The sequence below is a fragment of the Flintibacter sp. HCN-6482 genome, from assembly GCF_037892565.1.
GTDB lineage: Bacteria > Bacillota > Clostridia > Oscillospirales > Oscillospiraceae > Lawsonibacter > Lawsonibacter aceti.
In genome coordinates this window covers 800795-857809 of record NZ_JBBKBK010000002.1, presented here as the reverse complement: position 1 = coordinate 857809, position 57015 = coordinate 800795, and the positions used below count along the sequence as shown (strand labels likewise).

The 57015-nt window shown below is 56.9% G+C and carries 57 protein-coding genes and 1 riboswitch (1 of these 58 running past the window's edge); of the genes, 46 read left to right on the top strand and 11 right to left on the bottom strand.

Annotated elements, in window-relative coordinates; genetic code table 11:
* The first annotated feature begins 51 nt into the window (after positions 1–51).
* The 10 genes from WKS99_RS09235 (at position 52) to gltA (ending at position 10711) form a co-directional block, all read left to right on the top strand.
* Entirely contained in the window at positions 52–237 is a 186-nt protein-coding gene (locus WKS99_RS09235) for a spore coat protein (protein WP_147571972.1), read from the top strand.
* Between the two features lie 13 nt (positions 238–250).
* Positions 251–508 carry a spore coat protein gene (locus WKS99_RS09230; RefSeq protein ID WP_147571971.1) on the top strand — a complete coding sequence of 86 codons (258 nt, stop codon included), beginning with the start codon at positions 251–253 and terminating at the stop codon, positions 506–508.
* A gap of 506 nt (positions 509–1014) precedes the next feature.
* A complete protein-coding gene (locus tag WKS99_RS09225; protein WP_262670409.1) occupies positions 1015–1146 on the top strand; it encodes a hypothetical protein in 132 nt (43 codons plus the stop codon).
* A gap of 310 nt (positions 1147–1456) precedes the next feature.
* Positions 1457–3430, top strand: coding sequence for a pyruvate carboxylase subunit B (locus tag WKS99_RS09220; protein WP_340405791.1), 1974 nt, complete (start codon positions 1457–1459; stop codon positions 3428–3430).
* Positions 3431–3593: 163 nt separating this feature from the next.
* Positions 3594–4451, top strand: a complete 858-nt coding sequence (gene rfbA / locus WKS99_RS09215) for a glucose-1-phosphate thymidylyltransferase RfbA (RefSeq protein WP_340405790.1) — start codon at positions 3594–3596, stop codon at positions 4449–4451.
* A 39-nt stretch (positions 4452–4490) separates the two neighbouring features.
* The gene (locus WKS99_RS09210; protein WP_340405789.1) at positions 4491–5243 is read left to right on the top strand and encodes a 4Fe-4S binding protein; all 753 of its coding nucleotides are present in this window, start codon (positions 4491–4493) and stop codon (positions 5241–5243) included.
* Between the two features lie 6 nt (positions 5244–5249).
* Positions 5250–6251, top strand: coding sequence for an asparaginase (locus WKS99_RS09205; RefSeq protein WP_340405788.1), 1002 nt, complete (start codon positions 5250–5252; stop codon positions 6249–6251).
* Between the two features lie 147 nt (positions 6252–6398).
* Entirely contained in the window at positions 6399–8402 is a 2004-nt protein-coding gene (locus WKS99_RS09200; RefSeq protein ID WP_340405787.1) for a bifunctional metallophosphatase/5'-nucleotidase, read from the top strand.
* An 82-nt stretch (positions 8403–8484) separates the two neighbouring features.
* The gene (locus tag WKS99_RS09195; protein WP_147571965.1) at positions 8485–9333 is read left to right on the top strand and encodes a sulfide/dihydroorotate dehydrogenase-like FAD/NAD-binding protein; all 849 of its coding nucleotides are present in this window, start codon (positions 8485–8487) and stop codon (positions 9331–9333) included.
* Positions 9326–10711 carry an NADPH-dependent glutamate synthase gene (gene gltA, locus WKS99_RS09190; protein ID WP_186853255.1) on the top strand — a complete coding sequence of 462 codons (1386 nt, stop codon included), beginning with the start codon at positions 9326–9328 and terminating at the stop codon, positions 10709–10711. The genes WKS99_RS09195 and gltA overlap by 8 nt, the downstream gene beginning before the upstream one ends.
* Before the next feature lie 93 nt (positions 10712–10804).
* Here the strand turns inward: gltA and WKS99_RS09185 are convergent, their stop codons facing one another.
* Together WKS99_RS09185 and WKS99_RS09180 are read right to left on the bottom strand one after the other, a co-directional pair.
* Complete coding sequence (locus WKS99_RS09185; RefSeq protein WP_147571964.1) at positions 10805–11017, bottom strand: hypothetical protein; 213 nt, start codon at positions 11015–11017, stop codon at positions 10805–10807.
* A 32-nt stretch (positions 11018–11049) separates the two neighbouring features.
* The gene (locus WKS99_RS09180) at positions 11050–12240 is read right to left on the bottom strand and encodes a nucleoside recognition domain-containing protein (RefSeq protein ID WP_240287523.1); all 1191 of its coding nucleotides are present in this window, start codon (positions 12238–12240) and stop codon (positions 11050–11052) included.
* Positions 12241–12406: 166 nt separating this feature from the next.
* Between WKS99_RS09180 and WKS99_RS09175 the strand changes: the two genes are divergently transcribed.
* The 25 genes from WKS99_RS09175 (at position 12407) to addA (ending at position 34623) form a co-directional block, all read left to right on the top strand.
* Positions 12407–12934, top strand: coding sequence for an RNA polymerase sigma factor (locus tag WKS99_RS09175; RefSeq protein WP_186853256.1), 528 nt, complete (start codon positions 12407–12409; stop codon positions 12932–12934).
* A complete protein-coding gene (locus tag WKS99_RS09170) occupies positions 12915–13517 on the top strand; it encodes a hypothetical protein (RefSeq protein WP_186853257.1) in 603 nt (200 codons plus the stop codon). The genes WKS99_RS09175 and WKS99_RS09170 overlap by 20 nt, the downstream gene beginning before the upstream one ends.
* A gap of 139 nt (positions 13518–13656) precedes the next feature.
* A complete protein-coding gene (locus WKS99_RS09165) occupies positions 13657–14229 on the top strand; it encodes a M48 family metallopeptidase (protein WP_186853258.1) in 573 nt (190 codons plus the stop codon).
* A 119-nt stretch (positions 14230–14348) separates the two neighbouring features.
* Positions 14349–14939 (top strand): DUF2975 domain-containing protein, encoded by a 591-nt coding sequence (locus WKS99_RS09160; protein WP_340405786.1) that lies wholly within the window; start codon positions 14349–14351, stop codon positions 14937–14939.
* A gap of 12 nt (positions 14940–14951) precedes the next feature.
* Positions 14952–15173, top strand: coding sequence for a helix-turn-helix domain-containing protein (locus WKS99_RS09155; protein WP_340405785.1), 222 nt, complete (start codon positions 14952–14954; stop codon positions 15171–15173).
* Entirely contained in the window at positions 15170–15541 is a 372-nt protein-coding gene (locus WKS99_RS09150) for a hypothetical protein (RefSeq protein WP_340405784.1), read from the top strand. The genes WKS99_RS09155 and WKS99_RS09150 overlap by 4 nt, the downstream gene beginning before the upstream one ends.
* A gap of 76 nt (positions 15542–15617) precedes the next feature.
* The gene (locus tag WKS99_RS09145; RefSeq protein WP_147571956.1) at positions 15618–16106 is read left to right on the top strand and encodes a hypothetical protein; all 489 of its coding nucleotides are present in this window, start codon (positions 15618–15620) and stop codon (positions 16104–16106) included.
* 19 nt (positions 16107–16125) lie between these two features.
* On the top strand, positions 16126–16959 hold the full coding sequence (locus WKS99_RS09140; protein ID WP_340405783.1) for a metallophosphoesterase: 834 nt from the start codon (positions 16126–16128) through the stop codon (positions 16957–16959).
* Positions 16960–16975: 16 nt separating this feature from the next.
* On the top strand, positions 16976–17368 hold the full coding sequence (locus WKS99_RS09135) for a hypothetical protein (protein WP_340405782.1): 393 nt from the start codon (positions 16976–16978) through the stop codon (positions 17366–17368).
* Positions 17369–17526: 158 nt separating this feature from the next.
* On the top strand, positions 17527–18069 hold the full coding sequence (locus tag WKS99_RS09130) for a hypothetical protein (protein ID WP_340405781.1): 543 nt from the start codon (positions 17527–17529) through the stop codon (positions 18067–18069).
* Positions 18070–18084: 15 nt separating this feature from the next.
* Complete coding sequence (locus tag WKS99_RS09125; protein ID WP_262670398.1) at positions 18085–18504, top strand: hypothetical protein; 420 nt, start codon at positions 18085–18087, stop codon at positions 18502–18504.
* 63 nt (positions 18505–18567) lie between these two features.
* Positions 18568–18849, top strand: coding sequence for a YabP/YqfC family sporulation protein (locus WKS99_RS09120; protein WP_340405780.1), 282 nt, complete (start codon positions 18568–18570; stop codon positions 18847–18849).
* A 12-nt stretch (positions 18850–18861) separates the two neighbouring features.
* A complete protein-coding gene (locus WKS99_RS09115; RefSeq protein WP_340405779.1) occupies positions 18862–20106 on the top strand; it encodes a sporulation protein YqfD in 1245 nt (414 codons plus the stop codon).
* Positions 20107–20123: 17 nt separating this feature from the next.
* Positions 20124–21107: a PhoH family protein gene (locus WKS99_RS09110; protein ID WP_147571950.1), complete on the top strand. Its 984-nt coding sequence runs from the start codon at positions 20124–20126 to the stop codon at positions 21105–21107.
* Positions 21104–21577 (top strand): hypothetical protein, encoded by a 474-nt coding sequence (locus WKS99_RS09105; RefSeq protein ID WP_186853266.1) that lies wholly within the window; start codon positions 21104–21106, stop codon positions 21575–21577. Before WKS99_RS09110 ends, WKS99_RS09105 begins: the two co-directional genes overlap by 4 nt.
* A 51-nt stretch (positions 21578–21628) precedes the next feature.
* A complete protein-coding gene (locus tag WKS99_RS09100) occupies positions 21629–22183 on the top strand; it encodes a hypothetical protein (RefSeq protein WP_240287536.1) in 555 nt (184 codons plus the stop codon).
* An 8-nt stretch (positions 22184–22191) separates the two neighbouring features.
* Positions 22192–22806 carry a hypothetical protein gene (locus WKS99_RS09095; protein ID WP_147571947.1) on the top strand — a complete coding sequence of 205 codons (615 nt, stop codon included), beginning with the start codon at positions 22192–22194 and terminating at the stop codon, positions 22804–22806.
* Positions 22803–23546, top strand: coding sequence for an acyl-[acyl-carrier-protein] thioesterase (locus tag WKS99_RS09090; protein ID WP_147571946.1), 744 nt, complete (start codon positions 22803–22805; stop codon positions 23544–23546). Before WKS99_RS09095 ends, WKS99_RS09090 begins: the two co-directional genes overlap by 4 nt.
* A gap of 98 nt (positions 23547–23644) precedes the next feature.
* The gene (gene guaB, locus WKS99_RS09085) at positions 23645–25120 is read left to right on the top strand and encodes an IMP dehydrogenase (RefSeq protein WP_186853267.1); all 1476 of its coding nucleotides are present in this window, start codon (positions 23645–23647) and stop codon (positions 25118–25120) included.
* 59 nt (positions 25121–25179) lie between these two features.
* Positions 25180–25434, top strand: a complete 255-nt coding sequence (locus WKS99_RS09080) for a hypothetical protein (protein ID WP_147571944.1) — start codon at positions 25180–25182, stop codon at positions 25432–25434.
* Positions 25435–25581: 147 nt separating this feature from the next.
* Positions 25582–28938 (top strand): PD-(D/E)XK nuclease family protein, encoded by a 3357-nt coding sequence (locus tag WKS99_RS09075; protein ID WP_340405778.1) that lies wholly within the window; start codon positions 25582–25584, stop codon positions 28936–28938.
* Position 28939: 1 nt separating this feature from the next.
* Complete coding sequence (locus WKS99_RS09070; RefSeq protein WP_340405777.1) at positions 28940–29626, top strand: alpha/beta fold hydrolase; 687 nt, start codon at positions 28940–28942, stop codon at positions 29624–29626.
* A gap of 23 nt (positions 29627–29649) precedes the next feature.
* Positions 29650–30483 carry a pyridoxamine kinase gene (locus WKS99_RS09065; protein WP_340405776.1) on the top strand — a complete coding sequence of 278 codons (834 nt, stop codon included), beginning with the start codon at positions 29650–29652 and terminating at the stop codon, positions 30481–30483.
* 29 nt (positions 30484–30512) lie between these two features.
* Positions 30513–30926, top strand: a complete 414-nt coding sequence (locus WKS99_RS09060; RefSeq protein ID WP_240287544.1) for an EamA family transporter — start codon at positions 30513–30515, stop codon at positions 30924–30926.
* Positions 30927–30999: 73 nt separating this feature from the next.
* Entirely contained in the window at positions 31000–34623 is a 3624-nt protein-coding gene (addA, locus tag WKS99_RS09055; protein WP_340405775.1) for a helicase-exonuclease AddAB subunit AddA, read from the top strand.
* Between the two features lie 82 nt (positions 34624–34705).
* Here the strand turns inward: addA and WKS99_RS09050 are convergent, their stop codons facing one another.
* The 4 genes from WKS99_RS09050 to WKS99_RS09035 form a co-directional block, all read right to left on the bottom strand.
* A complete protein-coding gene (locus tag WKS99_RS09050; RefSeq protein ID WP_147571938.1) occupies positions 34706–34969 on the bottom strand; it encodes a YlmC/YmxH family sporulation protein in 264 nt (87 codons plus the stop codon).
* A 110-nt stretch (positions 34970–35079) separates the two neighbouring features.
* Positions 35080–36612 (bottom strand): glycine betaine ABC transporter substrate-binding protein, encoded by a 1533-nt coding sequence (locus tag WKS99_RS09045; protein ID WP_147571937.1) that lies wholly within the window; start codon positions 36610–36612, stop codon positions 35080–35082.
* The gene (locus WKS99_RS09040) at positions 36609–37241 is read right to left on the bottom strand and encodes an ABC transporter permease (RefSeq protein ID WP_147571936.1); all 633 of its coding nucleotides are present in this window, start codon (positions 37239–37241) and stop codon (positions 36609–36611) included. The genes WKS99_RS09045 and WKS99_RS09040 overlap by 4 nt, the downstream gene beginning before the upstream one ends.
* 6 nt (positions 37242–37247) lie before the next feature.
* The gene (locus WKS99_RS09035; protein ID WP_262670390.1) at positions 37248–38360 is read right to left on the bottom strand and encodes a betaine/proline/choline family ABC transporter ATP-binding protein; all 1113 of its coding nucleotides are present in this window, start codon (positions 38358–38360) and stop codon (positions 37248–37250) included.
* Positions 38361–38717: 357 nt separating this feature from the next.
* Between WKS99_RS09035 and WKS99_RS09030 the strand changes: the two genes are divergently transcribed.
* Complete coding sequence (locus WKS99_RS09030; RefSeq protein WP_340405774.1) at positions 38718–39965, top strand: glycosyltransferase family 2 protein; 1248 nt, start codon at positions 38718–38720, stop codon at positions 39963–39965.
* Positions 39966–40004: 39 nt separating this feature from the next.
* Here WKS99_RS09030 and WKS99_RS09025 read toward each other — a convergent pair whose 3' ends face one another.
* Together WKS99_RS09025 and WKS99_RS09020 are read right to left on the bottom strand one after the other, a co-directional pair.
* Complete coding sequence (locus WKS99_RS09025; protein WP_374740223.1) at positions 40005–40124, bottom strand: rubredoxin; 120 nt, start codon at positions 40122–40124, stop codon at positions 40005–40007.
* Between the two features lie 102 nt (positions 40125–40226).
* Positions 40227–41579: an MBL fold metallo-hydrolase gene (locus tag WKS99_RS09020; RefSeq protein WP_147571932.1), complete on the bottom strand. Its 1353-nt coding sequence runs from the start codon at positions 41577–41579 to the stop codon at positions 40227–40229.
* Between the two features lie 186 nt (positions 41580–41765).
* Between WKS99_RS09020 and trmD the strand changes: the two genes are divergently transcribed.
* The 5 genes from trmD (at position 41766) to WKS99_RS08995 (ending at position 45683) form a co-directional block, all read left to right on the top strand.
* Positions 41766–42545, top strand: a complete 780-nt coding sequence (trmD, locus tag WKS99_RS09015; protein WP_340405773.1) for a tRNA (guanosine(37)-N1)-methyltransferase TrmD — start codon at positions 41766–41768, stop codon at positions 42543–42545.
* Positions 42546–42626: 81 nt separating this feature from the next.
* Positions 42627–43463: a DegV family protein gene (locus WKS99_RS09010; RefSeq protein WP_340405772.1), complete on the top strand. Its 837-nt coding sequence runs from the start codon at positions 42627–42629 to the stop codon at positions 43461–43463.
* Between the two features lie 81 nt (positions 43464–43544).
* Complete coding sequence (locus WKS99_RS09005) at positions 43545–44135, top strand: hydrolase (protein ID WP_207721983.1); 591 nt, start codon at positions 43545–43547, stop codon at positions 44133–44135.
* 246 nt (positions 44136–44381) lie between these two features.
* Entirely contained in the window at positions 44382–45533 is a 1152-nt protein-coding gene (locus WKS99_RS09000) for a sodium ion-translocating decarboxylase subunit beta (protein WP_186853278.1), read from the top strand.
* Positions 45534–45557: 24 nt separating this feature from the next.
* Positions 45558–45683, top strand: a complete 126-nt coding sequence (locus tag WKS99_RS08995; RefSeq protein WP_147571927.1) for a sodium pump decarboxylase gamma subunit — start codon at positions 45558–45560, stop codon at positions 45681–45683.
* A gap of 38 nt (positions 45684–45721) precedes the next feature.
* Here WKS99_RS08995 and WKS99_RS08990 read toward each other — a convergent pair whose 3' ends face one another.
* From WKS99_RS08990 to WKS99_RS08980, 3 genes are all read right to left on the bottom strand, one after another.
* Positions 45722–45991 (bottom strand): DUF6514 family protein, encoded by a 270-nt coding sequence (locus WKS99_RS08990; protein WP_147571926.1) that lies wholly within the window; start codon positions 45989–45991, stop codon positions 45722–45724.
* A 215-nt stretch (positions 45992–46206) separates the two neighbouring features.
* Positions 46207–47982, bottom strand: a complete 1776-nt coding sequence (locus WKS99_RS08985) for an Rqc2 family fibronectin-binding protein (protein ID WP_147571925.1) — start codon at positions 47980–47982, stop codon at positions 46207–46209.
* Positions 47983–48023: 41 nt separating this feature from the next.
* Complete coding sequence (locus WKS99_RS08980) at positions 48024–48428, bottom strand: Mini-ribonuclease 3 (RefSeq protein WP_147571924.1); 405 nt, start codon at positions 48426–48428, stop codon at positions 48024–48026.
* Between the two features lie 207 nt (positions 48429–48635).
* Between WKS99_RS08980 and WKS99_RS08975 the strand changes: the two genes are divergently transcribed.
* From WKS99_RS08975 to WKS99_RS08955, 5 genes are all read left to right on the top strand, one after another.
* On the top strand, positions 48636–48932 hold the full coding sequence (locus WKS99_RS08975) for a hypothetical protein (RefSeq protein ID WP_240287563.1): 297 nt from the start codon (positions 48636–48638) through the stop codon (positions 48930–48932).
* Between the two features lie 2 nt (positions 48933–48934).
* Positions 48935–49126, top strand: coding sequence for a helix-turn-helix transcriptional regulator (locus WKS99_RS08970; protein WP_147571923.1), 192 nt, complete (start codon positions 48935–48937; stop codon positions 49124–49126).
* Positions 49127–49439: 313 nt separating this feature from the next.
* Entirely contained in the window at positions 49440–54344 is a 4905-nt protein-coding gene (locus tag WKS99_RS08965; RefSeq protein ID WP_340405771.1) for a M20/M25/M40 family metallo-hydrolase, read from the top strand.
* 171 nt (positions 54345–54515) lie between these two features.
* Positions 54516–54645: riboswitch (THF riboswitch) on the top strand.
* Between the two features lie 76 nt (positions 54646–54721).
* Positions 54722–55345, top strand: a complete 624-nt coding sequence (locus WKS99_RS08960) for a folate family ECF transporter S component (RefSeq protein ID WP_340405770.1) — start codon at positions 54722–54724, stop codon at positions 55343–55345.
* Between the two features lie 36 nt (positions 55346–55381).
* On the top strand, positions 55382–57015 hold the 5' portion of the coding sequence (locus WKS99_RS08955) for a DNA internalization-related competence protein ComEC/Rec2 (protein ID WP_340405769.1). It continues 685 nt past the right edge of the window; the window shows 1634 of its 2319 coding nt (coding positions 1–1634); its start codon is at positions 55382–55384; its stop codon lies off the right edge, out of view.

Genomic DNA, 57015 nt, shown 5'->3' with positions numbered 1-57015 from the left:
GCAGACTAACTTCCAGTACGGGGATCTCCCCAAGAAAAAGGAGGAACATCTATGCCCAATCTGACCACAAAAGAGCTGGCGGGCCTGTCCGACCAGCTGGACTTCGAGCGGGTGCTGTACAGCAAGTACCAGACCGCCGTCCAGGAAACAACCGACCAGGAGCTGAAGACCTGCTTCCAGAACCTGGCTGGCCAGCACCAGCAGAATTACACCTGCCTGCTGAAGTATCTGCACTAAGGAGGACGAGAGCATGAACGACCAGGAACGCATTACAGATTTTCTGAATAGTGAGAAGAAAATGTCCCTGAACTACGGTATTTTTGCCTCTGAGTGCGTGAGCGTCCCCTTGCGGGATGAGTTCCTCAAGCTGATTAACCAGAGCCACCAGACCCAGACCCAGCTGTTCACCACAGCCCAGAGCAAGGGCTGGTACAGTCCCGAACAGGCGCCACAGGATAAGATTAGCCAAGCTTACACCAAGTATTCAAACCAACAGCCCACCGTATAAGGAAGCGGAGGGAGGGACTAAGCACAGTCCCTCCCTCTTGCAGATTGACCAGAAAAATCCTGCAAAAAAGGATTGACAAACGGGCTGCCTAGGTTTACAATAATATTACCAGCGGAAAATGCTGCCGCGGGGAGAGCCTGTTGGTTCTGGCAAAAACGAAGAAATTGGATTTTATTTTGGTGCGGTATAAAGTCAATTCTATACGTTAGCCATCCCGCGGAAACGGCCGAAGCTTTGGAAATATTCAAAGTTGGTTGTCAGTCTGCGGGCATTTTCATGCTGGCGGCGATACGAATGAGAGAGGAGGCGTGCGGAATGAATCAGCGAAATCATTATGTAACTCAGGGCGGCTCCTATAGCTGCAAGCGATGGCGACATTCTGTGCGCGGATATTGGACCTGACAGTCCGTGCATCCACAACATATTGGAATGTTGGCTCCATCGTTTGCGGCGCAGGCGGTGGTATTTTTATACCTAATTTTAGAAACAAGGAAGGAGGTGTCCGCATGACGATGCCTAAGCGTGAAGTGAACAATATCTGGTCCCGTGTCCGTGCCGACGTGGACGTGGATGACTTGATCTTTGAGTATGACAGATATCACTCCTATGAGGATGGTGATTCGTGCAGTGATCGGTGACCGGGGAGTGCATCCCCATGCCGCGGGGAACAAGCGGCAGAAGGCCGCAGCAGGTTTGAAAAGACCATGCTGCGGCTTTTTCTGCTCTTTGTTAAAAAGTAAGAGGAAGCGATACATCTGGAAAGAGCGCCCCCGGATAGAGGGAGAGGGAGTGAAAAACGCAGAATAATTCTTGATTGAGGTCTTGCTTTATGGGAAAAATTATACTAAAATAGCGGTAAGCGTTTTTTAGATGGCGGCTGAAATTGTGCCGCGCGATGATTTTTTGATTTAGTACCGCGCAAAAAAAGCAATACGGAGGTCGATCAACATGAGAAAAGTAAATATTACGGAGACCGTACTGCGTGACGCCAACCAGTCCCTGATCGCCACTCGGCTGCCTTACAGCAAGTTCGAGCCCATCCTGGAGACTATGGACAAGGCTGGCTTCTACTCCGCTGAGGTCTGGGGCGGCGCTACCTTTGACGTCTGCCTGCGCTACCTGCAGGAGGACCCCTGGGAGCGGCTGCGTAAGATCCGTGCCAAGATGCCCAACACCAAGCTGCAGATGCTGCTGCGTGGTCAGAATATCCTGGGCTATAAGCATTACCCGGACGACGTAGTTCGTAAGTTTGTGGAGTACTCAGTCAAAAACGGTATCGACATCATCCGTATTTTCGACGCCCTGAACGACGTGCGTAATCTGGAGGTCGCCATCGACGAGGCCGTCAAGCAGGGGGCCCATGCCTCCGGTACCATCTCTTACACCACCAGCCCGGTCCACACCCAGGACACTTTTGTGGGCATGGTGAAGGATCTGAAGAATATGGGTGCTTCCTCCATCTGTATCAAGGATATGTCCGGTATTATGGGACCCCAGGAGGCTTATAATCTGGTGTCTGCCATCAAGGACGCCGAACCGGATATGCCTGTTGTCATCCATACCCACTGTACCACCGGCTTGGCCTTCATGACCTATATGAAGTGTGTTGAGGCGGGCGCCGATGTGTTGGACTGCGCAATCTCCCCCATGTCCGGCGGTACCTCCCAGCCTGCTACCGAGACCATGGCCTATGCTCTGCGGGAAATGGGCTTCCAGGTGGATCTGGACGACAAGGTGCTGATCAAGATGGCTGACTTTTTCAAAAATGTCCGGGCTGACTTCCTGAAGGACGGCACTCTGGACCCCATCTCGATGGCTACCGATACCCAGTGTCTGAACTATCAGATCCCCGGCGGTATGCTGTCTAACCTCATCTCTCAGCTGAAGATGATGAACGCCATTGACAAGCTGGACGAGGCTTTGGCCGAGACGCCCAAGGTCCGTAAGGATTTGGGTTATCCTCCTCTGGTTACCCCTACCAGCCAGATGGTGGGTTCTCAGGCTGTGCAGAACGTTCTGGCCGGCGAGCGCTATAAGGTGGTAGGCAAGGAGATCAAGGCATATTGCCGCGGTGAGTACGGTCGTACACCCGCCCCCATTGATCCAGAGATCCAGAAGAAGATCCTGGGCGATACCCCGTTGGTGGAAGGGCGCTATGCTGACACCCTGGAGCCCGTCTTTGAGAAGACCAAGGCGGAGCTGGGCGCCACCGCCAAGAGCGATGAGGATGTGTTGTCCTACATCGCCTTCCCTCAGGTGGCCATGGCCTTCTTCAAGGACCGGGAGGCTGGCTTCCCCAAGAAGGAGGAGCCCAAGAAGGCGGCCGCTCCCGTTGCCGCCAAGGCCCCCGAACTGCCCCCCCTGCCTGCCTGGCAGGGTCATGTGTACTACACCGGCGTGTCCGCTCCCGCGGGCCATGGCTATACTGCCCGCCCCATCGAGCCCTTCGCTGCTTCCTATCAGCCCCCCCACCTGGTAATGGGCGCTCAGGGCGGCGACTGCACCGGAACCTTTACCATCACCATCGACGGCAAGCCCTTCCAGGTGGCCGTTGAGCGAGCTGACGGGGCTGCTCCCGCCGCGCCTGTGGCGGCTGCCCCTGTGATTGCTGCTCCCGCGGCCGCCCCTGTGGCTGCTCCTGCCGCCGCTCCCGCTCCCGCCCCAGCGCCTGCTCCCGCTGCGGCTCCTGCCGCCGCCGTGGCCGCCGGTGAGACGGCAGTCAAGAGCCCCATGCCTGGCAACATTTTTAAGGTGGAGTGCTCTGTGGGCCAGTCTGTGAAGGCAGGCGATGTCCTGGTGGTTCTGGAGGCCATGAAGATGGAAATTGAGGTTTCCGCACCTGTGGATGGTACGGTCAAGGCTGTTTCTGCTGCGGTAGGCACCGCCGTCAATACGGATGACCTGCTGGTCGTCCTTGGCTGACCGGTTAAAAGAATAGGAACTGGGTGAGAAGCAAGGCTTCTCACCCAGTTTTTGCTTGCCGGCAGTTAACGGATTTCTGGCTTGAAAAAGGCGCTGTTGTCGTGGTAAAATAAGAAAAGCTGTATGGACATTTTGTCCTGCGGACAGGCAAGGAGGCACAGAAATGAAAGGTATCGTTCTAGCGGCGGGGAAGGGGACCCGCCTTTACCCCATGACTAAGCCGGTGTGCAAGCCCCTGCTGCCGGTCTATGACAAGCCTCTGATCTATTACCCAATCGCCATTTTGATGCAGGCAGGCATCTCTGACATTCTGGTTATTGTGCCTCCCGGAGAGATTGAGACCTTTGAGGCCCTGCTGGGAGATGGCAGTCAGTATGGAACCCGTATCTCCTTTGCGGAACAGCCGGTGGCCCGGGGTATCGCCGACGCGCTGCTGATTGGTCAGAGTTTTGTGGGGAACGACCGCGTCTGCCTAGTGCTGGGGGACAACATCTTCTATGCCCCCACATTGGCGGCTACTTTGAAGCGGGCGGCTGCCAACGACCGGGGCGCCACTGTCTTCGGCTATTGGGTAGAAGATCCCCGCCCGTTTGGTGTAGTGGAGTTTGACAAGGACGGCAGGGCGATTTCCATTGAGGAAAAACCTCGCTATCCTAAGAGCAACTACATTGTACCGGGGCTCTATTTCTACGACCACCAGGTTATGGAGATCGCTCGCCACCTGAAGCCGTCCGCTAGGGGAGAGCTGGAGATTACCGATGTGAATCTGGAATATCTCCACCGGGGGGAACTTCAGGTCATCCCTTTGGAAAAGAACTTTACCTGGCTGGACGCCGGTACCGCCGACAGCCTTTTGGATGCAGGGCAGACCATCCGCAATATCCAGGATACCACTGGACGCTATGTAGGCTGTCTGGAGGAACTGGGCCTTTACGAGGGCTGGATCACAGAGGAGCAGGTCCATACTATTGGCAGCGAGCTGTCCATGACTCTGTATGGGAAATATTTACAGTGCTTGTAAGGAAAAAGCGGACTGGTTTTGGGGAGGATAGAGGATATCATGAAGGTAAAAGGCGCGTATTTCAGCCCGTCCGGAGGGACCCGGCGGGCTGTGGAGCTGATTTGCGGCCTGTTTGGCCCCGCGGAGCTGCTGGACCTGGGCGGCCGGGAACGGAGCGCCGCCCACTATGGACCGGACGAGCTGCTGGTGCTCGGCCTGCCGGTGTATGCCGGGCAGATGCCTGCTATCCCCGGACTGCTGGATGGACTTAGGGGAGAAAACACTCCCTGTGTCATAGTAGCCGCCTACGGGAACCGACACTATGACGATACGCTGGCCCAGATGAAGCGGCGGATGGGGGCACAGGGGTTCCGATGTGTAGGCGGGGCGGCTGTCGTCACGCCCCACATCTTTGCCCCTACCCTTGGAGCGGGCCGGCCTGATGAAGAAGATATGGCTGTTTTGACGGAGTTTGCCAGGGGAGTTAGGGAGAAGCTGGATCAACTGAGCTGGGCAGAGGCTGACGTTCCAGGAGATTCAGAGCCCGTACCCAGGCCCGCCGTTCCAGTGAAGAAGGACCGGGATTGGGATATCTGTCTGGGCTGCGGTTTTTGCGCCCAGGTCTGCCCAACAGGGGCCATGGACCAGCAGACACTGCTATGGGATATGTCCAAATGTATCAGTTGTATGGCCTGCGCGGCCCAGTGTCCCGTGGGGGCGCTTGGGTATAACAGTTCGGCCCTGGCCAGCCGACTGACGGAGAAATTTTCTCAGCGGCGTCCGGTGGAGATATTTCTGGATGGGGAGGGCTGAGAGCCGATGAAGCATATCCTCATGCTGGCCACCGGCGGCACCATCGCGTCCAAGGAGAGCGGGCGGGGGTTGAGTCCTGCCATTACCTCAGAGGAGATATTGAGCTATGTCCCCAGTCTGGGCAGCCTGTGCCGGGTGGAGGCTGTCCAACTCATGAACCTGGACAGCACGAATGTTGGTCCTGCCCATTGGCTGGAGATGGCCGGCGCCATCCGGGAGCGATACGACCGGTATGACGGTTTTGTGATCACACATGGCACCGATACCATGGCCTACACTGCCGCCGCGCTATCCTATCTGATCCAGGCTTCCCCCAAGCCTATCGTTATCACAGGCTCCCAAAAATCCATTTGTCTGCACGACACTGATGCCCGGATGAACCTGTATAACAGCTTCCTCTATGCGGCGGATGATGATTCCCACGATGTCAGTCTGGTCTTTGATGGAAAAGTCATCCTAGGCACTCGGGCCCGGAAGGAGCGGACCAAGAGCTATAACGCCTTTTCCAGCGTGGATTATCCGGAGATTGGCGTTATCCGAGATGGCAAGCTGATCCGCTACCTGGCGCCAAAACAGTATATGGATGGGGCGAAGCCCACCTTCTATGACAAGCTGGAGGAGCGGGTGTTGCTGCTCACCTTGATCCCCGGCATGGGGGCGGAGGGGCTGCGGCGGCTGAAGGACAGCTACCAGGCGGTCATCCTCCAGTCCTTTGGGGTGGGCGGACTGCCGGGCGGGGAGAGCGGCCCACTGGCCCAGGCTATTGGAGAGTGGCTCGACGCTGGGAGGACCATCGTGATGATGACCCAGGTGCCCTATGAGGGCAGCGATATGGCGGTCTATCAGGTGGGCCAGCAGGTCAAGGAGAAGTACCAGCTGCTGGAGGCCTATAACATGACGTTAGAGGGGGCCACCGCCAAGCTTATGTGGGTGCTGGGCCAAACGCAGAGTCCGGAGGGGGTCAGAGCCCTGTTTTACCGGCCGGTGTGCCATGACCTGATTTGTTAAATAAATATCAAATTTTGACGGAAATCTTGCGCATTTTTCGTTAAAAATTGCGAAAAATGTGATTATTCGACAAGAAAATAGCAAGATATGAGAATCCAAAAATCAGCTAGATATGGCAAAATATCTGTATCAGTTGGAGGTGCCGGCTTGGGCTTTTTCCGCCGTTTCTCGACTTTGGTGCTGATCCTGCTGCTCATCCTTCCGCTGGCGCCGGTCCAGGCGGGGGCGGAGGATGCGTCCCAGGTCAATACTACCACAGTTCTGTTTACCCACGATCTCCACTCCCATTTTCTGCCCCAGGCGGATGGAACGGGAGGGGAATCGGGGGGCTATGCCCGGCTGAAGACTGCCCTGGACCGGGAGCGGGAGAACTATCCTAATGCTCTGGTACTGGACGGAGGGGATTTCTCCATCGGGTCCCTGATCCAGACGATGTACACCACTCAGGGAGCGGAATTACGGACCATGGGTGCCCTGGGTTATGATGCCGCTACCGCCGGCAACCACGAGTTTGACCACGAGGGGATGGGCTTTGCTCAGATGCTTAACGCGGTGGTCCTCAGTGGGGAACCCTCGCCGGCGCTGCTCATGTCAAATTACAAGCCGTCTCCTGAAAATCCGGATCAGCTCAATATCCAGCGCGCCATGGCGGCATACGGAGTTCAGGATTATATGCTGCTGGAGCGGGGTGGCGTGACCTATGGTATTTTCGGATTGATGGGAGAAAATTCCGCCGCATGTGCCCCCGCCTCTGGCTTTGTTCTGGGCGATGTGGAGGAAAATGCCCGGCGGTGCGTGGATGCCTTGAAGAGCCAGGGGGCGGAGTTCATTATTTGCCTGTCCCACAGTGGGACCAACGAAAAAAAGAAGCTGTCTGAGGATGAGCGGCTGGCCGAAGAGGTGGAGGGTATTGACCTTATCATCTCCGGCCATACCCATACCACTTTGAAAGAGCCGCTGGTGGTTGGGGACACCTATATCGTATCCTCCGGTCCTTATTGTGAGAATTTGGGCTCCATCACTCTGAATTGGTCAGCACAAGGGAAGGAACTGGCCGATTACCGGCTGATCCCCATCGACGAGACGATGCCAGAGGACGGGGAGATATCGGCTCTAGTGGAGGAGTGGAAGGGGCTGGTGGAGGGCGGCTATCTGTCCCGGTATGGTTTGTCTTATGACCAGGTGCTTACCACTCTAGACTTTGACCTCACGGCCCCAGAGCCCGGCATACAAACTGGAAACGCCCTAGGTGAGTTGGTAGCGGATTCCTTCCTGTGGGCGGTGGAGAATTTAGAGGCCGACGCACCGGATGGGCCTGTAGTGACTGTTACGGCCGACGGGGTCCTCCGTGCCCCACTGTACGCCGGAGAGGTCACCACCTCTATGGCTTTTGATGTGCTGTCCATGGGTGTGGGAGCGGACGGGACCTCAGGTTATCCCCTGGTGTCCTGTTATCTTACCGGAAAAGAGCTGAAAGCGGTCACGGAGGTGGACGCTTCCGTCACCCCCATCATGCCGGTTGCCCAGCTCTATATGGCTGGAATGGAATATTCCTTCAACACACACCGGATGTTCTTCAACCGGGTGACTGAGGCGCGCATATACCAGGATAAAAGCCGGACTGAGAAAGCACCGGTCCTGGGAGGCGGGACTTCGGCGGAAGACGTGGGCTTCTCCGTGACACGGCAGGAGCGTGAATACACAGAGATAGACGACGACCAACTCTACCGGGTAGTCACCGGGATGTACTCGGCCCAGATGCTGGGTACCATCCAGGAACGATCTTTTGGGTTGCTATCGATTGAGCCCAAGGACGAGAACGGCCAGCCTGTCACCGACTTCACCCAGCGTATCATTTACGACCAGTATGGGAATGAGGTAAAGGAGTGGTACGCTCTGGCGGCCTATCTACAGTCCTTCGCAGAGGATGGATTGCCTGAACGCTATTCAGGCCCGGATGGGCGGAAGGATGTCAGCCAAAGCTGGAATCCGGTCGAGCTGCTGAAACGTCCTAACTGGATCACACTGGTGGCGCTGCTGGTGCTGATCCTGGTCGCTGCCCTGGTGGTCGTTTTGGTCCGCTGGGCAGCGCGGCGCCAGAGAAACCGACGCTATGGTGGGCGTGGGCACCGTTGGAGAAGAATGATGTGATCCCCGCGGCAGGGGCCGCGTAAAATAAGGAGTTTGGGCGCCGGGGGGATCCCGGTAAACAATTCAACAAGGAGGATCCGCAGTGAAGAAGTATGAGATCGCAAAGAAAAAGACGCTGACACCAGAGATCGGCCAAATCTCGGTGTACGCGCCGCTGGTAGCCGCAAAAGCAAAGGCTGGTCAGTTCATTATCCTGCGCGTGGATGAGGAGGGGGAGCGTATTCCTCTGACCATCTCCAGTGCGGTGGATGGGCTCATCACCGTCATTTACCAGAAGATCGGCGGCACGACTTTGGCTTTGGACGAGCTGAACGAGGGCGACTGCCTCCACGACTTTGTGGGCCCTCTGGGACAGCCTACTGAGGTAGAGGACCTGGGCCGTGTAGCCGTTCTGGGCGGCGGACTGGGCTGTGCCATCGCACTGCCTGTGGCCCGAGCGCTCCATGAGGCCGGGAACCAGGTGGACCTGATCGGCGGCTTTAAGACTAAGGATATCGTCATTCTAGAGGAGGAGATGAGCCAGGCCTGTACTGACCTGCACATCTGCACCGACGACGGCACCTACGGCTACCACGGTTTCGTCACCGGAAAGCTGGAGGAGCTCATCAACAGCGGGGTCAAATTTGACCATGTATTCGCCATTGGCCCCCTGATGATGATGAAATTTGCCTGCAAGCTGACAGAAAAGTACGGCATCCCTACTACCGTCAGCATGAACCCCATCATGATCGATGGTACCGGGATGTGCGGCGGCTGCCGGCTCACTGTGGGCGGCGAAGTGAAATTCGCCTGTGTGGATGGCCCCGACTTTGATGGCCATAAGGTTGATTTTGATGAGGTTATCGCCCGCAACGCCACTTATAAGGAACATGAGGCCAAGGCGAAGGAGAAGCATCTCTGCCGCCTGGGAGGAGGTGCCATGAATGGCTAATATGCAGATGAACAAGACTCCGATGCCGGAGCAGGAACCCAATGTCCGCAACGCCAATTTCCAGGAGGTGGCTCTGGGCTACACCATGGAGCAGGCTCAGAACGAGGCACAGCGGTGCCTGAACTGTAAGAATAAGCCCTGTGTCAGTGGCTGCCCGGTGGGCATTCCCATTCCTGACTTTATCGCTAAGGTGGCCGAGGGGGACTTGGCAGCCGCCTATCAGCTTCTGTCCGACGCCAATGCCCTGCCTGCCATCTCCGGCCGGGTGTGCCCCCAGGAGACCCAGTGCGAAGGCAAGTGTATCCGTGGCATCAAGGGTGAGCCCGTGTCTATCGGCCGCATCGAGCGGTTTGTGGCCGACTGGGCTGCCGCCAATGGCATCGCCAATGTGGCCACCGCACCCAAGAATGGACACAAGGTGGCGGTCATTGGTTCCGGCCCTGCCGGCCTGACCTGTGCTGGTGAGCTGGCCCGCATGGGCTATGACGTGTCCGTGTTCGAGGCCTTCCACACCCCTGGAGGTGTTCTCAGCTACGGCATCCCCGAGTTCCGTCTGCCCAAGGCCATCGTGAAGCGTGAGGTGGAGAACCTCCAGAAGATGGGGGTAGACATCGAGCTAAATATGGTGATCGGCAAGGTATTGACCATTACGGAACTGTTCGACATGGGCTATGAGGCTGTTTTTATCGGCTCCGGCGCCGGATTGCCTATGTTTATGAAGATCCCTGGAGAGTCCCTGGTGGGTGTGTACTCCGCCAATGAGTACCTGACCCGTATCAACCTGATGAAGGCATATAAGCCCGATGCCGAGACACCCATCCTCCACAGCAAGAAGGTGGCTGTGGTGGGCGGCGGCAACGTGGCCATGGACGCCGCCCGGTGCGCCAAGCGCCTGGGAGCCGATGTCCATATCGTATACCGTCGCTCTGAGGCGGAGCTCCCAGCCCGTGCCGAAGAGGTCCACCACGCTAAGGAGGAGGGCATCGTATTTGACCTGCTCACCAACCCTGTGTCCATTGAGGGAGATGAGAAGGGCCATGTCCAGTCCATCACCTGTGTCAAGATGGAGCTGGGCGAGCCTGATGCCTCCGGCCGCCGCCGCCCTGTGGTCATCGAAGGCAGCGAGTTTAAGATGGAAGTGGACGCGGTCATTATGGCCCTGGGTACCCAGGCCAACCAGATGAGCTATGGGGATACTCCCGGTCTGGAAAAAACCAGAAAGGGCTGTGTGGCGGCGGACGAGAACGGCTGTACCTCCTGCACCGGCATCTTTGCCGGCGGTGACGCCGCTACTGGCGCCGCAACGGTCATCCTTGCGATGGGGGCGGGCAAGAGTGCCGCCAAGTCCATCGACCAGTACATCAAGAGCAAGGGCTGATCGGGCCCAGCAGACAGAAAAAAGGACCCGGCGCTGTCATTCGACAGCGCCGGGTCCTTTTCTTGTTTGGAACAGACGGGAGAGAAAGGGCGCTTACAACTTAAAATCCTCATCCGTGAGTACCGAGGTGGCCAGTTTGGTGGGGCGGGGAGGAACCCGACGAAGGGGGTCATACTGAAATGAACGGCAGTGTGAGCTGGGGGACATAATGCCCCGCTTGGGACAGGCCACCTGGTCCTCGTTCAGCGTGCGGCCGTGGGCGCAGTAGGCGCATCTGGGCTCGATTTTCTTTTGAAACAAATTCATGGCGGGCCGCTCCTTTTTTCATCTTGCCCATATTATAATACAGATCTTCCCCTTTTTCCACTGCTTTTTTTTAGCACATACAGAGCCAGGGCAAAAAAGACCAGCCACATCCCCCAGGCCCAGGCGGCCGAAATGGTGAGAGCCCGGTGGAAGTCCAGGGTAGCAATGGCCTCGGTCTGTTCCACCAGGTAGGAGGCAACGGATATTTCCTGGGGAAAGAACCAGAGCAGCCCGCCTATGAGGGCGGCGGACAGAGCGCCGTGGAGCAGCTTCCCGGCCACATAGGTGCGCAGGGACAGGCCGCTGTCCCCCAGAAAGGCCATGACCTGGCAGTGGACAGACACTCCTGCCCAGCCCAGCATGAAGGCGGCCATGGATAGCCGGCCGGTCAGGGCCCCCTCTGTGAGGGAGGACACACCGGAGGACATCTCCAGCAGTCCAGTGAGCAGCTTCTGGGCCCACTGTTGGGACAGGCCAAAGGGGGAGAGAAGGGTGGACAGAAGAGCGGATGAGGTAGACATAAGACCGGAAAAGGTGAAGATACGAATGGCAACCGTAAAGAAAAGGATGAAAGCGCAGATGTTGAGGGTGGACTGAAGCGCCCCGGTGACAGAACGGGTAAAGGCGGCGGGAAAACTGGTGGCCTGAAATTGTGGCCCAGCCTGCCTCCAACGGCGGGGGCCCTCCTCCGGCCGGTAGAACCGGAAGAGTAACCCAATGAGGAGGGAGGCGGCCAGATGCGCGAAATAGAGCATGAGTCCCGCTCGGCCGCTGCCAAAGATCCCAGTGCCCACCACTCCCAGAATAAAGGCCGGACCGCAGTTGTTGCAGAAGGCCAGCATTCGTTCCGCCTCCGTTTTGGAGCACTGGCCATTCTCATACAGGCTGATGGCTGTTCTGGCCCCCACAGGGTAGCCGCCCACAAACCCCAGGGCTAGGGCGGTAGCGCAACTGCCATTGACCCGAAACAGAGGTGCCATGACCGGCTCCAGAAGCCTGCCAAGATAGCGGGACATTCCAAGTTCTACTACTAAGGAGGACAAAACGAAGAATGGAAACAAGGAGGGGACGATGACATTGGCGCACAGCTTCAGTCCATCCTTCATGGCCCCCATGGACTGCTGTGGCCATACCACAAGGGCGGCGGCGGAAAGGAGCAGCCCCAGACCGAGCAGAATGTCCCTGTACCTTTGCTTGCCCAAAATCCGACCCAAAACTATCACCTCCCGGAACAAAGCATATGGCTGAAAGGGGAGAAGGATGCCTGTCCTGAAAAAAATGTTTCAAATCGAGGGGTGGAGATGAAACCAAACCAGACCCTGCGGTGTTATGATAGTTGAAGCGCGTTTCAACAGAAAGGAGGGGGGAAATATTCTGGAGGAAGAGATCGTGCTCAGACTGAACCGGGGAGACCCAGCCGCGCTGGAGGCCCTGATAGACTGCTATGCTCCCTATGTCTGTGGGGTGGCGGCCCGTATTCTGCCCGGCCGCCCAGAGGAATGGGAGGAACTGGCGGGCGACGTGTTTCTGGCCGCCTGGGACAACCGGAAAAAGCTCCGGCCAGGGCAGGTGAAGGGGTGGCTGTCCACAGTAGCACGAAACCGGGCGTTCAACCGCCGGCGAGGTCATCGAGAGGACCTGCCCCTAGAGGAGGATATCCTACTACTGCAGTCGGACCTCCCCCAGAGTGAAGCGGAGTACAGGGAGCTGCGGTCAACACTATCCCTGGCTCTTGGCAGCTTGGACCAGCAGGACCGGGAACTATTTGTGCGTCACTACTACTATGGCCAGACGGTGGCAAGAGCGGCGGAAGAGATGGAACTCAACTTGTCTACCGCCAAGACGAGGCTGCGTCGGGGCAGAGAGAGGTTGAAGAGATTTTTACAGGAGGTTGGTTATGAACCAATGGAAAATTGAGATTTCTGAGCTTATGGAGCAATACACGGATACGGAGTTTATACCGGAGGAGGAACACGAAGTGGATGTGGATCTGATTAAGAAAAGAGTGATAACTGCTGTACAGGGAAAACGCCATACAGCGCGGCGGACCGGGTTGGTTGCCGCGGCACTTGCGGCCTGTTTGGCGCTGGTAGGCTGGGCCTACGGAGAGCAGATCTATACCCTGATGTCCGGCGGCCAGTTAAGTATTGGAGAAAACTATGCGAGTATCTCGCTATCCACAGGGTATGACGAGGCGGGTACCCCTCTTGTGGTGTCTTGGGAGGCTGGCAGGCTGTGGTTTGTAGCTGATGGCCAGCATATAGACATTACAGACCGGATCAACGAGAGCACTCCATATATTTATAGCTCAGAGGACGACGAGGGAAACCGTACTGTCGTCGTAGTGGGAGGTGAGCCTGAGCGTTGCGGCTGGATGGAACGGTGGGAGGCCGCCGATGGCATGAGTGCTGCTGAGGTGTATGACAGCATGACTGGCAGTGGTGAGAAAGAACCGGCTTGGCTGGTCAACGCCAGAGCTCAACTGGGTATTACCGAGTAAAGAAACGGGCAGAACAGCGTATGAGCTGGCCGCCTTGCTTTTTCTTCCAGGCCCTGATAGAATAAAAATAGGCCCTTCACCACAGGTGCTGGGCCTATTCTGATTCTATGCCAGTGCAAGTGAAAAGGGAGGGAACTCAATGGAGCGATACCGGGTGGTGGACACGCCTTTGGGTCCAATTACATACCTTCTGGTGAAGAAGCGGGTAAAAAACTTGAATCTTCACATTCGGCGAGATGGCACGGTAGTTTTATCCATCCCCACACACTGTCCTCTGGAGCAGGCTGACCACCTGATTGCTCAAAAGGGCGGCTGGATTATGGATGTGCGAGCTCGTATGGCGGATCGAACGGTTCCTTTGCTCCCTGGCCCTGATAGAGAAGAGTGCCTCCGTTTGCTGGAAGATGCTGTTGGCCGGGTTTATCCTCTGGTAGAGGGACTTGGAGTGGCACGCCCTCTGTTGAAGCTGCGGAAGATGAGAAGCCAGTGGGGCAACTGCCACTGGAGCCAGGGGTATATCACCCTGAATGTGGCTCTGGCCCGGTGCCCAGAAGGGCTGCGGGACTATGTGGCGCTTCATGAGCTGGTCCACTTTCTTCACCACGATCACGGCCCCGGCTTTTATGCCCGGATGGATACACTCATGCCGGACTGGCGGCGGCGGCGGCAGGAACTGAAAAAATACAGCGGTGCACTTGAAACCGCGGGATGAGGGTCCGGCACGGTACTGTGCCGGACATTTAAACTTTAAAATTTATCGAAAAACGATAAAAATATATTGACAATCGGTTTTCACCGTGCTAGGCTAGGGTAGCAAAGGGGGAATCTTCCATGGAAAAGACAGGGGTACAGAAGCTGGCAGGCGTTCTGAAAATGCTGGTCGTTGGCATGATGGTGCTGAATGTAATTGCGCTGTTGTTCGTCCCTTGGCTGGTGACTTCAGCGGACGGGCTGCGTCTGTTTCTAGAAGAGCGGGTGCTCCACCTGCTTCGGATTCAGCCGTATGGTGAGGACGACATAGTGATTCCCATAATTTTTGTGGCTCTGGCCAGCTGGGGAGAGGTCTGGCAGGATACGGTCTGTGCCCTGTACACCCTTTTTTTGCTGATTTGCGGTGTGTGCTGCTTTGTGATTCTCAAGCAAGCCAAAGGGATACTCAATACCATTCTGGAGGGAATGCCGTTCCAGATGGCCAACGCCCGCAGTATGAGGAGGGCGGCGGTCTGCTGCTGGATTATCACCGGGATGGCGGCGGTGCGGCTGATCGGGGAGCTGATATGGTTGAAAAACACGGCTCCTATTTATACCTATAACACCCTGTTCATCCCCGTATTCCTGATGGGCGGGCTGCTGTTCCTGGTTATGTCCGCCCTGTTTCGCCAGGCGGCGGAGCTGAAGGAGGACCAGGACCTGACAATTTGAGGGGGCGGGTCTGTGAAGATTGTAGTCAATTTAGATGTGATGATGGCCAGAAGAAAGATGTCCCTGGGAGAGCTGGCCCAGCGGGTGGATATCACGATGGCGAACTTGTCCATTTTAAAGAACAACAAGGCAAGGGCCATCCGTTTTTCTACCCTAGAGGCCATCTGTGCTGCCCTAGACTGCCAGCCGGGGGACATTCTGGAGTTTGTCCCTGACGAGGAGGAGAAGCCATGAGTTGGATCAAAAGGCACAAAAAGCTGGCGCTATTTCTGGCGCTGGCCCTGATATTTCTGGGTTGGCAGTGGCAGAGGAGTCAATTTACTCCAGAGCGATGGGCAGCCCGGCCCGGTGAGCGCCACCACATTGTAGACGACCTGCTGACTCAGTACGGCGGCTTGAAGGGGATGTCCCAGGAAGAGGTGGAGGCCCTGCTAGGATCGGTCACCGATGGGGGCCGGCGGGAGGAGAGGTTGACGCCCGATGGTCGAGAAGTGCGAGAGCTTTTTGTCTATCCCATCGGGAGCTACGGGTTGGGATGGGGCTACCTGTTCCTCTATCTGGAGGACGGGGCCGTAACGGAGAGCAGGATCTATGTGGACTGAGGCCTGAAAAAGCACGGCTGGATCTATGGGGAAAGGAGGGCTTCAAGACCGGATGGAAGGAAAATTTGGAGGCAATATGAAACGGCTTTTAATCATTTTACCGCTGGCGGTGCTGCTGTGCGGCGTTCTTCTGGGGGAGCTGGGGCTGGGCGGCTCCGGAATGGAGAGACATCTGGAAAAACAACTGGGGATCGACCTGCCTGCAGGAGCGGCAATTACCTATGAAGACAGCCACGGAGGATTCCACGGCGATGGGGTGCTCACAGTTGTGGTGGAGTGTTCAGATCCAGATAAGGCGGAGGGGCTGATTGACGATATCTCCCAGCGCTGGAGGGAGAGCCCCATAGAGCCGGAGCTGTGGGAGCAGTTCCGGGCGGCATGGCGGCAAAACGGCGAACAGATACCCCCTCTGCCGGAGGAGCCACGGGGCTTCTGGTTTTACCGGGACAGGTTTCAGGAGCAATATGGAAAAAAGTGTGAGTTTAACCCGGTGCTGCAAAACTGCACCTTTGCTCTGATGGATACGGAACAGGGAAGGCTGTATGTACTGGAAACAGACTTCTAGGATTTTGGAGGAAAAAGCGTTGAAGACAAGGGAAGGGCGCTGGAAACAGATGGTTGCGATTGGGGTTGCTTTGGCGCTTTTGGCGGCCTTTTTCTGGTGGCAGAACAACGGCCTGACGGTGAGCCGGTACGAGTTTACGTCCACGAAGGTCCCGCGGGAGTTGGACGGATATACCATCGTCCAGCTCTCCGATCTGCACAACCACCGCTTTGGGGATGGCCAGCGCCGGCTGCTGAAGTTAGTGGAGGAGCTGGAGCCGGACCTGGTTCTGATGACAGGAGATCTGGTGGATCGGAACCGAACGGACCTGATCCCAGCTCTGGAGCTGGCAAAGGGGACGTCAGAGCTGGCGCCTACCTACTATATCACCGGTAACCACGAGTGGTCGATTGCAGACAGAGAGCGGACGGAGCTGCTGGAGGGGATGACCGAGGCCGGAGTCGTGGTGCTGGAGGACGGATGCGCCGTTCTTCCGGTGGGGGAGAGCTGCCTGGTGCTGGCTGGGCTGTCAGACGAAAGCCTGCGGGATGGAACGGTAGATTGGCTGATGGAGGATGTTCCGGATGGATTATCCATCCTGCTGGCCCACGAGCCCCAATTTATTTCCGACTACGCCAGGGCCGGAGTGGACCTTGTATTTTCCGGCCACGCCCACGGCGGCCAGATACGGCTGCCTTTTGTGGGCGGCCTCTACGCGCCGGGGCAGGGATTCCTGCCCAAACTGACCAAAGGGCTCTATGAAGTGGAGGACACCACTTTGGTGGTGTCCCGGGGACTGGGCAACAGCACCTTTCCATTCAGGTTCTTAAACAGGCCGGAGGTGGTGGTGTTGACCCTGAGGACAGAGGACTGAACAGAGGAGAAAAGAAATGAGAAAACAGATAATGACCGCACTCCTGACTCTATCCCTTGTGGGGACTCTCTCCAGCTGCTCCCTGGTCGGCTTCTGGCTGTCCGGCTGCGGCGGAGAGAAGGCCGACCTTGTAGTGGTAAATGAAAGCTCCGCAGTGATCGATGGGATCTCTGTGACGGAAGGCAGCCAGACACAGTCGGTTTCCAGTGAGGATGGGAGCGGGCTGCTAGAGTGTGGAGAGAGTTACGGCCTGGAGCTGGCTGGGACGGGGGAATGCGTTGTTGTTCTCTTTGACTGCTGGCAGCGGGAGTTGGCCCGCAGCTATTTGGAGTTTCAGGGGGAGCGGCTTTTCCTTACCCTGAAGGACTGGGGGACCATGACCTGTACCACGGAGAATACTATGAAGTGAATGAATAGGGAAAGGATGGAGAAGAGATGAAAGAGAATATCGGCCGTGTGCTGCTTGGACTGTTGTTGACTTTCTGTCTGGTGACCGTTGTGGGGATCCCCCTCTATATTCACTTTGTCTGGCCTTTTCTGCCGTAAAAGTCTGATAGAGGCGAAGAGATGGACGAGCTGCTTATGATGGGCACTGCCTATATAGCCTTTCCAATAGCTCTGCTGGCAGCGGCAGTCTATGGTGTGAACAGTATCCGCCGCAAGGACCGGCGCTATTGGGTGCTGTCGGGAATTGCTCTGGGGAGCTTCCTTCTCCTGTGGGGCGGAAATAAGCTGTTGGGGTTGGCCTGGAGAAACCGTCCTGCTCTGATCCTCTGTCTGACGGCAATAGTGAGCTTTCTGGCCTGTATTTGGTATGTGGCCGTCAGGGGTTGGAAGCAACGTGTTCCTCAGGCGGTCCTGGTGCTGTGTGCTATGGTCCTGTCCAGTGTCGGCCTGTTCTGGGGCCTGTGGGGGATCTTTGTCACTTATGGCGGAGGGGAGAGAATACTAGCCCATGAGGGCTGCTTGCTGGTAGAGGTTGACCGCTCTTTTCTGGACCCCATGTACGACTACTACGAATACCGCGGGCCGATTTTCCGGGGAAGTCGAGAGATATACAGCACAGTGGGCGGAGATCCGCCCCGGCTGGAGGATGACGGAACAGCCTAAAAGGTGGGTTGATCTATGGAATTGATAGTTACCCTGGCGGCGTGGACGGTTCAAGCGGGAGCTGCTGCCCTGCTGGCTGCCCTCCTGGCCCTGGCCGCCAGTCTGATTCCTTTGGTCAGAAGAGTGAAATGGAGGAAACGCTGGGCCGCCGCCGGTGGTGCGGTCATTTTAATGCTTGCCCTTCTGTGCGGTCACCCCCTCCTGCGGTACCATAAGGGAGTTGAGCCCCTGCCACCCGACCTTCAGGCGGCGGTGATGAGGTACAGCCGGGGACTATATTCTGACAGACTCCCGCTGGTTCCCGTCTGGGTCCAGGTGGAGAGACGGCCACCTGGGTCCATAGCCTCCTGGACCATTCAATATTTCTGCTGGGGTACGGTGTCCATGGAGCTGGAGGAGGGGGGATGGCCCAGCGTCACAAAGCCGTTGGGATAAAGAAAAGGTTTCCCACAAGTTTCACCTCTTTCCCTCATACAAATAGGGGAGAGGTGATTTTTTATGGATAGAAAGCCACGGCGACCCGGTCTGCTGGAGCGGACAGCGGAGGCCCTGGACCTGCCCGCTGACGCCCTGGCAGGACTGCCCCGACTGGAGTTGGTGGGGGACGGAGAACTGAGAATGGAGAATCACAGGGGTATCCTGGCCTATGGTAAGGAGGAGATCCACGTCAGCGGCGGCGTGTTTATTGTAAAAATAGAGGGCGAGGGGCTGGAGCTGCGGGCCATGACTGGGCTGGAACTGCTCATCACCGGGAAGATACGCCAGATAGAGCTGGACTAGGAGGGAATCGGGATGAAGCGGCTGATGAATTTTCTGCGGGGAATGGCCGACCTGAGGGTTACCGGCCTGTTCCCCGAACGGTTGATAAACCTCTGTGCCCAGAACGGAGTGGAATTCTGGGGCGTAGAATGGCTGGATGAGCATACTCTGCGCCTCACAGTCCGCCGCCGACACTTGAGACAGCTCCGGGAGCTTGCCCAGAGAGTAGGCTGCGACGTCAGTCAGGAGGGCAGCCGGGGGCTGCCGGACTTTCTCATCCGCTTCCGGACCCGGTATGCCTTCCTAACGGGCCTCGCCCTGTCCCTGTGCGCCGTAGCCTTCCTGTCCCAATTCATATTGACGGTGGAGGTCAAGGGAAACGAGAGAGTACCTACCGCCGTTATCCTAAGCCAGCTGAGACAGCTGGGCGTCCGGCCCGGCGTCTATGGCCCCGGCCTGGACCGGCAGCAGCTGGCTCAGGAGACCCTGCGGGAAATGGAGGAGCTGTCCTGGGTGGGGATCAACCTCCACGGTACCCGCTTGGAGGTCATCGTGCGGGAGGCGGTCGCCTCCCCGGAGCGGATAGACGAGAAAGGATATTTTGACATCGTAGCCGAAGCAGATGGCATTGTCACCCACATCGAGCCGGAGCAAGGGGATGCGGCAGTTCAGGAGGGGGATACCGTGTTGGCCGGAGAGATGCTTATCTCCGGCACTGTGACCATGGAGCCTCCCAAGTACAGCGACCTGCCCACCCGCTACTATCAGACCCATGCCAGGGGACGGGTGTGGGCCCGGACTTGGCGGACGCTGACGGCACAGATTCCCCTGGAGGCGAACACCAAAGTATATACGGGGGAGGATCGGAAGATCTGGTCCCTGAAATTTTTAGACCGCCGCATCGAAATTTTTGGAAACAGTAGCATTTCCTGGCCATTCTATGATAAAATAACCACAGTGCGCCAACTCACCCTGCCGGGGGAGCGGGCTCTTCCTATCTCATTGATCCAGGAGAGTTATCGCGCCTACGATCTGGAGAGCAGGGAGCTAGACCGGGAAGCGGCCCAGCGATTGCTGGAGGAACAGCTGAAAGACCGTCTGGAGCGGTTGATTGGGGAGGACGGACAGATAGATTCTATCCGATTTTCCGCCAAGGTGGAGGATGGGCAGCTGAAGGTGACCGCCCAGGCTGAGTGCCAGGAGGAGATCGGGAAAGAGGTCCCAGGTTCCGCCCCGCCAGAGGAGCACGGCGAATCAGAGGAGCAGGCCTCCTCATAAACAGGAGATAAGTAGGAATGACAGAACAGAGCATCAGCCTGGAGCGAATGGAGGAGACCATCAGCGTTTTTGGCTCCTTTGACGAGAATATCCGCCTCATCGAACGGGAGCTGGGGGTGACCGTAGTCAGCCGTGACTCGGCGCTGAAGATATCCGGTGAGGACCCGGAGGGTGTCATGCGCGCCGTCCGAACGGTGGAAAGCCTGATGACGCTGGCCGCTAGAGGGGAAGCCATCAATGAGCAGAACGTGCGCTATGTGATCCAACTGGTCCGGGAGGGCAGTGAGGCCCAGATTCACCAGTTGGCCAGTGATGTGCTGTGCGTCACTGCCAAGGGCAAGCCTATCAAGGCCAAGACCCTGGGGCAGAAAAAGTATGTGGAGGCTATCCGGGACAATGTGGTAACTCTTGGCATTGGCCCCGCGGGCACCGGTAAGACCTATCTGGCGGTGGCCGCCGCGGTGGCGGCCTTCCGGGCCAAGGAGGTCAACCGCATCATCCTCACCCGCCCGGCGGTGGAGGCGGGGGAGCGGCTGGGCTTCCTCCCCGGCGATCTGCAATCCAAGGTAGACCCCTACCTCCGGCCCTTGTATGACGCTCTCTTTGAGATGCTGGGGCCCGACACCTATCAGAAGTATCTGGAGCGGGGCAACATCGAGGTGGCCCCTCTGGCCTATATGCGGGGCCGCACGCTGGACGACTCCTTCATCATCCTGGACGAGGCCCAGAACACCAGCCGGGAACAGATGAAAATGTTTCTGACCCGCCTGGGCTTCGGATCGAAAATCGTCATCACCGGCGACATCACCCAGATCGACCTTCCGAAGGATGTGGTGTCCGGCCTGCGGGAGGCCATGCGGGTGCTGAAGGGCGTGGATGATATCGCCATCATGCGGCTGGGAGAGGCCGACGTGGTCCGCCATGCTCTGGTCCAGAAGATCATCAAGGCCTACGAGGTGGATGAGGAGAGGCGGTCCACCAAAAAGGAGTTTAAGAAATGACCCGTTTTTCCTGGCATGGCTATGAGGTGGAGGTGGACAAAACAGCCACCTCCGCTTGGTATGCCGAGGCGGAGGATTGGGGCTGCGCCTGCGGCCGCTGCCGGAATTTCCTGACCCTGGCACGGGAGAGAAGGCTGCCGGGCGAGATTCTGGAAATTCTGGACAGGCTGTCTGTCCCGCCTGCCAGGGCAACCTATGTGTGCGAGCTCTACCACGATAAGAACTGGAAAGAAAAGGGACTGCTCTACCAGTTCAGCTGGCGGATTGGCGGGGCGGTCCTGGCTGTGCCGCCGGGAGAAAATGGCCCGGGGTGGGGGCCGCTGATAGAGCGGCCCTGGGGCGGCCTGGTGCTGGGGCATGAGGACTATCCCTATGGCGCTCCGGATTTTCCAAAACCAAATTTTGACCTGGAGTGCCAGATCTGGCTGCCCTGGGTGCTGGACGAGCCTGTGGCTGGGGCGGCAGAGTAGAAGGGGCTGTTATGGCGGAGCGTTGAAGCAGAAAGAGAGAAGGTGCCGTTTATGTGGATGATATTCTGGGGCCTGCTGTTGTTTGTGTTTTTTGACTTTCGTATCAATGGCATCGTGTTTACACCGGATTTTGTCGGCTTTTTCCTGGTGTGGCTGGGGATCATTCGCTGTCGCGGAATCCAGACCTTTGCCCGGTACCACTGGACGGCACTTGTGGCCTGCGTGTTTTCAGGGGGGGAATATGTGTTCACCGGATTCACTGAGTATACCAGCTATTTGGGGGAACTGGAGTTGTCATTCACCCTGGTACGCACAGTGCTTCAGGCGGTGGTTACCTATGTAATCGTCAAAGGAATGGTGGAGCTTGAAACAAATACAGGACAAAACTTGAAGAGCAGGGGGCTGTTTTACGCTTGGCTGCTTATGGAAGTGGTCAGCGCCTGCGGTACCGTGCTGACATATTTGTTGGATTCTCTTCTCGTTTCCATAATCACTATAATCGTTTCCGTGATAGGCGTGGTCTGGTATCTGGTGAAATTTTACCAGTGCTTGAAAATGATAAGCCGGGATGGAATCAGCCTACAGCCCCGGAGCAGTAAGGAGTAATTATAATTATGGTAGAGGATACCAAGCGATATTTAGCCTATATCTGTCCCCGCTGCCGCCAGTCGGTCATCGTGGAGCGGGACCTGTTCTCTCTGGCTGCCTCCAAGGCCCACATCAAGTGCCCCTGCGGCAAGTCGGAGATGACGGTGGAGTTTCTGCCCAGCCGGGTCCAACTCACGGTGCCCTGCCTGTTCTGCGGTCGAGAGCACGCTGTGTCCTGCTCCTCCCACGCCTTCCTGCGGGAGAAGGCCCTGGCCTTCTCCTGTGCCGCCTCTGGCCTGGATTGCTGCTATGTGGGGGAGGAGGGGCCGGTCTACGCGGCCACCGCCCGTTTGGAACAGGCGGTGGACAAGCTGGGCGAGGACGAGGTGAGCCAGGGTGCGTTCCTGGATGAGATCGTCATGGAGGAGGTGCTGTCTGAGATCCGGGACATCGCGGCCCGCGGGGGCATCTCCTGTGCCTGCGGCAGTAAAAACTGGACCTTTCAGGTCAATTACAGCTCCGTAGACCTCATCTGCGCCGACTGCGGGGCCCAGATGCGGGTGCCGGCCGCTACCGCAGATGACATCGATGACATCTGCTGCAAAGATACCATTCTGATCCGGGGAAAGGAAAAAAGATGAGCCTATTTTATGAACACCATTTTCGATTGAACGGTCTGGATATCGACGGACATGGAATGTGCAAGGCCTCGGCCCTGCTCAACCACCTCCAGGACGCCGCTACCTTGGCGGCGGAGGCAGGTGGCTTCCACCGGGAGATGCTGATGGAGCGGTACGGGGCCTTCTGGATGCTGGCCCGGTCCTGGTACCGGCTGGACCGGCCCCTGCGGTTCGAGGACCAGCTGACTGTCCGCACCTGGCACCGGGGGGATAGGGGGGCCATGATGTATCGGGATTACGACATTTATGCCGATGGACAGCTGGTGGGTGAGTCCGTGTCCGGTTGGGTGCTGGCCAGCTTGGAGGGACATAAGCTGATGCGCCTGTCTTCGGTCACGGAGCTGGCTGGTACCGGAGGGGGAGAACTGTGTAAGACTATGACGCTCTCCAAGCTCCACTGCCCGGAGGAGCTGGTCCAGGTGGAGCGTCGGCCCATGCGGTACAGTGACAGCGATTTGAACGGCCATGTGAATAATACTCGGTACGCTGACTTCGCCTGCGACGCGGTAGAAATGGACAGGCTGGAGGAGGACCGGTTCCTGGCCTCGATGCAGATTGGCTATTTGGCCGAGTGCAGGCCGGGAGAACAGCTTGATATCCAATCCGGAGGGCAGGGGGACCAACGCTATGTCCGTGGATTGGACGAGAGCGGCAAATCCCGCTTTGAAGCGGCCCTGTTTTTTGGCAAAGCGGTTCCTTGACAAGAGACGCGGCAGAGCGTTACAATAACTTAACTATACACACTGGAAAGAAAAGATATGGCCCGGCCCGCCGGGCAGAAGAAAAAGGAGTTGTAGATATGGTCAATCAGGACGCCGCACAGAAGTTTGTCAAGCAGGGCCTTACCTTTGACGACGTGCTTCTGATCCCCGCCGCCAGCGATGTACTCCCCGCGGACATCGACCTGCGTACCCGTCTGACCCGGAAGGTCCATCTGAATATTCCCCTCATCAGCGCCGCCATGGACACCGTGACTGAGTACCGGATGGCCATCGCCATCGCCCGCGAGGGCGGCATCGGCATCATCCACAAGAATATGTCCATCAGCCAGCAGGCGGAACAGGTAGACATGGTCAAGCGCAGTGAGAACGGCGTTATCACAAACCCCTTCTGGCTGGGGCCCGGCCATACACTGGCTGAGGCGGATGAGCTGATGGCCAAGTACCGCATCTCCGGTGTGCCCATCTGTGACAATGGAAAGCTGATCGGCATTATTACCAACCGGGATATGAAGTTCGAAACAGACATGAACCAGCTCATCGACAATGTAATGACCAGAGAGAACTTGGTCACCGCCCCAGAGGGGACCACTCTGGCTGAGGCCAAGGAGATTCTCCGCCGGCATAAGATTGAGAAGCTGCCCATTGTGGACAACGAGTTCCGGCTGAAGGGCCTGATTACCATCAAGGATATCGAGAAGGCGACGGTGTATCCCAATTCCGCCCGTGACGAAAAGGGCCGCCTGCTGGTGGGTGCCGCCATCGGCGTTACCGCCGATGTGCTGGACCGGGTGGCAGCCCTGGTGGAGGCGGGGGCCGACGTGCTGGCTCTGGACTCGGCCCACGGCCACTCCCAGAATATTCTCAACTGTGTCAAGCGTATTAAGGCCCTCTATCCCGACGTACAGCTCATCGCCGGTAACGTAGCTACTGCCGAGGGGACACGGGCCCTCATTGAGGCAGGGGCCGACTGTGTGAAGATCGGCATTGGTCCCGGCTCCATCTGTACCACCCGTGTGGTGGCCGGCATCGGCGTACCCCAGATCACCGCGGTGTATGACGCCGCCTGTGTGGCCGCTGAGTATGATATCCCCATCATCGCCGATGGCGGCGTCAAATATTCTGGTGATATCGCAAAGGCTCTGGCCGCCGGCGCCAGCGTGGTCATGTTGGGCTCTCTGCTGGCTGGCTGCGAGGAGTCACCAGGCGACACCGAGGTGTTCCAGGGCCGCCAGTTCAAGGTCTACCGGGGTATGGGTTCCCTGGCGGCCATGAACCAGGGCTCCAAGGACCGCTATTTCCAGCAGAACAACAAGAAGCTGGTTCCCGAAGGGGTAGAGGGCCGAGTTCCTTACAAGGGACTGGCGGGCGAGACCATCTACCAGCTGATGGGCGGCTTGAAGGCCGGTATGGGCTACACTGGCTGTCACACCGTAGAGGAGCTGCACAGCAAGGCCCAGTTTATGCAGATTACCGCCGCTGGCCTCCGGGAGTCCCACCCCCACGATATCTATATCACCAAGGAAGCTCCCAACTATACCGTCAACCCCAGCTGACATATCAGGTACAGAGCCGCGCATGAGCGCGGCTCTGTTTTTGAAGGGAGGAAGATGACATGGAGCGATATACAAGGACTGTAGACGGAAAAGTTACAGTGGCCCCGGAGGAAATGGCAGCGGCTCTGGAGCGTCTCTCCGCCTTTGAGGATATGGCCTGCGGAGTGGAGCGGGAGCGGGAAGAAATCTCTGCCCGCCTGGAAGAGCTGCGAAATAGAGGAAGGGAGAAGACCGTCCAATTCCGGGAACTGCTGGCACAAAAGCTGGTCAACAACAATATGAAGCTGCTTCTGGAGCGGTATCGGATACACTGAGAGAGGGCCTCTGAAAAGGAGGCCCTCTTTCCTTATGATGAAAAGAGTGTCAAGGACTTTTTTTGACTGGAATAACGTGATACAATATCAGAAACGACTGAAGAACAGATCTCCTGGGATGCCGGGAAGAGAGAGGGGACAAAAAAGATGCTGAAGCTGATCCTTGGCCGCGCGGGAGCGGGAAAGACCACCGCGGTACTGAAGCGTTTGTGTCAGGCCGGGCAAATGCGCCAGCAGGTCCTGATGGTCCCTGAACAGCAGTCCCATGAGGCCGAGCGTGCTCTGTGCCAGATGGGGGGGAACGGGGCCTCTCTCTGGGCTGAGGTCTTGTCCTTCAGCCGGCTATGCGGCCGTGTCTTTCAGGCCGCTGGCGGCTTGGGGGAGCGGGAGCTGGACGGGGGCGGGCGGCTTCTGCTTATGTACCGGGCGCTCAAGGAGACATCAGAGGTCCTGACGGTGTATGCCCGCGCATCTCAGCGCCCTGCTTTCCTCACCGCTCTGTTGGCCACTGTGGATGAGCTGAAGAGCTGCTGTATCCCCCCTGAGGCGCTGATTACGGCGGGGCAGGAAGCAGGAGGCCCAGAAGGGAATAAACTCAGGGACCTGGGGTTGATCTGTGGGACTTATGACGCGCTCACGGCAAACGTGGCACTGGACCCTAGGGATCGCCTGACCAGAGCGGCTGAAAAGCTGAAGGAGTGCCGCTGGGCTGTGGGCAAGGATCTGTGGTTGGATGGATTTACAGACTTTACGCCCCAGCAGGAGGAGGTCCTGGGCCAGCTTCTGGTCCAGGCGGAGCATATGACTGTCACTCTGACCTGTGACCACCTGGAGGAGGATGAGGATGGGACAGGCATCTTTTCCCCAGCACGGAGAACGGCGGCCCGACTGATTAGACTGGCTCAACGGGAGAGAATAGGCTATAAAGTAGAATGCCTTGTCGGGGATTTTGCGGCAAAAGAGCGGCCGCTCCAATTTTTGGAGGGGCATCTCTTCGGTGGGGGCCTGGAGAGCCCCATTTCCTGTGAAGGGGCCGTCACTCTGTTTCGGGCCAATACCATGCGGTCCGAGGTGGAGTGGGTGTCATCGCGCATTTTGAGCCTGGTACGAGAGGAGGGCTACCGCTTTCGGGACATTGGTCTGGCGGCCCGCGATTATGGCACCTACCAGGATTTGATAGAATCGGTGCTGCCCAGATATGGGATACCCGTATTTTCCTCCGCTATGGCGGATATTTTGGAGAAGCCCGTGCTCGTCCTGGTCACCGCGGCCCTGGATACTGTGGCGGGGGGCTATGCCTACGAAGATATATTCCGCTATCTCAAGACCGGGCTGACGGACCTGGGGGAAGAAGACCGAGATCTGCTGGAAAACTATGTTTTGAAGTGGGATATCAAGGGGAGCCGCTGGACGCAGACAAAGGAATGGACCTGGCATCCTAGAGGATATGGCGTCCCCTGGGAGGAAGAGGACCGTGCCCTTCTGGAGCGATTGGACCGCGCCAGAAGGCAGGTGACCGCTCCTTTGGAGGAACTGAGAAAGGCCCAAGACAAGACGGGAAGAGGACAGGCGATTTCCCTTTACAGATTTTTGGAGCGCATTGGCTTGCCAGATCAGCTGGAGGCACGGGTAGAGGCGCTGAAGAAGCGGGGAGAGCTCGCTCTGGCGGAGGAGTACCGGCAGCTCTGGGAGATCCTCTGTGGCGGACTAGAGCAGTGCGCTGCTTTGCTGGGGGAGAGAGGAATGGACCTGGAGGAGTTTGCCGGCCTGTTTCGGCTGGTCCTGTCCCAATATGATGTAGGAACGATCCCGGTTTCCCTGGATCGGGTGACCGCCGGTGAAACCACCCGTCAGACAGGGCACAGGGTGAAGGCTCTCTTTCTATTGGGGGCGGATGACGGCTCCATCCCCAGGGTTGGGGCGGCTCCTGGCCTGCTGTCAGATGATGACCGCTCTCTGCTGGCGGTATACGGTCTGGAGCTGGACCAGTCCCAGCGGGAACTGCTCTTCCGGGAGATGACTACGGTCTATCAGATCTGTGCCCGCCCCAGCCACCGCCTAGTGGTATCTTGGGCTGTCCAGGGGCCTGGAGGTGAGGAGCGAAGGCCCTGTTTCCTGGCCCAACGGCTGCAGCTGCTCTATACTGATTTGGACATATGCCATGAGGAGGAGCTAGAGGGGCGCTTCCGGCTGTCCGCCCCTCTGCCCGCCCTGGAGCAGGCGGGGAGAAATACGAGGCTGCGGGAGCTGTTGGGCAGCCTGTCTGGCTTGGAGAGCCAAGTGGACAAGCTGGAGCGGGTGGCTGGCTGGGAGAGAGGGCAACTCACTAGGCAGACGGTGGACCAGCTGTATGGGAGACGGGTGGCCATGTCCGCCTCACGGATGGACAAGTATAAATCCTGCCACTTCTCCTATTTTATGCGGTATGGCCTGCGGGCAGAGCCTAGAAAGCCGGCAGGCTTTACAGCACCGGAGTATGGCACATTTGTCCACTATGTGCTGGAGCATGTCCTTCAGGACGATATGTTCCGCCAGACAAGACTGCCTGGGATGGAGCCGGAAAAATTAGATGAGGATACGCGCGGCCGGCTGCGACAGCTCACCCGCCAGGCGGTGGACCGCTATGTGGCCGAGGAGCTGGGAGGGCTGGAAGGCCAGAGTGACCGCTTCCGCTACCTGTTCCACCGACTGCTCAGATCGGTCCAGGCGGTGGTGGACAACGTGGCGGAGGAGCTTCTTCACTCCAGCTTCCGACCTATCTCCTTTGAGCTGGGTTTTGGAAAGGGGGAGGACCTGCCGCCAGTCGAACTGACTGTGGATGGAGTTACTATCAGCGTTTCTGGGTTCGTAGACCGGGTGGATGGATGGGTCCACGACGGGCGACTCTATCTGCGGGTGGTGGACTATAAGACGGGGCGAAAGTCCTTTGATCTTACTGAGGTTTGGAACGGCCTGGGCCTTCAGATGCTTCTTTATCTCTTTACTCTGGAAGAACGGGGGGAGTCCCTCTATGGGCTGCCAGTAGAGGGCGCCGGGGTGCTGTATCTCCCGGCTCGGGACGCGGTGGTTCGAGGAAGCCGGACGATGAGTGAACAGGCATGGCGCAAGGCGTTAGACAGGGAATTGGTCCGAAGCGGACTGGTCCTGGATGACTCCGCCGTGCTGGAGGCTATGGAGCACGTCTCTGAAGAAGGGTACCGTTTCCTTCCCCTGAAGGTGTCCAAGTCTACTGGAGCTATCACTGGAGACGCCCTGGCCAGCGCGGAGCGCCTGGGCCGCCTGGGCCGACACATCCAAAGGGTGCTGGGGGAGATCTGCGGAGAGCTGGCCCAGGGCAACATCGCCGCGGATCCTTTCTGGCGGGGACCGGAAAAAAATGCCTGCCGCTTCTGTGACTATGCCGCCGCCTGCCACTTTGAAGAAGGGCGGGGTGGGGACCGTAGGCGCTGGCTGCCCAGTATGAGCGCCCAGGAGTTCTGGGAAAATATGGGAGAGGAACTATGAAATGGAGATCAGATTACACTATATAGAGCAGGGAGAGGGCTTTCCACTGATACTGCTCCACGGAAATGGGGAGGATCATACCTACTTCAAAAGGCAAATGGAACCATTTGCCGACCATTTTCGGGTGATTGCTGTGGATACTCGTGGACATGGAGAGAGTCCACGGGGCACTGGACCGTTTACACTGTCCCAATTCGCGGAGGACTTGAAATCGTTTTTCGATCAGCATGGTATCTCCAAATGTCATCTCTTGGGGTTTTCCGATGGAGGAAATGTGGCCCTATTGTTTGCGCTGAAGTATCCGGACCGTGTAGAGCGGCTCATACTAAACGGGGCAAACTTGGACCCGTGTGGCGTAAAGCTGAAGACACAGATTCCCATAGTGCTGGGATGGGGGCTGTGCCGCCTGTGTGCCCTGTTCAGCCAACAGGCAAAACAAAATTGGGAGATGCTGAATTTGATGGTAACCCAGCCGCATATACACAGGGCGGAGCTGGCGGGACTGGACATGCCGGTTCTGGTAGTGGCGGGGGAACAGGATATGATCCGAGAGAGCCACACTCAGTCAATCGCGGCCAATATCCCAAACAGCCGGTTGGTCATCTTTCCTGGTGACCACTTTATAGCCAGGCGGAATTGGCAGGGCTTCAATGATACGGTGCTGGAGTTTCTATTGGACCGGAGCTGAACAAGAAAAAGAGGAGAAGCCAAATGGAGAATAATAAAAATATCCTGATTATTAATGATATGCCGGGCTACGGCAAGGTGGCTCTGGCCGCCATGCTGCCCATCCTGTCCAATATGGGCCATAGTGTCTACAACCTGCCCACCGCCCTGGTGTCCAATACTCTGGACTACGGGAAATTTACCATACTAGATACCACTGACTACATGGTAAAGGCCATCGAGGTGTGGAAGCAACTGGGATTTCAGTTTGACTGTATCACCACCGGCTTTCTGGCTTCGGCGGCCCAGGTGGGCATTATCCGGGACTTTATCGCCAGCCAGAAGAAGGAGGGCCTGCTGGTCATGACTGACCCTATCATGGGGGACGACGGTAAGCTCTATAACGGTGTCACGGAGGAGACGGTCGGGAATATGCGCCGCCTCATTGGGGTAGCCGACGTAATCGTCCCTAATCTGACGGAGGCAGAATTTCTGTCCGGCATTTACCAGGGGGAGGAGGCTCTGTCCCAGTCACAGGCCAAGGAGGTAGTGGATCGGCTGCGGGGGCTGGGCCCACGATCTGTCGTGGTTACCAGCGGTGTATTGAAGGAGAGTGGGAGCCATGTAGTCTGGGGCTATGACCACAGAAGCGGGGAATATTTTACGATCCCCTACCGGTTTATCCGGGTGCATTTCCCAGGGACAGGGGATATGTTTTCCGCCGTCCTGGTGGGGGAACTCCTGGCTGGAAGCCCCCTGCGCCCCGCTGTGAAGCGGGCCATGGACGTACTGGAAAAGCTCATCTTTCTGGAACAGGATGAGATTGAAAAGAACAAGGGTATCCGCATAGAAAAGTTTTTGAGCGTGCTCAAAGAGTGAAGAAAGTGGAGAGAGGAAGGAAACCACTTATGTGGGCTGTTTTTGCGCTGTTGTCAGCACTATTTGCCGCCCTGACCGGAATTCTGGCCAAGCTGGGGATGGAGGGGATCAATTCCAATCTGGCCACAGCCTTGCGTACCATAGTGGTACTGGTTATGGCTTGGGGGATCGTCTTTGCCACCGGAAAGCATACAGGCATCGGTGACATCACCGCCAGGAGCTGGATGTTCCTGTTCCTGTCCGGTCTGGCTACCGGGCTGTCCTGGATCTGTTACTTCCACGCCCTTCAGATTGGTGAGGCCAGCAAGGTCGTACCCATTGACAAGTTCAGCGTGGTCATTTCCATGGTACTGGCCTTCCTCGTCCTGGGAGAAAAGGTGACAGTGCTGAAGGTGCTGGGCGGGCTGCTGATTACGGCTGGGACCTTTGTGCTAATCTTGTGAGGAACTGCCGGAGACGGCTGACAAACAGCGGGGGAACGACTGGATCCCCTGGAAAGAGAGGGGCGGTGGCATTATGGCCTTTGCGCTGACAGAGGAACAACAGAAGATCGTAGACGACCAGGGCGGAGAGCTGCTGGTATCCGCCGCCGCCGGGTCTGGTAAGACCCGGGTGCTGGTAGAGCGGCTGCTGGACCGCGTGGACCGGGATGGAGTTGATATCGACCGCTTTTTGGTCATAACCTATACCAAGGCTGCGGCCGCGGAGCTTCGAGGGCGTATCGCCCAGGAACTGGCTGACCGTCTGGCCCTGCGCCCGAACGACCGGCACCTGCGACGTCAAACCATACTGGTGTATCAGGCCCAGATTTCCACCATCCACGCATTTTGTTCTGTTCTTCTGCGGGAGAGCGGCGATCTGCTGGATCTGGACCCTGACTTCCGCCTATGCGATGAGGGGGAGAGCCAGGACATTATGGCACGAGTTCTGGAGGAGGTACTGGACTGCCGTTATGAGGGGTTGGAGGAGGAGAGTCCCTTTGCTCAACTGGCAGACACCCTCGCTGCCGGGCGGGACGACAGCCGTCTGGCCCAGATCGTGCTGGACATCTACGGCCGAGTGCAGAGCCATCCAGACCCCGCCCGCTGGCTGGAGAGGCAGAAGGGGCTGTGGGAGCTGGACGGGGTATCCGATCTAAGCCAGACGGCCTGGGGAGAGCTGCTGCTGAACGAGGCCAGACGTCAGGGCCAATGGTGCCTGGAGCGGCTGTCCCAGGCTGTGACGATGATTGGGAAGGACGAGCTGCTGGAAACCAACTATGGGACCTCCATCATGACCACTATAGAGGGGTTGGAGAAGTTTTTGTCAGAGCGGAGCTGGGACGGAGCGGTATCCGCCCTTCCAATCCCCTTCCCGCCGGCTGGACGGAAGAAAAAGCGGGAGCGGGAGATCAGCCCCATGGAGGAGTCGGCCGCTGTCCAGTCGGGTGAGCGGGTCAAACAGATCCGGAACCGCTGCAAAAAGCTGCTTGGAAGGATAGAGGAGCGGCTGACAGGGGACAGCCAGACCCTTTTGGATGAGCTGTCTCTGTCACGCCCCGCTGTTCAGGCTTTAATGGACCTGGTCCTTGATTTTCAGGCCGCCTATGCCAAGGAGAAGGACCGGCGGGGACTGCTGGACTTCTCCGATTTGGAGCACTTCGCGGTGAAGCTGCTTGCCGATGGTGCCGGGGAGCCGACGGAGCTGGCCCGCTATTGGAGCGCCCGTTTTGATGAGATATTGGTGGATGAGTATCAGGACACCAACCAGGTCCAGAACGCCATTTTCTATGCCCTCTCCAACGGGGGACGAAAGCTGTTCCAGGTGGGGGATGTAAAGCAGTCCATCTACCGCTTCCGGCTGGCCGACCCCACGATCTTCCTGAATAAGTATGAGCGATTCGCCCAGGGGGACGAGGCGGAGGAGGGACAGCCCCGCAAGCGGGTGATGAGCCGGAATTTCCGCTCCCGGTCCCAGGTCCTGGAGGGGTGTAACGACCTTTTTCGAGCCATTATGTCCGTGGAATTCGGTGAGTTGGACTACACGGAGGACCAGGCCCTGGTGCCTGGAGGGACGTTTTCGGAGCCAGAGGAGCAGACAGATGAGACTGGACCTTACGCTCTGGAGCTGGATGGGCTGGACCTGTCCTTCTTGGGGGATCAGGAGGGAGAGAAGGCAAATAAGGACCTGCTGGAGGCCCGGTTTGCCGCCCAGCGTATCAGAGAACTGTTGTCCAGGCCTCTTATGGTGACGGAGGGAGAGAAGACACGCCCACTGAGACCCTCGGATGTGATGCTTCTGCTCCGTAGTCCGGGGGCGGTGCTGCACCGCTACATACAAGCGCTTGGGGAGGAGGGGATCCCCTGGTCCGCCGACGGCGGACAGGACTTTTTCCAAACCACCGAGGTCAACGTGGCGCTGTCCATCCTCCAGATCGTGGATAACCCCCGGCAGGATGTGGCCCTGCTGGCCGCCCTTCGCTCCCCGGTCTATGGATTTTCCAGCGACCGGCTGGCTCAACTGAGGTCCAGATTCAGGGGGGACTTCTACACCGCGTTGTCCCAAGGGGCGCTGGAGGGAGAGGAGGACTGCCGGGAATTTCTGGATCAGCTGTCCCAACTCCGCTTTGGGGCGGGAGATAAGACCTGCCGGCAGCTGATCTGGCACATCTATGAGCAGACCAATATCCTGGGCCTGTTCGGTACCATGGAGCGGGGGGAGGAGCGGCGGAGCAATCTGCTGGCCCTGTATGATCTGGCCGGTCAGCTAGAGAACAGCGGCTGCCGCACTCTGTTCCAATTTTTACTTCGGCTGGAGCGGTTAAGAGAGTCTGGCGGGAAGCTCGCTTCTACGGCTCCCGGCCATGAGGGGGAGGGCGTGTCCATCCTGTCGATCCACCGGTCCAAAGGCTTGGAAAGGCCTGTGGTGTTCGTATGTGGCCTGACCAGGCGGCTGAACAGGGACGACCTGATGCGTCCGGTGCTGTTCCACCCTGTCCTGGGCGTAGGGCCCAAGGGACTGGAGCGAGAGCGCATGGTGGAGTATCCCACTGTGGCCCGTCTGGCGGTAGCCCGGCAGTTGGAGCGGGAGATGATGTCGGAGGAGCTCCGGCTGCTCTATGTGGCCATGACCAGGGCAAAGGAGAAATTGATCCTGACCCTGGCGCTCACCGAGGGGGCCAGAGCTCTGGAGCGGCTGGGGGAGGATCTGTCCGTTCCTATTTCCCCTCTGGCTCTAGAGCGGCAGCAGAACGTAGGACAGTGGGTGCTGCTCCACGCCCTGACCCGCCCGGAGGCAGGGGGGGTGAGGGAACTGGCTGGTCTGCCCGATATCAGGGCGGAGGGGCTGGGACCAGCCTGGAACATCCGCTGGATTGATGGAGCCCCCCTAGCAGAGGACCGTAAAACGGAAGGACGTTACACTGACCTGCCGGAGTTGGTACAGAAAGATATATCGGAGCTGGCGGCTCAACTAAGATGGACCTACCCGCAAATGGTTTGCGCCAATGTGCCTTCTAAGCTGACAGCGACCCAGATCAAGGGTCGTCCCCAGGATCAGGAAGCGGCGGAGGAGGCCGGGGAGCTGGTCGAGACTGTTGGGAGAGAGCGCGGAGTCATTTACCGCCCCCGGTTTATGACAGAAGAAAAGGGCCTGACTCCAGCCCAGCGGGGTACGGCCATCCACCAGGCGGTCCAATATATTCCCTTGGAGGGGGACCACAGCCAGGAGAGAATCGGTCAGTTGTTGGACCAACTGGAGGACAGGGGCTTTCTGACAGCCCTCCAGCGTGAAGCTGTATCCGCCCAGCGGTTGGCGGCTTTTTTCCAAAGCCCACTGGGAAAGGCCATGGCCCAGGCAAGAGAGTGCCGTAGAGAATTCAAATTTTCCATCTTGGTGCCGGCGGAGGAGTATTATCCCCGGACGGAGGGAGAGCATATCCTGCTCCAGGGCGTCATTGATGCCTGGTTTGAGGACGGGCAGGGGATCACAGTTCTGGACTTTAAGAGCGACAGGATAGTTCCGGGGGAGGAGCTGGCCCGCGCTGAACAGTACCGGGCCCAGTTAGATGCCTACGCGCGGGCACTCTCCACCATACTGGACAGACCCGTGGCAAGAAAGGCGCTATGGTTTTTTGCCACGGATACCGCTGTGGAGCTGTAAGAGAACAGGTAAAAAGGCCGCCCTAGTGGGCGGCCTTTTCTGTGGATACGACGCATTTGTGCCATGGGAGGCGGATGAGCGTTCAACCACGCCTGGGCGTTCTCCGGCTTCCGTGGTCTTCCACCAGAATAATATCCTCTCCAAAGCGCCGAACGGCGCTCCAGGGGATGTATTTATCCTCCTCTCGGCCGAGCAGCCCAAAGAAGCGGCGGCGGCCGGGGACGACCAGGGCTCGTACCTGCCCAGTGTCCATATCTACTTCCATATCTCCTACGTAACCAAATCGGCTGCCATCCTCAACGCTGATGACTTCCTTATAGCGCAGTTCTGCGATACGAGTTTCCATCCTCATTCCTCCCGAATTCTGTGTTGATACAGGGTATGAGGGGAGAGATTGTCCCTATACATAAAATGGGAAAGGCCCCCTCGGACTATTCTGAGGGGGCCGGATCATATTTACTGTGCCAGCAGGCCCTTGCTTACTAGAAACTCTCGGGCGACTTCCTGTACGGAACGACCGTCGACATCCACGGCATAGGTCAACTCCACCATATCCTCACTGGATACCTGGTTGGTAAGCAGCTCCAAAACCTGCTCCAGATTGGGCGCGGCCTCATAAAAATCATCAAACAGGTCGTTGCGTACCAGAAATGCCCCATAGTACTCCGGGAAGAAGCCCTGGTCGTCCTCCAGAATGGTCAGGCCGGCACGCTTGTTCAGGCCGTCAGTGGCGTAGACCACCATGACGTCAAAGGCGCCCTCTTCTACGGCGTTGTACTTCAGAACCACGTCCACCGGCTTGGCGGACTGGAATGTGAGTCCATAGTAATCTACAAAGGGCTGATACTTCATGCTGCCCTCTTCGGTATAGAACTCATGCTCCGCGCCGAAGCGAAGCTCACCCGCGATGGGGATAAGATCAGAGATCTTGGAGACACCATAGCGGTCAATGATGTTCTGGGTCACGCCGATGGCATAGGTGTTATTCAGACCGACCTTGCCCAACATATGCAGGCCTTCTAGTTCACTCACTGTCTGGTTGACGAAGTCATAGAGCGTCATTCCCTCTGGAATGTCGGTGGTGTCCATCCCAAGGAAGGTGGTGAGGATGGTCCCGTCATAGCTGAACATCAAGTCACAGCTTGGATTGCTGCCCTTTAATTCATTGTGGTTGTTCACCTGAGTCATCTGGTCCAGGATCACCACTTCCAAATCGGTCTTATCCTCCACCAATTGCTCCACCATGGAATGCATCAGCTTCACCTCAGAGTAGTCCCCATCATAGAGGGTGAGCTGGCCTCCCGTATCAGCGGGGAGAAACATAGATACCACCAGAGCAACACCGGCTACGGCTAAGACCGTGCTGCCCACGGCCTTGACAGGGGTGGGCAGCTTCTTCCGACTGTGGCTGGACAGCCTGTGTTCCATATAGCTCAGTCCAGCATCCAAGACAAAGGCCATGACCATGAGTACCAGTGTGCCCACGAAGATCATGCCCATATTTTCCTGACGGATGGCGGTGTAGAACAGGCCGCCCAGACCTCCTCCACCCACGAAGGAGGCAAACACGGCGGTGCCGATGGCGTTGACTGCGGCGATGCGGATGCCTGTGACCAGCATGGGGACCGCAAGAGGGACTTCCACATGGAGCAGCCGATAGGTCCCACTCATTCCCATGCCAGTGGCCGCCTCCTTCAGGTGTTCAGGCACCTGGGACAGGCCGAGAGAGGTATTGCGTACGATGGGAAGCAGGGAATATAGAGTCAAACCGATGACGGCGGTAGGGGAGCCGGGGTCCATTACCACCATGATGATGCCCAGCAGGGCCAGGGCGGGGACGGTCTGGATCAGGTCTACCACCCAGAGAATGGCTTTTCCAAACCGGGGAAACAGGTAGGCCAGCAGGCCCAGGGGAACACCGACGCCCACAGCCAGGATGAGGGCGGAGAGGACCAGAGAGAGATGGTCCCATATCAAAGCAACGTTCATTTCCCCACCCCGCCTTTCCGCAGGCCCCGGGGGACCACATGACGCTGGAGCAGATCCACCAGAGCGCCAAGTGTGAGGGCCAGAACAGCCGCCGGAATGGCCCCTTGGAGGATGAGCTCGTTGTTGTTACTGCTGACGCCCTTATAGACAAAGTCGCCCAGTCCGCCTTCTCCGATCATGGCGGCTAGTACGGCCCAACTGACGGTATAAACGGTGGACAGCCGAAGCCCACCGATGATGGTGGGCATGGCCAGAGGCAGTTCCACCAGATACAGCCTCTGGAAATGGCTCATGCCGCAGCCTCGGGCTGCCTCTTTATATTGGGGGTCCACGCCATTCAGTCCGGTGACCGTGTTTTTCAGTACAGGGAACATGGCGTAAATGGACAGCGCAATGATGACGGTGGCCGGAGTCATGCCGATCAGAATGAACAGCACACCAATAAAGACAATACCGGGTACCGTGTTCAAGATAGATAACAGGGGAAGCAGATACTTAGCCAGGGTAGGCAAGCGGGAAAGGCCAATACCCAGGGAGAGGCCCAGTACAAAGCCGATGGCCACGCTGATGAGGGTATAACCAGTATGTTCGGCGGTCTTTTGCAAAATGGACAGCAATACTTCGGACATACGCTATCACCCCCACAGCTGTTCAGCCATGGCGGAGGCCATGCTGGTCTTTGTGATGATGCCGGCCACCGTCTGATCGTCATTCAGGACGACCAGATAGGGGAAGCCGCTGGATACCAGCTGGTCGAAGCACTCCTTGGCGTTGTCGCCCCTGTGGACCGTGGGCGTGCTGTTCCGCACCAGAGGGCCTATGGTCTTGACTACATGGCCGGTGAGGCGGATGTCGGCGATGGAGACAGTGCCCTGATAGTGGCGGTACTCATCCACCACCAGCAGGGTGTCCACGTTGTGGTGCTGCATCCGGCTGACACACTCGTTGACACCACGGTTCTGGTTGACCGTAATGATTCCGGTACGCATGAAGTGGTCCACCGTCAGCTGTTCAGGGGAGGGCCCGGCGTGATGCTTACCCAGGAAATCCCGGATCTGATCGGTGGCGGGATTTTCCAGCATCTCCTCCGGCGGGGCCATCTGCACAATATTGCCGTGGTCCATAAAGATGATGACGTCGGCCAGATCCAGAGCCTCCTCCATGTCGTGGGTGACAAAAATAATGGTCTTGTTCAGCTTTTGCTGCAGATTCTTGACTTCAATCTGGAGGGAGCGCCTGGTCATGGGGTCCAAAGCACTGAAGGGCTCATCCATCAGGACAACGGGAGGAGAGGCGGCCAGCGCCCGGAGGATGCCGATGCGCTGCTGCTGCCCACCAGACATCTCCGAGGGATACTTGTGGGCATACTGGTCAAAGGGCATATTGACCATTTCCAGCAGGTCATGGACTACCTGATCACACTTCTCCTTGGGCCATTTCAGCAGTTTGGGCACCACACAGATGTTCTGTGCGACGGTCATGTTGGGGAACAGACCGATCTGTTGTATGACATAGCCTGTGTGACGGCGGAGTTCTACCCGGTCCACGGCACTGATATCCTGGTCATTTAGATAGATATGTCCGCTGTTGGGCTGGATGAGCCGGTTTATCATCTTCAGCGTGGTGGTTTTACCGCAGCCGGAGGGGCCGATGAGAACGGCAAACTGTCCCTCCTGTATTTCAAAGGATAGATCATTTAATATGGTTTGACTGCCGTAAGAGAGAGAAACATGGTCGAATCGAAGCAATATAGACCTCCTTTTCCGTTGGCCGCAAGAGACGGCCGGGCCATAAGGAAAAAATCACCCCACATCAGAACAGAAAAACGCCAGTGGGGAAAATAGCGATTGGTATCCGCAGACAGAAATCTTGGGTGACTTTAAATGAGTGAAAAAGGGCATAATTCACAAAACTAGTATATCAAAAATTGGAAAAGCTGTCAAATTAATAAAATGTAAATTTTAGTCGATGAAAAATAAGGCAGTATTAAGAGCGTGAGGAGGGAGAGATTAAGAATAGCTTTACCAAATCTTAATGAATCCAGCAGTCTATCCTTAATATTTTCCTGTTAGGATCAGAAGCAACAAGACAGGGAGGCGAACAATATGGAAAGACTGCTGCTATCAGCCATTCTGACACTGGCGGGCATATCAGGCCTGGCCGTAGCCCTGTGGGGAGGATATTACCTGCTCACCGGATTCATGTCCTGGAGAAAGCCAGTGGACTGTGGCTGGCACCCGGCCAGGACACGTTTCGCCATTCTGGTTGCCGCACGAAACGAAGAACTGGTCATCGGCCCCCTCATTAATAGTCTTTTAATGCAAGACTATCCCCAGGAACTGTACGATATCTGGGTCATTCCAAACAACTGTGTGGACAACACGGCACTGGCCGCTCGAAACTTCGGGGCCCGGGTGCTGGAGTGTCCCTTTCCGGTGCGCAGCAAAGGCGAGGTCCTTCGCTTTGCCTATAACCGCCTCCGGGGCCGGGAGTACGATGCGTGGTGCGTCTTTGACGCGGATAACGTGGTAGACAGTCGGTTTCTGACTGAGATGAATAACGCCTATATGTCCGGAGCCCGTGCCGCACAGGGCTATCGGGACAGCAAAAACCCTTACGATACCCTGATATCCGGCTGCTGTTCCATCTACTACTGGATGATGGACCGGTTTCACAACGGGGGCAAAGCGGGGATGGACCTTTCGGCCATGATCGGAGGGACCGGCTTCATGATTTCCTCAAAAGCACTGGAGAAGCTGGGCGGTTGGAACTCCTCCACCATCAGCGAGGATCTGGAACTCACTGCCCAGTGCGTTCTGGCTGGAGAAAAGGTATGGTGGGTGCCAAAGGCTGTCACCTATGACGAGCAGCCACTTACCTATGAGGAGTCCGTCAAGCAGCGCCGGCGGTGGTCCAGCGGCACGCTCCAGGTAGCCCAGGCCTATCTCTCCCGCGTTGGTTCCTCCGTCTGCCGGGAGGGAGGAGGCCGGCTGGCGGATCTGGGCTTTACTCTGATGATTCCAGCCTATCAGGTGGCAGCGGTAGCCAATCTCCTGCTGTCCTCTCTGGCGGCCGCTCTGTTCGGACAGACGGTCGGACAGGCTCTGGCGGCCTTTTTGGGCGCCCTGGTGTTCAATCTGGGCCTGACCGCCCTTGGCTCCACCCTGGCGGCCGGACTGGTGCTGGCTGTGGAGGGAAAATGGGACAGGCGTCTGTGGAAGGCGCTGGCCCTGTACTGGCTGTTCCTCCTGTCCTGGATCCCAATCACCTTTGGCAGCTTTGTGAAAAAGACCACCGTATGGGAGGAAATCCGCCATACCCGTGCCACCATCCCGGAGGCATTGACCCGGTAAAAAAGCCCCCGGACATCCACAAGATGTCCGGGGCTTTTTTTATTCGGGCTGGAAGTGGCTCTTGTCAGCCCCACACAGTGGGCAGGTATAGTCGTCAGGCATGGGGCCCTCGGTGGCCTCATCATAAATAAAACCACACAGATCGCAGATATACTTCACCAGGCATCCTCCTTTCTTCCTTGGTGGTCAGGGGCTATCAAAAGACCGATATCTTTACCGGCCGGCCCTAGAATAGAAGGCTCGCGTCAGCCGCCAGAAAAGTCAGGTGACAGGCTCAAAGTCACTGGCAGGCCGGCGGCAGATTGGGCAGACGAAATCAGGGGGCAGGGTGTCACTCTCATAGATAAAGCCGCAGATCTTACATACAAAGCCCTTGGGCTTGTCCGCCGCGGGCTCCTGGACAGGAGTAGATGCCTCACCTTTGACAGAGGCGGCCAATACCTGGGCCAATTCCTCCAACTCTTTCTCCTGACCTGGGGCAAGAGCGGACTTCAGAGTGATGGGCTCCTGAAGCAACTCCATATTTTTCATCTCACACAGTACCTGGGTCATCAGCTTCCCGCTGGCGGGGGCCCAGGAGCCGTTCTGGATCAGGGCTACCTTCCGGTTTTGCAGGTTGTGATGGAGCAGGTCACGGAGCAGGTGCTCCATAGGGTCGAAGATACCATTATTGAAGGTGGGGGAGGCAAAGACGATGTGACTGTACTTGAAGCAGTCGGACAGCACATAGGAGTAGTGAGTTACCGACACATCATACATTTCCGTCCGGATGCCCAACTCAGACAGCCGGCAGGCCAGGATAGCGGCCGCAGTCTCGGTCCCTCCGTAAATGGAGGCAAAGGCGATGAGGACGCCCTGCTCCTCGGGCTCGTAAGCAGCCCACTTGGAGTATTTGTCCAGAATATAGCCCAGGTCCTTACGCCAGACGGGGCCGTGGAGGGGACAAATCATTTGGATATCCAGCCCGGCAGCCTTTTTCAGCAGGGCGGCCACCTGGGGGCCATACTTGCCCACGATGTTGGTGTAGTACCGCCGGGCCTCATCCAGCCAATCCCGGTCAAAGTCCAACTCATCGGCGAAGAGGACGCCGTTCAATGCGCCAAAGGTGCCGAAGGCGTCGGCGGAAAACAGGATCTTGTCAGTGCTGTCGTAGCTGACCATCACCTCGGGCCAGTGGACCATGGGAGCGTTGGCAAAGGTAAAGGTGTGCCGGCCAGTGGAGATCGTATCCCCCTCATTGACCAAAATGGCGTGGTTCGGATCTGCGCAGTGGAACTGACGGATCATGTTCACCGACTTGCCATTACATACGATGCGAGCCTCGGGATACCGGATCATCAGGTCGCCCAGGGTGGCGGCGTGGTCGGGCTCCATGTGGTGGACAAAGACATAGTCCAGCTTGCGTCCATGGAGGGCCTGCTCCAGATTTTCAAAGAACTGGGTCTGAACGGCCCGATCCACCGTGTCAAAGAGGACGGTTTTCTCATCCAAAAGGAGATAGGAGTTATAGGACATCCCTCTGGGAACGGGGTGGGCGGCCTCGAACTTGGGAGTCTGCCGATCATTTCCGCCAATCCACAGCAAGTCATTTGTCACTTTGCGGATACAGTACATATCTGGACCTCACTTTCTAAAAGGAGATTTTTACCACCGCTATCATACCACATTTTCTTCCAAAAAGATAGTAGGAATAGTTCTTTTTTATTAGAAGCTTTTGATTTCGGAAAAGTACATTGAAAAAGAGGAAAAGATACCGTATAATAAGACAAAATAGCTGCGATAGGAGGGAGTGGCCGTTCCATGTATCACATTGATATTATGACATTATTTCCAGACGTGGTGGGAGATATGCTATGCGAGTCTATTTTAGGGCGGGGACAGGAGCGGGGCTATATCCGCATCGACTGTCACCAGATCCGGGATTATACAAAAAATAAGCAGAAACAGGTGGACGATTACCCCTACGGCGGCGGAAGAGGTGCTGTCATGCAGGCCGATCCCCTCTATCAATGCTGGAAGCATATTTGTGATGAAGCGGGGGAGAGAGTCCACACTATCTATATGTCTCCGGCGGGCAGGACCTTCCGGCAGGCCGATGCCAGACGACTGAAGGACGACTATCAGCGCATTATCCTGGTCTGTGGGCACTATGAAGGGATCGACCAGCGGTTTATCGACGAGTGTGTGGATGAAGAGATCTCTATTGGAGATTTTGTGATGACCGGAGGCGAGATCCCCGCCATGGCGGTGGCCGACGCTGTGTGCCGTCTGGTGCCCGGCGTGCTGTCTGACCCATCGTGCTATGAGAACGAAAGCCATTGGAACGGTATGCTGGAGGCGCCTCAGTATTCCAGACCGGAGGTATGGCACGACCGAACAGTGCCCCCGATTCTTTTGTCCGGCAATCACGCCAAAGTGGAACAGTGGCGGAGAAAGCAGTCCATCCTCCGAACTAGGGAGCGTCGGCCGGACCTGTATGAGAAGCTGGACCTCTCATCCAAAGAGGACAGAAAGCTGTTAAAGGAGCTGGACGAGGAGCTGAGAGATGAGAGGCCCTATGCGGAGAATACCACTGACTGATTTTTCTTTACTTTCCACGAAGGGTGTGGTAAACTATTTTGCACAATCTAATTTTAAAGACTATGTTTGGAGATGGGATACATGAGTTTTAAAATCGTTGTGGACAGTTGCTGCGACCTATCCCCCCAGATGCTGAAGGACCCTTGCTTTGTTAAGGTGCCACTGACCATCCGCTCGAATGGCAGTACCTTTGTGGACGACGAGGGCTTCGATCAGGCTGATCTGCTCTGGTCCATGCGACAGAGCGAAGACGCTCCCTCTACCTCATGTCCATCGCCTCAGTCCTATCTGGATGCCTACCGTGGAGGAGCGGAAGATGTCTATGTAGTTACCCTGTCCGCTCTACTCAGTGGGTCCCATAACAGTGCGGTCCAGGGTAAGCTCCTACTGGAGGAAGAGGAGCCCCAAGTCAATGTCCATGTGTTCAACTCCTGCTCCGCCTCCTCCGGTGAGGTGCTTACCGCCCTGAAAATACGGGAGCTGGCCTCCAGTGGTATGGCCTTTAAGCATGTGGTGCGGGAGGTGGAGCAGTTCATCTACCAGATGCAGACCCTTTTCGTATTGGAATCCCTGGAGAATTTGAGAAAGAACGGTCGCCTAACTAGACTCCAGGCAGTGGTCACCGGAGCGCTGAAGATTAAGCTGCTTATGGCCGCAACCCCAGAGGGGGAGATATGCAAGCTGGGTCAGGCCCTCACCACCAGACAGGCTCTGGTCAAGATGGTGGATAAAATGGCCAGCGATCCGGGGCACCAGGGCAAGACATTGGCCATCACCCACTGCAACTGTCTGGAGCGGGCCTTTCAGGTTAAGGATATGGTAGAAGCCAAATGTAAGTTTGCCCAGACCATTATTTTGGAAGCCGGAGGTATCACCTCTGTCTATGCCAACGACGGCGGTATTGTGACCGCCTATTAAAGTTTCTGTAGGTCTGGACTGTGGGGAAGCGTCCTTTACAGAAAAAGGGCTATAGGAAAGAAAAAATAGGAAGTGGATATGATGTCTATCACTAGACAGCAGGCGTGGGACCTGCTGACCAAATACAATGAGGAGCCCTTCCATCTGCGCCACGCCATTACCGTGGAGCACGTCATGGGATGGTTCTCCCAGGAGCTGGGCTATGGTCAAGAGAAGGAGTTTTGGTCCCTGGTGGGCCTGCTCCACGACCTGGATTTTGAACGCTGGCCGGAGGAGCACTGCGTCAAAAGCCAGGAGCTGATGCGGGAGGCTGGAGTAGAGGAGCCCATCATCCACGCGACAGCGAGCCACGGCTGGGGAATGCGGGTGGAGATCAAACCTGAACATGAGATGGAGAAGGTACTCTATGCCGCGGATGAGCTTACCGGACTGATTGGGGCGGCCGCTCTGATGCGTCCCTCCAGAAGTGTGGCGGATATGGAGCTCAAATCGCTGAAAAAGAAATTTAAGGACAAGAAGTTCGCCGCTGGCTGCTCCAGGGATGTAATCGCCAGAGGGGCAGAGCTGCTGGGATGGGACCTTGATAAGCTGCTAGACATGACCCTGCGAGCCATGCGGCAGGAGGAAGCAGCGATTGAACAGGCCATGACAGACCTCGTTAAGAAAGATTAAAAAATCCTGCCCGGTCCTTGACAATGGCAGGAAGTATGTGATACGATGTGTGCTGTTAAGGGGAGTAGTCGGCGCGGCCCTCCGCGCGGCAAGCCAACAAGCATGAAGGTGCCAGTCGCCTTCTGGTTTTGCCTGAAATGACCAGACCTGCGTTCCAAATATGGGAACGCAGGTCTTTTTTTACGGATATCGGGCAAACTTCCCACACAAAGATATTGAAGATGGAAGAGAAAGGAAGTCGGAAGAATGGGACTTGAGTTTTTGTGGCAGGGTGTGCTGTCCATTACGCCACAGCAGGTTGTCATGTATGTGGTGGGTGGACTGCTTATTTGGCTGGCCATTGAAAAGGGCTTTGAGCCGGCACTGCTGATGCCTATGGGCTTTGGCGCGATTTTGGTAAACCTGCCCCTGTCCGGAGTTATCAACCAAGTCAGCGAGGGCATCGGAGAGACCCACGGTATCATCCAGTGGCTCTTTGAGGTGGGCATTGAGGCCAGCGAGGCCATGCCGATCCTGCTCTTTATCGGTATTGGCGCCATGATAGACTTCGGCCCCCTGCTGGCCAATCCCAAGCTGTTCCTGTGTGGCGCGGCTGCCCAGGCGGGCATCTTCCTGACCATCCTGTTTGCGGCTGGACTGGGCTTTGACTTGAAGGATGCCGCTTCTATCGGTATCATCGGCGCCGCTGATGGGCCCACCTCTATCCTGGTGTCCCAGATACTAAAATCCGACTATGTGGGTGCCATCGCCGTGGCGGCCTACTCCTACATGGCCCTTGTACCCATTATCCAGCCCTTTGCCATCAAGCTGGTCACCACAAAAAAGGACCGGGCTATGCGGATGCCCTATCGGGCCCAGGGAGTGTCTAAGCGGCTGCGCATCCTGTTCCCCATCGTGGTTACCGCCATCGCTGGTCTGGTGGCCCCCTCCTCGGTGGCACTGGTGGGCTTCCTTATGTTCGGCAACTTGATTCGGGAGTGCGGCGTGCTGACCAGCCTGTCCCAGACGGCTCAAAACGAGCTGGCAAACTTGATCACCCTGCTGCTGGGCATCACGATTTCCTTCTCCATGCGGGCAGAGCAGTTCGTTCAGTGGCAGACCCTGATGATCATGGGGCTGGGCCTGGTGGCCTTTGTGCTGGACTCGGTGGTGGGTGTTCTCTTTGTCAAGGTGCTCAACCTGATTACCCCAAAGAATAAGATCAACCCCATGGTGGGCGCCGCGGGCATCTCTGCCTTCCCCATGTCCTCACGGGTCATTGAGAAGCTGGGGCAGGAGGCTGACTCCCAGAACCACCTGCTGATGCACGCGGTGGCCGCCAACGTGTCCGGACAGATCGCCTCTGTGGTGGCCGGCGGCGTGGTACTGCAGTATTTCGCTAATAATCCTATCCTGTAACAGTGGAACAAGGAGGAAAAGAATATGAATGAGAATATAATCCATGCCCTTGGAATGATGGGGCAGGGGATGCTGGGCATCTTTGTTGTGCTGGGATTGATTGCCGGGCTGGTAGCCCTGATGCAGAAGTTTGAAAACCGAAAGAAGTAACAGATGTGCCGGGCCCACCTAAGTGGGCCCGGCACGATTTATTTCCAGTCATCTATTACGTCCTCCAGACTGACAGGTCCCACAAGGTTGTCCACTAAAAGGGTCATCAGCTCATCAATGCGGACAGGGCTTGTGGTAATGGACGGCACCGAGGCGGAATCCCCATCTTCCTCGTCAATCCGTACACCATAGTCCTCACAGCAGAACTGACCAACGGGTATCTGATCCACTGTGAGATAGTAGTGAAATGTACGCTGTCTTCCTAGGTCGTCCGCGCAGCTTCTTGATGCGATTTTCATTTCCATCATCTTGTGCTTCATCTCCCGGATTTTCGTTGTAAATACATTATATAGTGGGTAATGGGAGAATGAAAAGAAAAAGATATCGCAAAAGAAAGCCCAATTCGCTGCTATTCGACACTCTTTTTTAGCCAGAGAGAGGAGAAAAGGAAAAACGGGTCGAAAAAAGAGACGTTAAGGGGAAAAGAAATCCCCTCCGCCAGAACCGGCGGAGGGGAGAGGGGTCATTTGACGCGGAGGCGCTTGGATAGCTCACCATCAGGGGTCACCCAGGCGGTTTCATAAGTGGTGTATACCACCATGCCGGGGCGGGCACCAGCGGGCTTTTTCACATACTTTACCGGCGTATAGTCCACTGGGACCTTGCCGCTGTCCCGGCCCTGGGAGAACCAGGCGGCCAGACCCGCGGCCTCGGTCAGGCTCTGGGCGTCGGGCTGCCTCCCCTCGGTCCACAGGATGACATGGGAGCCGTGTATCTTCTGGGTATGGAACCAAATGTCGCTCTTGAAGGCTTGTTTACAGGTGAGCAGGTCGTTCTGTATATTATTTTTACCTACCGAGATGCGCAGCCCGGCGGAGGAACGGAACTCCATAGGCTTGGAGGACACCCGCCTCCCTCGGTCGCGCGCCTTGGCTTGGCGGCGCAGGTATCCGGTGTCGGTGAGCTCCTGACGGATCTCCTGAAGGTCACGCTCCCCCTCTGCCAGAGTGATATTCTCCAGAACGCTGTTCAGGTAATCTAACTCCTTGCGCCCCTTCTCAAGCTGGATGGTCAGCATCTCCTCCGCCTTTTTGGCCTTGTTATAATCCTTATAATACTTTGCGGCGTTCTGCTGGGGAGTCAGGAGGGGATCTAGCTTGATGTCTACTTCCTTGCCATCCGGGTCATAGAAATCTACCGTCCGAAGTCGGGACATCCCCTTTTTCATCAAATGGAGACTGCTGGTCAGGATGTCACCCAGCTCACGAAGTCGGTCACGGTCCAGCGTGGCGGCCAGCTCCTTTTCCTGATTGCCAATTTTCCGGGCGGTGCGGTCCCTGGCGTTGGTGACAGAGCGGATCAAATCCTGCCCCTTCTGTTTGATCCGTTCCAGACTTTCTTTCTGCTCGTAGAACTGGTCCAGCATAGCGGAGAAAGTGGGCCAGCTCTCCAGCTTCGCCGCTCCACCATACTGAGTAACCGGAAGAAATGTGAAATCCTTTGCCTTCCCATCGAGGTAGATAAGCGTCGGATGAAAGTGGTTTTCCTTCACGGAACGAATGAGCCGTTCCAGTTGGTCCAACAGCCTGGTCCGGCCCGCCGGGCCCAGGACATTCAGACGAATGTCGGTGCTGCCACCCGCCTGCTGGGCCAGTTCCCGGCAGACTAGGGGAGAGAGTCCTCCAAAAGTGTCCAACAGCCATTTGTCGGCCTGGGCCTCGTCTGGGGCGGTGGACAGCAGTTCCTCCAGCCGCTGCCTGTCCGCATGTAGCGGATCCTCCTTGCTCTGGGCGGGGGGGAGGCGGTAGAACATCCCAGGCTGGAGGAGCCGTCTGCTCCCGGTGCCGTCAGACAGGCCGGAGTCCACCCGGCGGATACAGTCCAGGATGCGGCCCTCGCCATCCAGCAGGACCAGATTGGCCCGGTGGCTGATAACCTCCAGCATCAGCCGGCGTTCCACCCGGTCGCCCAGCTCGTCCAGGGCCTCCAGACGAAATTCTACCACCCGCTCCAGCGGAGGCTGAGTGACTTCCAGAATCCGTCCAGAGGTGAGGTGCTTGCGGAGCAGCATACAGAACATAGGGGGGGTATCGGGGTTTTCACGGGGCAGCTGAGTGAGCTGGGGCCGGGGGTGGCTGGGATTGGCGGACAGCAGCAGCTTTGCGTTGCCCCCTTGGGTCCGGAGAGCCAAGAGGATCTCATCCCGGCCGGGCTGATAGATCTTATCAATCTTGGAGCCTGCCAGCGCTGTATTCAATTCATGGACGATGCCGGAAAGGCAGAGTGCGTCTAAGGGCATAGATATCCACCTCGCAAAAGAACTGGGGAGGGATGGGGCGCTTATTCCTCTCCCATCATCACTTCAAACAGCTGATTGAGCCGCTCTGTCCTCCCTTGGAGATACAGCCATCCAAACAGGGCCTCCAGTCCGGTGGCAGCCTGGTATTCTCCCCGGCTGGCCGCCTTGGGGACCGAGTGGGGCGCGGTATTTCGTCCACGCCGAAAGACATCCTCCTCCTCCTGGGTAAGCAGGGGCAGGATTCGCTCCAGCCGCCGGGCCTGAGCGGGCGCGGCCACATAGGTTACGGTCGCCCGGTGGAGGTCCTTTACCTTGGCCTTTCCATGGAGGCAGAGCCAGGAGCGTACCATCACCTCAAATACGCTGTCCCCCAAGTGGGCCAGCCCGAGGCTGGACAGGGCCAGAAGCTGATCCCGGCCCATATCAAGATGGAAATAGTCAGTCATCAAAATAGACCTCCCTGCGGATTTTGGCCCCTTATGATACCATGTCTGAGGGGAAAATACAAGGGTGTGTGAGGAGCGGGTTGCGACAGTTACAGCGTCCACAGAATCGAAATGTAAAAAACTCTTGACATATTTTGAAGTCTATGATATCTTAAAAATGTCAAAAGAGTTTGACATATATCAATATGGAGTAGGAGGAACCTGGTTATGACTATGACGGAGATCGGCCTGCTGGCCTTTGGCGTATTTCTGCTGCTTCTGATTGTGCTGGATGTGGGGATGATCGTCTCTCTGGTGCGCCAGGGGGATGAGCGGAGGCAGATGATCGTCTGGAAGACCAGTACCTATACATTATTGGGGGCCTCTGGTGCCCTGGTGCTGGATATCATTGAAAATCTGGTGCGGAGCCAGCCCATGGCCGTCAATCCCTTTATTCATTTGGCTTCGACAGCGACGATTTACTTTGTTGTGCTGATGATTTACAGAAAGAAATATGGTGATTGACCGTGGAGAATAGGATCCGTGAGCTGCGAAAAGAGCGGGGCATCTCACAGGAGGAGCTGGCAAAGCTCTGCCATGTATCCCGGCAGACGGTCAACGCCATCGAGAACAATAAGTATGACCCGACGCTGGCCTTGGCGTTCTGCCTGGCCCGGGTGCTGGGCACTACGGTGGATGCCCTGTTTCGATGTGAATGAAAAAGAAACTCCCCCTGCCCTTATGAGGGCAGGGGGAGTTTTTATAGGAAGAATCTGGATAATTTATAAAAGTGTACTTTTCCAAATTTTGGACAGTACATCTTTCTAATATCAAATATAGCATTAACGCCAGAAAAAAGCAACAATTTAATTTTGTTTTTATTCTAATCTCCAAATTTATAAAAGTACACTTTTTCAGGATGCCGATAGCAGATTATTAAAATGAATAAGGAGGTAAATGGGAAGTCGTCCTATACTGCAAGCTCTGCTTCGGCATCCTGATGCACAGCACATTAAAAAAGGAGGTCAAAAAATGAACGTTCCCAGCAAGCGCACATCCCGGATGATCAGTATGCTCTTGGTACTCACCATGCTTATGGGGCTACTGACGGTGAGCGTTTCTGCACAGCCCGCCGCACAGGGCTCGAAAGTGGAAGATGCCATTCTTTACACGATCAATGCAGATAATGAGCTAGAGTACAACGTAGTTTATTCCTCCGCAATGACAGAGGCAACTCATGTGTCAGGAGAGGGCATTAGTTCCATTGACGAATTGAAAACCGCCCTCGGCACGCCTGATGACCTCGGCGATGCAATTACCGCAAATCTAACCATTACAGACGGTTCAGTTACAGAGATCGTGGTACAATCCATTGCCGAACGCCCCATTATCGGAATTTCCTGGAAGAAAGATTCCATTGGAAGTGATTACAGTGGCTTCGCTGAGGCGTTTGAGCGCAACGGCGCAATTTCCGTTTTTCTGCCACAGGTGAAAACGGAAGAAGAGGCCGCAGATGTCCTTTCCTCTATTGACGGTATTTTCTTTACTGGCGGAGAGGACTGGAATCCTGACCTCTATCATGAAATACAAACTCCCCACGGGTCTTCCGGCTGGAACGACACCCGTGATACCTCAGATATTTACCTGATGCGTAAGGCTGTTGAACTAGACGTGCCTCTGCTGGCCGTCTGCCGGGGTGAGCAGGGTTTCAACGTCGCCCTCGGCGGCAAACTGATCCAGGACGTACCTTATTATCTGGGGCAGCAGGTGCTCAAAGGAAAGATCTCTCCTGCCCGCGTCACTGGCGTGCTTTCCGGCCCCTCTGAGTCGGAAATGGCCCAGCTTGAAACCGTCTGTGAAGAGTTCGGCCTTGAAGGAATCCCCGAAATCCTGGCTGAGTCCGTACAGGACACTGGCTACACCAAGTATGACGAGGACGGAGAAAAACTTGGCAGCACCTACGACAAAGGGACTGGAACTTACACCGAATTTGGTGAAGACTGTAAAGCTGGTCACCTGCGCGTGCAGATTGACGGGCTGGTCCACAGCGGCGGTAAGGGTTATCATAAACTGGACGCCGGCACAGACGGCGATGGCATAGGTATTGCGACGGATTCCAAGTGGCTGTATGACATTATCGGCTCTGATGAGATCGAACTGATTGCCACTGCCCACCACCAGTCCATCGATCCTGAAAATCTGGCCGAGGGACTGACCGTAGTGGCAAAGTCCTCCGACGGCATCATCGAGGCTGTGGAGTATCAAAATGCTACATTCGCTCTGGCACTTCAGTGGCATCCTGAGCGTGACGCTCTGGAGGATACCAGGGGTACTGATGTGGACCAGGACTTGTCCAACGCCCCTCTGCGGGCTCTGGTTGAGTATGCCAGACTCAAGATTGAGGAAGAAGAGGAAGAGATCCCAGGTGGCGGTGATGAAGGAGATGATGAGCCGTTCCAGCCCGCAGTTACCTATGAGGTCACTGTTACTGACGAGGAGCGCGCCGCAATTCACGAGGCTGTAGATAACCTGGCCGGTTACGTTGGTGACATGGTGGTCGGAGACGAAACATATAATCCTTATACATTGGTAGGGGCTCTGGCTGAGGGCTCTAGCTATGACTCTATCTCCTATGGCGCAACTGCATCTGGTGACGCGCCAACGGAGTATCCATTCTATGTGCCCAACACCGAGGCCAATAAAAATGAGCATGATCGCAAGGTAGCCAAGCTAGCTTGGGTCAAGGAACTGGGTGAGGCATTAGGGCTAGAAGTGGTCCAGCGCCAGGAGGATAAGTACGTTTATGTAGAAATTGGCGATCCCGACGCCCCCGAAATGGTCATGGCCCTTAGTCATTTGGACTCGCCTACCGGCTCAATTTCTGATGCCCAGCTGAAACGCTGGAGAGATCCAACCGGGAAGCTGGGTGCAGAAGGCGGTGACCCAGCAGCCTACCACACCCCCTATGTAAAGGACGGTTGGCTGTACGGCGCTGGCGTCCAGGACGACAGCGGTCCCACCCTGGCTACCCTCTTTGCGGCTAAGGCCCTTCAGGACTCCGGTGTGGAGTTCGACCGCCGCATCCGCATAGTCATGGGCTGCTATGAGGATGGAAGTCCTGCAAAACCGAGTGCGGACGACACTTTGAACTATATCGATATTCCATATTACAGCGCCCCTAGCTTCTATGACAACTGGACCTATAAGACGCTGAACCGGGAAGAAATCCCCATCGCTGCCTATACCTCTGATTCCCGGTTTCCTGTGGTGGTAGGCAATACAAAAGCGTGGACTCCTACGCTTACTATGAACCTCTCAGGGGACCTAGGTAAGCCCTTCGCCTTAGTAAGCACCGGTGCCGGCGTGACCCTGCGCGAAGGCGACCCCACTCTGAAGGACATCGTGTACGGTAGTGCCAACCAAATTGCCTCCCGTGCTATTTTCGTGTTGGACACCTCCAATGCGGAGAAGGCCGCTGTGGAGGAATTCTGTCGGAAGGTAGAACAGGCCGCCGAGGAGTGCGGCTGGCTGCCCAAGGAAGATGGCAAGACCCAGAAAGTCCAACTGACCGAAGATAACAGCACCTTAACCATGGAGATCAACACCGATGTGCCCATGGAGTATCCTATGCCCATGTACAGCAAAAACGCCGTGGTCTGGGGGATGTACCTCCTGTCCCAGGCGCTCCCTGAGGGCATGGAGCTGAAAAAGGCCGCCGATGGCATCTCCAACCTGTTCTTCCAGAACTGCGTCGAGGGCGAAGCCTATATTGGCAAATACATGGACATCCCCGAAGACCTGTTGCGTAACCCCAATGACGGAACAGCCAATCTGACCATCGCACCCATGGGCACGATTAACGACGAGGACCCCTCGAAGTTCCCATTTTATGACCAGGAAAGCAAGACTTTGGAAATTCCCCTGGTCATCAGAAGCATCCACTCTAATGAATCCGACTATAAGACAGCAACCCAGGCGGTAGTAAGTGCTTGTGAGAAGAATGGCTTTGCTCTCTCTGGAAACGTACCGTCTTTCTCCGCACCCAGTCTGTACCTGACCCATGATAATCCCCTGACCGCTCTCCAGTATGCCAGCTATAAGGCAACTATTAGGTTTGCTCCCGATGAGTTCAGCGGTCCCAATGAACTGCTGGACATCAGCTATCCCGTTGGTACCACAGGCGGTACTCTGGCCAGTGACTATCAGAATAAGATGACCGCCTTTGGCGCTGTCATCCCTGGTAACGAGCGTTGGTGGCACTCCGCCAACGAGCGCATCAGCGTTGAGTCCATTGTGCAAATGACCAAGATGATGGCTGACGGAATGCTGGAGATGGCCCGCTACTCTGGCTCTGCGGGCGCACAGTTTATGTGGGCGGATCTGGAAGGCCTTAATGCTGACCGGGCCGACTTGGACCTGCTGGACGTAACCATTGACACCTACCAGGACGCATCCGATGAAATCAGCACAACCATTCTGGACGGAGATGAATTGATCGGTGCCACTGACTTTGAGATTCATATGTGGGCCAAACGGGGGAACGGCACCAAGAGCCAGATTGCATATGATCTGGGGCACGAATCAGGTGGCGTGTACCTGTCTCTGGACGATCAAGACTTCCAGGAGAACGACTTTGTTCTGCCCATGCGCCTTGAATTTAAGTATGAACGTCCCAGCGACATGAGTTCTGCTGACTGGAACGCTCTCCGCAGCGGAGAACTGGATATGGTCAGTTTTAGTCTGTTGAAGGATGGTACTTCCGTCGCACTGACCGTTCCTGACGATCAGAAGGCTGAGGACTACTTCTCTATCCGTGTGGATGAGAATAATGAAGACGCAGTCTATGTGGCGGTCAATGTGGCTATCATCGACGGCGAGTATACCGGTGTCGAGCCCGTGATGGCCGACTCCAAGACCGACCTGTTTAAGCTGAATGAAGATTGGCTGGCTGCCGGAAACGAGAATCCTTTCCCTGAGCGAGGACAAATCGAGAAGCGCGGTTTCTTCCTATTCGGCGACGATGGGAAGGACGCTTGCTTCCAGTCCCCGGATGCAATCTATGCTGTGCTCAACACGGACCAGATTACAGGTGGCGGTAGTAGCGGCGGCGGCGGCTCCAGCAGCTACTCCATCAGCGTGGACAAGAACATTGACAACGGTAGCGTGACCGTGTCCCCCAAGAGCGCCTCCAGCGGCCGGACGGTGACCATCACCGTCAAGCCCGACGAGGGCTATGAGCTGGACGAGCTGACCGTCACCGACAAGAATGGGGACGAGATCAAGCTTACCGACAAGGGCGATGGCAAGTATACCTTCAAGATGCCCCGGTCCAAGGTGACCATTGAGGCCTCCTTCGTAGAGATCGACCACCAGGATACCTGCCCCTCCGCCGGCTTCCGGGATGTGGACGAGGACGCCTGGTACCATGAGGCGGTGGACTACGCCCTGGACAACGGCCTGATGTCCGGTGTGTCCGACCGGGAGTTCGCCCCCGGCAGCACCCTGACCCGCGCCATGGTGGCCCAGATGCTGTACAGCCTGGAGGGCAAGCCCGCGGCCGGCAGCGCTGACTTCGCTGACGTGGCGGAGGGCGCCTGGTACGCCGACGCCATTTCCTGGGCGGCCGGTGAGGGCATCGTGTCCGGCTACGGCGACACCTTCGGCCCCAACGATCCCATTACACGGGAACAGCTGGCGGCCATCCTGTACCGCTACGCCCAGAACGAGGGGTACAAGACCAGCCAGAGCGGCAAGGGGACAGAGGGCTATCTGGACGCCTCCTCCATCTCCAGCTATGCCGTGAAGGCCATGGACTGGGCGGTAAACGCCGGTCTGCTGTCCGGCAAGGGGAACAACACCCTGGCGCCTACCGCCGGGGCCACCCGTGCCGAGGTGGCGCAGATCTTTATGAACTTCTGTGAGAATATCGCAAAGTAAATATAGGTACTGCAAGCGGGGCGCCCTATGAGGCGCCCCGCTCCTGTTCTTGCTAGATATGCCTTTTCCAACATTCAGTGGGGAAAAGGCCCGGAGGAAGGGCAAAAACAGGTCACCGGAACAATAGATTGGACTTGCTTTTTTCGGCCAGACGTTATAAACTACTTTCATGGCAGAGTAGGATCACACGTGCTGGCCGGGTTCCGGCCTTTAGTGTCGGCGGGACGGGGAGTTGTCCGCCGGACGAACAGCGGTACCGCGCAAGCGGCCCGCGGCAGTGGGTGGTCCGCATCCCGCTGCCGCATATCGGGGTAAAATTGCTTCCTTTGTGCGGCGTTCCCTTCCGGGGCTGCCGAAAAACAAAAGGAGGTATTTTTATGCCACAGACACAAAGTGTTGACCAACTCTACCGTACCCCCCTTACCCCGTCCTATTGGCGGCAGGCGAGGGCGGCTCTGTCCAGCCCTAAAATGCTGGTCTTTGCCGCGCTGATGGTGGCCCTGACCCGGGCCCTGTCCATTCCACCCAGCATCCCTATCGGGCACACCAGTCTGTCCTTCGGATTTCTGGCCCGGTCCCTCTGCGCCTTGGTATGCGGCCCTGTGCTGGGGCTGGCCTTTGGGTTTGTGGAGGATATTCTGGGCTTTATCCTAAAGCCGACCGGCGAGTTCTTTTTCGGTTATACCCTATCCACCATGCTGGGGGTGCTCGCATACGCTCTGTGCTTTTACCGGGCAAGGATCACGGTGTGGCGGCTGGTGCTGGCCAATCTGCTGGTCAATCTGCTGGTCAACGCCGCGCTGGGGTCGGTGTGGACGATGATGGTCCGGGGCGGAGGCTACTGGGGCTGGTTTGTCCCCAGCCTGGGGAAAAATCTGCTGACTATCGTTCCGAAGACGATTCTGCTCTATATCCTGTATCAGGCCCTGCTGCCCATTCTGCGCCAGATGAGGATCATCCCGAACCAGTTGGGGCCAAAGGGATTGATTTCCTTCTTCTGACCCCAAGCTGATTCAAACGAAAGGGAGGGCCGGACCATGCGGAAATTGGCGATTCTGGCCTTTTCCTTTTCCGGGGCTGTTTTTGCGGCCGCCCGGCTCCTGCCAGAGAATTGGCTTCCTGCCGGTGCTGTGGCTGCGGGATTCCTGTTCCTTGCCCTGCTGGTTTTTCGTCGTGGGCTGGGGGATAGTGGACTGGCCCTCCGCCTGGTCTGCGCGGGCTGCGCCTTGGGGCTGGCCTGGACAGCCGCTTATATTCAGATATTTTTCCAGCCAGCCAGAGAACTGGATGGGCAGACTGTCCTTCTTTGCGCCGAGGCGGCCGATTGGCCCCAGGAGGGGGACTACGGCTGGTCCGTGCTGGTAAAGCTGAAAACGGACAGGGGGATATCCCTGTCCACCGTTCTCTACCTGGATGAGCAGGGAAGCCAGGTCAAGCCCGGAGACCGGCTCTCTACGGTGGCCCACTGCACCCTTGGGGACCGGACTCTAACAGGGGAGGAGATCACCTACTATACCGCCAAAGGCATCTTTCTCCGGGCACATGCATATGGACGGCTGGACACTCAGCGTCCGGAGCGAGTCCCCATCCGGTACTGGTCCGCCCTCCTGTCGAAGGAGCTGAAGGCGGGGATCAGCGCCGCCTTTCCGAAGGATACCGCTCCCTTGATCCAGGCTCTGGTCACCGGAAACCGGGATGGGCTGACCGATCAGTTTACCACATCCCTCCAGCGCACCGGGCTAAGTCATACGGTGGCGGTCTCTGGGATGCATCTGGCCTTTTTGTCCGGCCTTTTGACGCTCCTACTGGGCAGGGGAAAGCGGTCCACCGCTGTTGCAAACCTCGTCTGGGCGGTGCTGTTCTGTGGGATCGCGGGCAATACGCCCTCGGTGCTCCGGGCAGCGGTGATGATATCGATGCTCCAGTTGGCCCCTCTGTTCCGCCGGGAGAGGGACGGGGCCACCGCACTGGGATTGGCCCTGATGGGTCTGCTGGCCTGGAACCCTTTTTCCGCCGCCCATCTCGGCCTTCAACTGTCCTTTGGCGCGGTGGCCGGGATATTACTGGTATCTGATCGTATCCAGAATGGAATGCGGAGGCTGCTTCGATTGGAGGGCCCTCGAAAGAGTCCTGTGACCAGGTTGCTTCTTGTGGTCCCGGATTTCCTGGTGTCCACCTTATCCGCCACACTGGGCGCGTCCCTGTTGACGGTACCTCTGGTAGCCGTCTATTTTGGTTATCTCTCCCTGATCGCGCCCCTGGCGAATCTGCTGACCCTTTGGGCGGTAGCCGTCCTCTTTGTGGCGGGGTTGTGGCTTGGCGTTTTTGGGGTTATCCTTCCGGGGGCGGCGGCTGTTATGGCAATACCCTTTACAGCATTGGCTCGCTATTTGGATTGGGTGGTGGATGGACTGTCCTCTCTTTCCCTGGCCGCCCTGCCTATGGATTCTTTTTATTATCGGGCCTGGGTCGTCTTTCTCTACCTGATGCTGGGAGCGGCGCTGCTGATCCGGGGGAAGAAGCGGATACTGGTCCCGCTGTGCGCCGGAGCGGCCACGCTGGCCTTCTGCCTGCTTTGTTCCGCGCTTGCCTTTCGGGCGGGGGAGCTGACTGCCGCCGTTCTTGACGTGGGCCAGGGGCAGAGCGTGCTCCTTCGGACCGGGGACTATCT

Bases quoted from the DNA above. Each gene is read 5' to 3' on its own strand.
- WKS99_RS09235 (WP_147571972.1), top strand. From the start codon at position 52: ATGCCCAATCTGACCACAAAAGAGCTGGCGGGCCTGTCCGACCAGCTG.
- WKS99_RS09230 (WP_147571971.1), top strand. From the start codon at position 251: ATGAACGACCAGGAACGCATTACAGATTTTCTGAATAGTGAGAAGAAA.
- WKS99_RS09225 (WP_262670409.1), top strand. From the start codon at position 1,015: ATGACGATGCCTAAGCGTGAAGTGAACAATATCTGGTCCCGTGTCCGT.
- WKS99_RS09220 (WP_340405791.1), top strand. From the start codon at position 1,457: ATGAGAAAAGTAAATATTACGGAGACCGTACTGCGTGACGCCAACCAG.
- rfbA (WP_340405790.1), top strand. From the start codon at position 3,594: ATGAAAGGTATCGTTCTAGCGGCGGGGAAGGGGACCCGCCTTTACCCC.
- WKS99_RS09210 (WP_340405789.1), top strand. From the start codon at position 4,491: ATGAAGGTAAAAGGCGCGTATTTCAGCCCGTCCGGAGGGACCCGGCGG.
- WKS99_RS09205 (WP_340405788.1), top strand. From the start codon at position 5,250: ATGAAGCATATCCTCATGCTGGCCACCGGCGGCACCATCGCGTCCAAG.
- gltA (WP_186853255.1), top strand. From the start codon at position 9,326: ATGGCTAATATGCAGATGAACAAGACTCCGATGCCGGAGCAGGAACCC.
- WKS99_RS09185 (WP_147571964.1), bottom strand. From the start codon at position 11,017: ATGAATTTGTTTCAAAAGAAAATCGAGCCCAGATGCGCCTACTGCGCC.
- WKS99_RS09170 (WP_186853257.1), top strand. From the start codon at position 12,915: ATGAACCAATGGAAAATTGAGATTTCTGAGCTTATGGAGCAATACACG.
- WKS99_RS09165 (WP_186853258.1), top strand. From the start codon at position 13,657: ATGGAGCGATACCGGGTGGTGGACACGCCTTTGGGTCCAATTACATAC.
- WKS99_RS09160 (WP_340405786.1), top strand. From the start codon at position 14,349: ATGGAAAAGACAGGGGTACAGAAGCTGGCAGGCGTTCTGAAAATGCTG.
- WKS99_RS09150 (WP_340405784.1), top strand. From the start codon at position 15,170: ATGAGTTGGATCAAAAGGCACAAAAAGCTGGCGCTATTTCTGGCGCTG.
- WKS99_RS09145 (WP_147571956.1), top strand. From the start codon at position 15,618: ATGAAACGGCTTTTAATCATTTTACCGCTGGCGGTGCTGCTGTGCGGC.
- WKS99_RS09135 (WP_340405782.1), top strand. From the start codon at position 16,976: ATGAGAAAACAGATAATGACCGCACTCCTGACTCTATCCCTTGTGGGG.
- WKS99_RS09130 (WP_340405781.1), top strand. From the start codon at position 17,527: ATGGACGAGCTGCTTATGATGGGCACTGCCTATATAGCCTTTCCAATA.
- WKS99_RS09125 (WP_262670398.1), top strand. From the start codon at position 18,085: ATGGAATTGATAGTTACCCTGGCGGCGTGGACGGTTCAAGCGGGAGCT.
- WKS99_RS09120 (WP_340405780.1), top strand. From the start codon at position 18,568: ATGGATAGAAAGCCACGGCGACCCGGTCTGCTGGAGCGGACAGCGGAG.
- WKS99_RS09115 (WP_340405779.1), top strand. From the start codon at position 18,862: ATGAAGCGGCTGATGAATTTTCTGCGGGGAATGGCCGACCTGAGGGTT.
- WKS99_RS09110 (WP_147571950.1), top strand. From the start codon at position 20,124: ATGACAGAACAGAGCATCAGCCTGGAGCGAATGGAGGAGACCATCAGC.
- WKS99_RS09105 (WP_186853266.1), top strand. From the start codon at position 21,104: ATGACCCGTTTTTCCTGGCATGGCTATGAGGTGGAGGTGGACAAAACA.
- WKS99_RS09100 (WP_240287536.1), top strand. From the start codon at position 21,629: ATGTGGATGATATTCTGGGGCCTGCTGTTGTTTGTGTTTTTTGACTTT.
- WKS99_RS09095 (WP_147571947.1), top strand. From the start codon at position 22,192: ATGGTAGAGGATACCAAGCGATATTTAGCCTATATCTGTCCCCGCTGC.
- WKS99_RS09090 (WP_147571946.1), top strand. From the start codon at position 22,803: ATGAGCCTATTTTATGAACACCATTTTCGATTGAACGGTCTGGATATC.
- guaB (WP_186853267.1), top strand. From the start codon at position 23,645: ATGGTCAATCAGGACGCCGCACAGAAGTTTGTCAAGCAGGGCCTTACC.
- WKS99_RS09080 (WP_147571944.1), top strand. From the start codon at position 25,180: ATGGAGCGATATACAAGGACTGTAGACGGAAAAGTTACAGTGGCCCCG.
- WKS99_RS09075 (WP_340405778.1), top strand. From the start codon at position 25,582: ATGCTGAAGCTGATCCTTGGCCGCGCGGGAGCGGGAAAGACCACCGCG.
- WKS99_RS09070 (WP_340405777.1), top strand. From the start codon at position 28,940: ATGGAGATCAGATTACACTATATAGAGCAGGGAGAGGGCTTTCCACTG.
- WKS99_RS09065 (WP_340405776.1), top strand. From the start codon at position 29,650: ATGGAGAATAATAAAAATATCCTGATTATTAATGATATGCCGGGCTAC.
- WKS99_RS09060 (WP_240287544.1), top strand. From the start codon at position 30,513: ATGTGGGCTGTTTTTGCGCTGTTGTCAGCACTATTTGCCGCCCTGACC.
- addA (WP_340405775.1), top strand. From the start codon at position 31,000: ATGGCCTTTGCGCTGACAGAGGAACAACAGAAGATCGTAGACGACCAG.
- WKS99_RS09050 (WP_147571938.1), bottom strand. From the start codon at position 34,969: ATGGAAACTCGTATCGCAGAACTGCGCTATAAGGAAGTCATCAGCGTT.
- WKS99_RS09045 (WP_147571937.1), bottom strand. From the start codon at position 36,612: ATGAACGTTGCTTTGATATGGGACCATCTCTCTCTGGTCCTCTCCGCC.
- WKS99_RS09040 (WP_147571936.1), bottom strand. From the start codon at position 37,241: ATGTCCGAAGTATTGCTGTCCATTTTGCAAAAGACCGCCGAACATACT.
- WKS99_RS09030 (WP_340405774.1), top strand. From the start codon at position 38,718: ATGGAAAGACTGCTGCTATCAGCCATTCTGACACTGGCGGGCATATCA.
- WKS99_RS09020 (WP_147571932.1), bottom strand. From the start codon at position 41,579: ATGTACTGTATCCGCAAAGTGACAAATGACTTGCTGTGGATTGGCGGA.
- trmD (WP_340405773.1), top strand. From the start codon at position 41,766: ATGTATCACATTGATATTATGACATTATTTCCAGACGTGGTGGGAGAT.
- WKS99_RS09010 (WP_340405772.1), top strand. From the start codon at position 42,627: ATGAGTTTTAAAATCGTTGTGGACAGTTGCTGCGACCTATCCCCCCAG.
- WKS99_RS09005 (WP_207721983.1), top strand. From the start codon at position 43,545: ATGTCTATCACTAGACAGCAGGCGTGGGACCTGCTGACCAAATACAAT.
- WKS99_RS09000 (WP_186853278.1), top strand. From the start codon at position 44,382: ATGGGACTTGAGTTTTTGTGGCAGGGTGTGCTGTCCATTACGCCACAG.
- WKS99_RS08995 (WP_147571927.1), top strand. From the start codon at position 45,558: ATGAATGAGAATATAATCCATGCCCTTGGAATGATGGGGCAGGGGATG.
- WKS99_RS08990 (WP_147571926.1), bottom strand. From the start codon at position 45,991: ATGATGGAAATGAAAATCGCATCAAGAAGCTGCGCGGACGACCTAGGA.
- WKS99_RS08985 (WP_147571925.1), bottom strand. From the start codon at position 47,982: ATGCCCTTAGACGCACTCTGCCTTTCCGGCATCGTCCATGAATTGAAT.
- WKS99_RS08980 (WP_147571924.1), bottom strand. From the start codon at position 48,428: ATGACTGACTATTTCCATCTTGATATGGGCCGGGATCAGCTTCTGGCC.
- WKS99_RS08975 (WP_240287563.1), top strand. From the start codon at position 48,636: ATGACTATGACGGAGATCGGCCTGCTGGCCTTTGGCGTATTTCTGCTG.
- WKS99_RS08965 (WP_340405771.1), top strand. From the start codon at position 49,440: ATGAACGTTCCCAGCAAGCGCACATCCCGGATGATCAGTATGCTCTTG.
- WKS99_RS08960 (WP_340405770.1), top strand. From the start codon at position 54,722: ATGCCACAGACACAAAGTGTTGACCAACTCTACCGTACCCCCCTTACC.